Genomic DNA, 57,671 nt, shown 5'->3' on the forward strand with positions numbered 1-57,671 from the left:
GCCTCGGGCGCGTCGCCGCAGGCCAGCGCGATGCGCGAGTTCGCCACTGCGTGCAGCAGTGGCAGCCTGAGTTGCCGCTGCTGCAGGGCCTGGTAGCGGGCCACGAACGCCGAACCGACCGTGCCGGTACCCAGCAGCACCAGCCGCGCCGGTGCTGCGCGCGGACGCAGCTGCGCGCTCATGCGTCCACCGTTTTCCGCAGGGCCTCGCGGCGGCTGTCGGCCAGCGCCCGCGCGGCGCGCAGCAGTCCGGCCTGCAGGTCGGCCACCAGGTCCTCGCAGGCCTCGATGCCGACCGACAACCGCAGCAGGCCATCGCTGATGCCGGCCTTGGCCCTCGCCTCCGGGGTCATCGCCGCATGGGTCATGGTCGCCGGGTGCGCGACCAGGCTCTCCACGCCGCCGAGCGATTCGGCCAGGGTGAAATAGCGCAGGCCTTCGACGAAGGCGCGCACCGCCGCGTGCGGGTCGGCGCCCTCGCACTGCGCCAGCTCGAAGGACAGCATCGCGCCGAAGCCCTTCTGCTGGCGCGCGGCCAGCACGTGGCCCGGGTGCGATTCCAGCCCCGGGTAGTAGACCCTGGCCACGACGTCGCTGGTGGCGAGCAGATCGACCAGCGCGCGGGTGTTCTCCTGGTGCACGCGCAGGCGCGCATCGAGCGTGCGCAGCCCGCGCAGGGTCAGGAAGGCGTCGAACGGCGAGCCGGTCAGGCCCAGCGCATTGGCCCACCACACCAGTTGCTGGTGCAGCTCGGCATCGCGCGCGACCACCGCGCCGCCGACCACGTCGCTGTGGCCATTGACGTACTTGGTGGTCGAGTGCAGCACCAGGTCGGCGCCGAAGGCGATCGGGTTCTGCAGCGCTGGCGACAGGAAGGTGTTGTCCACCACCACCCGCGCGCCTGCCTTGTGCGCGGCATCGATCACGAACCGCAGGTCGGTGATGCGCAGCAGCGGATTGGACGGGGTTTCCACCAGCACCAGCTTCGGCGCCTGCGCCAGCGCCTCGGCCAGTGCGCGCGGATCGGTCAGGTCGGCGGTGATCAGTTCGAAGTGGCCCTTGCCCGCCAGTGCGTTGAACAGGCGCCAGCTGCCGCCGTAGGCGTCATGCGGCACCACCAGCCTGTCGCCCGGCTGCAGCAGCGCATTGAGCACCAGGTTGATCGCGCCCATGCCGGTGGATGTGACCACCGCGCCGGCGCCGCCCTCCAGTTCCGCCAGCGCCTCGCCGAGCAGGTCGCGGGTCGGGTTGCCGCTGCGGGTGTAGTCGTACTGGCGCTTGTTGCCGAAGCCGTCGAAGCTGAAATTGGACGACAGCACCAGCGGCGGCGTCACCGCGCCATAGGCGGTATCGCGATCGATGCCGGCACGCACGGCCGCGGTGGCGCGGCAACAGGAAACATCGGAAGCGGTGGACAGGCTCATGCGTTCTCTCCGGGAAGGCGTAGGGCGTTGGCGAGGATCGCGTCGATGCGATCGGTCTCTTTCAGGAAGGCGTCGTGGCCATAGGGCGAACGCAGCACGCGCAGGCTGCCGCGCGTGCCCAGGCCCTCGACCAGCGTGACCAGGTCGGACAACGGCACCAGGCGGTCGCCCTCGACCGCGACCACCAGCGTCGGTACGCCGATGGCGGCCGGCTCGATGCGGTGCAGGTCGATGGATTCGGACAGGCGCAGGTAGGCATTGACCCGGGTGCGCGCCACGTACTGCGCGCCGGCGGCGTCGAGGTAATCCTCGGCGGCCACGCGCACGCGGCCATTCACCACTTCGGGCTGGGCATCGAAGCGCTCGCCGAACTCTTCCGGGGTGCGGTAGCTGAGCATCGCGAACTGCCGCGCCAGCGCCAGCCCGTGGCTTTCGGCGCACTGCAGCTGGCCCAGGGCGACCGCGCGCCGCTGCAGCGCGCGCCAGGCCGAGGCATAGGGATGCGGGCGATGCGCGCCGCTCACCGCCACCAGCCTGCCGAGCCGGTGCGGGTGGCGGATGGCCAGTTGCTGGCCGACCAGCGCGCCATAGGAGTAGCCCACGCAGCCATGCAGGCGGTCGATGCCCAGCGCGTCCAGCAGCAGGGCCACGGCATCGGCCTGGTCGGCGGTATCGATCGGCACGTCGAGCTCGCCGTCGGCACCGATGAAGTCCAGGCCCAGCAGGCGGCGGTGCGCCGGGTCCAGCGCGCGGCCGCAGCCGACCAGTCCTTCGGCCCAGCCCTTCTCGCCGAACACCGCGTTGGCGGCGATGTGGCGATGCGCGGAGATGCCGCCGGCCACCAGCACCACCGGCGCATCGGCACGGCCGGCCAGCTCGTAGCGCAGCCGCAGCGTGCGCTCGCCGGCATGGCGCATGGCCAGGCGCACGTCGATTTCACCGCGCACGGCGGCTGCGGCGGGCACTGCGCTGTCGGGCGCGGCGGCCGGGTGTTCACGGAGGGCGGTGGCGGTGGCGAAACGCATGGCGATATCCGGTAAGGAGCAGCCATCGAGCTTCGCGGGCCCGTGTTCGCCGTGCAGGGCACGGATCGAACCATCTTTCGGCGGACGCGGTGGTCCCCGCAGGATTTGGCACCAAACACAGGCGCTTGCGCACCTGCTGGTTGCCCCGGCATCAAAGGGCCTGTCCCTCCGCCGGTCTCGATGGTGGACACACGATGCCAGCCCCCCGGACGCATGTCAATCTCTTTATTCGGATGGAGCGATGGAGTTTCCGATGCAACCATGCCGGCATAATCCCGGCATCACCTGCCCGCGCCAGCGCATGCACCGGCTACCTGTTCTGCTCCTGTCCGCCGCGTTGGCCCTGCCCGCCCAGGGCCAGGACCCCGCGCCGCGCTGGCGCCAGGCCTGGGGGCTGGCCGCCCCGACCGTGGTGGAGGCCGCCGGCGACCGCGAAGCCGGCTTCGCACGGCTGCTCCTGCAGCCCCGCGGCGGCGGCCGCGAAGCACGGGCACGCAACCTGCTGGCCGGCCCACTGCAGGTACGCCTGCGCGATGGCACCGATGGCCGCGCGGTGACCGCGCCGGTGCTGTTGCCGGCGGGCGGACAGCGCGACCTGTTGTGGCTGGCCGATACCGGCAACGGGGTCCGGCTGCTGCTCGACGCCTTTCCCGGCGACCCGTCCGCGCGGCCGGCCGATCACCTCTACCTGCTGCCGTTCGCCGGGGTGCCGGTCCGGGTCAGCCAGGGCTTCGACGGCACCCGCAGCCATGGCGACGCGCAGAACCGCCACGCCATCGACTTTCCCCTGCCCGAAGGCACGCCCGTGCTCGCCGCCCGCGCCGGCACGGTGATGCAGGTGGTGGACGATGCGCCCGGCGACGGGTGCCTGGTGCGGGTCCTGCACGCCGACGGCGGCATGGCGCTCTACGCCCACCTGCAGGCGGGCAGCCTGGCGGTCCGGCCCGGGCAGGCGGTCCAGGCGGGGCAGCCGCTGGCCCGTTCCGGCAACACCGGCCGCAGCACCGGCCCGCACCTGCACTTCGCGGTGCAGGCCAACACCGGGCTGGCGCTGGCCTCGATCCCGTTCCGCATGGCCGGCCCGCACGGCGAGCTGCGCTTCGCCCGCGAGGCGGGCGCCCCGCCCTGAGCGGCTATAATCGCCGGCTTCCCTTTCCCAATGCGCGCCCGCCGCGGGCGCAGCCGCCATGTCCGAAGTCGCATCCGAAGCCGCGCGCCGCCGCACCTTCGCCATCATTTCCCACCCCGACGCCGGCAAGACCACGCTGACCGAAAAGCTGCTGCTGTTCGGAGGCGCGATCCAGATGGCCGGCTCGGTGAAGTCGCGCAAGACCAGCCGCCACGCCACCTCGGACTGGATGGCGCTGGAGAAGGAGCGCGGCATCTCGGTCACCTCCTCGGTGATGCAGTTCCCGTACGAGGACAAGATCGTCAACCTGCTCGACACCCCCGGCCACGCCGACTTCGGCGAGGACACCTACCGCGTGCTCACCGCGGTGGATTCGGCGCTGATGGTGATCGACGTGGCCAAGGGCGTGGAGGAGCGCACCATCAAGCTGATGGAGGTGTGCCGCCTGCGCGACACCCCGATCATGACCTTCATCAACAAGCTCGACCGCGAGGGCAAGGACCCGATCGAGCTGCTGGACGAGGTGGAAACCGTGCTCGGCATCCAGTGCGCGCCGGTCACCTGGCCGATCGGCATGGGCCAGCGCCTGAAGGGCGTGGTGCACCTGCTGACCGGCGAGGTGCACCTGTACGAACCGGGCCGCAACTTCACCCGCCAGGATTCGACGATCTTCCCGTCGCTGGACGCGCCCGGCCTGGCCGCGCGCATCGGCGAGAAGATGCTGGCCGACCTGCGCGAGGAACTGGAGCTGGTGCAGGGCGCCAGCCACCCGTTCGACAAGGACGCCTACCTGCGCGGCCAGCAGACTCCGGTGTTCTTCGGCTCGGGCGTGAACAACTTCGGCGTGCAGCCGCTGCTGGACTTCTTCGTCGAGCACGCGCCGGCGCCGCAGCCGCGCGCCACCACCGGCCGCACCATCGCCCCGCAGGAAGACAAGCTCAGCGGCTTCGTGTTCAAGATCCAGGCCAACATGGACCCGCAGCACCGCGACCGCGTGGCGTTCATGCGCGTGTGCTCGGGCCGCTTCAGCGCCGGCATGAAGACCTTCCACGTGCGCACCGGCAAGGAAATGAAGCTGGCCAACGCGCTGACCTTCATGGCCAGCGACCGCGAGATCGCCGCCGAGGCCTGGCCGGGCGACGTGATCGGCATCCACAACCACGGCACCATCTCCATCGGCGACACTTTCACCGAGGGCGAGGCGGTCACCTTCACCGGCATCCCCAACTTCGCCCCGGAACTGTTCCGCCGCGCGCGCCTGAAGGACCCGCTCAAGCTCAAGCAGCTGCAGAAGGGCCTGGCGCAGCTGTCCGAGGAAGGCGCCACCCAGTTCTTCCGCCCGATCATGAGCAACGACCTGATCCTGGGCGCGGTGGGCGTGCTGCAGTTCGACGTCGCCGCCTACCGCCTGAAGGACGAGTATGGCGTGGAAGCCATCTTCGAACCGGTGGGCGTGGTCACCGCGCGCTGGGTGCATTGCGACAACGCGAAGAAGCTGGAGGAGTTCCGCGAGAAGAACGCCAACAACCTGGCCGTGGACGCCGCCGGGCAGCTGGTCTACCTGGCCCCGACCCGGGTCAACCTGCAACTGGCGCAGGAACGGGCGCCGGACGTGCGTTTCTCCGCCACCCGCGAGGCCGCGCATACCGTCTCGGTGGAATGAGCGGCCGGTGGCAGGAGCGTCCAGCGCGCTCCTGCCACTGGATGACGCCACCCCCAACCGCCGGCGGGCATGGGGATGCACCCCGTGCTGCATTGCGGTAACTTGCAGGCCATGCCTACCACCGCCCCCCTGCCGCGGCACACCGTGGACATCCGCGAGGAAATCGCCAGCGCCCTGACCCACGGCCTGGGCGCGGTCACCGCGCTGGGCGCCAGCGCGGTGCTGATCACCCTGGCCGCGATCTACGGCGACGGCTGGCAACTGGCCAGCGCCATCGTGTTCGGCGTGGCGCTGCTGCTGCTGTACACCGCCTCGACCCTGTACCACGCCATCCAGCACCCGGTGGCCAAGGGCCGGCTGAAGATCTTCGACCACTGCGCGATCTACATCCTGATCGCCGGCACGTATACGCCGTTCACCCTGATCGGCCTGCGCGGGCCGTGGGGCTGGGGCTTGTTCGCCGCGATCTGGACGCTGGCGGTGGGCGGGGTGATCTTCAAGCTGTTCTACACCGGCCGCTTCAAGCGGCTGTCCACGGCCATCTACATCGCCATGGGCTGGCTGGTGGTGGTGGCGATCGAGCCGATGTGGAACTCGCTCGATGGATTCACCCTGGGCTGGCTGCTGGCAGGCGGCGTGTCCTATACCCTGGGCACCTATTTCTACCACCGCGAATCGGTGCGCTATTCGCACGCCATCTGGCACCTGTTCGTGATCGCCGGCAGTGTCTGCCATTTCGTGTCGGTGACCGCGCAGATCCTGTAGCACCCGGCGTGCGCCGCGTACGCCGCGGCAACATCGCCTGCACGCCACGCCAATGAACGCTTCGCACCGCGTGCACGGGCGCGCGGCAACCATGGCCGCGTGGATACCGCACCTGCCCCTGGCACGCCGCGCGCGTCGCGCTGGCGCCTCCGCCGCCCCGGCACGCGCGGCCAGCGCTGGCTCGCCATCGCCGGCGTGCTGCTCGCCGCGCTCGTCGTCCTGCTGTTGCTGTGGGACTGGAACTGGTTCAAGCGGCCACTGGAACGCATGGTGCAGGCGCGTACCGGCCGCGCCCTGCACATCGGCCACCTCGACGTCGACCTGGGCAGCACCAGCACGCTGCGCGCCGACCGGGTCAGCTTCGCCAATGCGCCGTGGGCGCAACGGCCGGACATGGCCCGCGCCGCGCGCGTCGAAATCGACCTGCCGCTGTGGCCGCTCCTGCGCGGCGACCTGCAGGTGCCCGAAGTGCGGCTGGTGCGTCCCGACGTGCTGCTGCAGACCGCGCCGCGACCCGGCGAACCGGGGAACTGGGATTTCCTCGGTGGCGGCGACGGAAACCGGCCGTTGCCGCTCAAGCGGCTGCGCGTGGACGACGGCACCCTGCGCTTCGTGGACGCGCCTGGCTGCACCGACATCCGGCTTGCCGTCCGCAGCGGCGCGCCGGCGCAGGCCAACGCCGCGCCACCGTTGCTGCTGCAGGGCAACGGGCACTGGCGCGGCGCCGCGTTCACGGTGCGTGGCGGCACCGAATCGCCACTGCAGCTGGCCGACAGCGAGCACCCCTTCCGCCTGCACCTGGAAGGCCGTGCCGGCGCCACCCGCGCCACCGCCAGCGGCACCCTGACCAATCCGTTCCAGCTGCAGCTGTTCGACCTGCGGCTCCGGCTCAGCGGCGAGGACCTGGAAGACCTGTACCCCCTGCTCGGCATCGCCCTGCCGTCCTCGCCCCCGTACCGCCTCGACGGCCGGCTGCGCCGCGACCATGACACCTGGCGCTACGACGGCTTCAGTGGCCAGGTGGGCGACAGCGATCTGGCCGGCAATGTACGCATCGACGTGGGCGGCGAGCGCCCGCGGCTGACCGCCGAGCTGGTCTCGCGCCGGCTCGACTTCGACGACCTCGCCGGCTTTGTCGGCGCGCCGCCCCGTACCGGTGGCGGCGAAACCGCCAACGCCGGGCAGAGGGCCGCGGCCGCGGCACTGGCAGCCCGGCCCACGGTACTGCCTGACAAGCCGTACGACCTGGGCAAACTGCGGGCGATGGACGCGGACGTGCGTTGGAAGGCGCAACGCATCAATTCGCCGTCGCTGCCGCTGGACGACATGGACGCGCACCTGCGGCTCGACGATGGCCTGCTGCGCCTGGAGCCGCTGAACTTCGGCGTCGCCGGCGGCGACATCCGCGGCTCGGTGCGCATGGATGCGCGCAGCCCGCGCATCGCCACCACCCTCGACGCCAGCCTGCGCGGGGTGCAGTTGGGCCGTCTGTTTCCCGACGCGCGCCTGGCCCGGCAGGCCTCCGGTGGCATCGGCGGCCGCGTGCGCCTGTCCGGCACCGGCAACTCGGTGGCCGCCATGCTCGGCAGCAGCGACGGCGAGGTGGCCATCGGCATGGGCCGCGGCCATGTCGGCAACCTGCTGATGGAACTGGCCGGGCTGGACGTGGCCGAGTCGCTCAAGTTCCTGTTCACCGGCGACCGCCAGATCCCGCTGCGCTGCGCGTTCGCCGATTTCGGGGTGCAGGATGGCCTGATGCAGGCGCGCGCACTGGCGTTCGACACCACCGACACCCTGGTCGTGGGCGAAGGCAGCGTCAGCCTCAAAGGCGAGCAGCTGGACCTGCTGCTGCGGCCGCGGCCCAAGGACAGGAGCATCCTCGCGCTGCGCTCGCCGCTGCGCATTGGCGGCACCTTCAAGGACCCGTCGTTCCGCCCCGACTTCAAGGCCCTGGGACTGCGCGGCGCCATCGCCCTGACCCTGGGCAGCATCACCCCGCCGGCGGCGCTGCTGGCCACCCTCGAAACCGGGCCGGGCAAGGACGCCGACTGCGGCGGCCACTACGCCAGATAGGACGGGCGCGCGCTCAGCCGCCGACGATGTACTGCTGCAGCTGCCCCAGCTCGCGGCGCTGCTGTTCGATCACCGACTTGACCAGGTCGCCGATGGAGATCACCCCCAGCACCGCGCCGCCCTCGACCACGGGCAGGTGGCGGATGCGGCGGTCGGTCACCAGCTGCAGGCAGTCCTCGACCGTGTCCGCCGGCGTCACCGTGACCACCTCGGCGGTCATGATCGCCGCCACCGGGGTGTCGCGCGAGGAGCGGTCGCGCAGCACGATCTTGCGCGCGTAATCACGCTCGGAAAGGATGCCGGCCAGCCGCGCCCCGTCCATCACCAACACCGCGCCGATGCCTTTCTCGGCCATCAGCCGGATCGCGTCGATCACCGCGCTGTCCGGCGCTACCGCGTGGATCTCAGGGGACTTGGTCCCGAGCAACTGACGAACGGTCTGCATGGCGTTCTCCCTTGCTGGCGGATGCGCCCGATAGTGCCACGTTGGCCGGCCGCCAGGTGTCAACCAGATACAACGGCCGCTGCTTGGCCTCCATGTACAGGCGGCCCAGGTACTCGCCGATCAGGCCCAGCGCGATCAGCTGCACCCCGCCCAGGAACAGGATCACCGCCATCATCGTCGGCCAGCCCGCGACGCGGTCGCCGTACAGCGCCGCCTTGCCCACCACCCAGGCAGCGAAACCGAACGAGGACGCGGCAGTCAGCAACCCGAGGTAGGTCGCCACCCGCAGCGGCGCGGTGGAAAAGCTGGTGATGCCCTCCAGCGCCAGGTTCCACAGCTTCCAGAAGCCGAACTTGCTGCGCCCGGCCACCCGCGGCGCGCGCCGGTACGGCAACGCCACCCGGCGGAAACCCACCCAGCCGAACAGGCCCTTCATGAAACGCTGGCGCTCGCGCAGCTGCCGCAGCGCCGCCAGCGCGCGCGGCGACAGCAGGCGGAAGTCGCCGGTGTCGGCGGGAATGGGCGTCTTCGACAGCCGCCCCATCACCCGGTAGAACGCGGAGGCGGTGGCGCGCTTCAGCCAGCCTTCGCCCTCGCGCGCCAGGCGCACGCCATACACGTCGTCATGCCCCTGCCGCCACAGCGCGACGAACTGCGCGATCAGCTCCGGCGGGTCCTGGCCGTCGGCGTCGAGGATCAGCGCCGCGCCTTCATCCACCAGGTCCAGCCCGGCGGTGAGCGCGGCCTCCTTGCCGAAGTTGCGCGACAGCCGCAACGCCGCCACCCGCGGGTCGTCCGTCGCCAGCTGCTGCATCAGCGACCAGGTGGCGTCGGTGCTGCCGTCGTCGACATAGAGCACCCGGCCATCGATGTCGGGCAGGCGTTCCAGCACGGCACCGAGGCGCTCGTGCAGCAACGGCAGGGCGTCCTGCTCGTTGCAGGCGGCAATGACGACGGTCAGCCGGTCGCGGGGGCTCATGCGCGCATTCTACGGAACAGGGCGCGCACGCCCCGGCAGCGGCCGGCACGCGGTGGCATCACTCGCCGTCCACCGCGTAACCGGGCCCACCCAGCTGCCGCGCCTGGCGCTGGATCCAGGCGGCGCGGCGCTGCACGAACGGGCCCGGCCGGGTTGCGCTGTAACGCCGCGGCGACGGCAGCACGGCCGCCAGGCGGGCGCTCTCGGCCGCCGACAGCTGCGCCGCGTCCTTGCCCCAGAACTGCCGCGACGCCGCCTGCACGCCGTAGACGCCATCGCCGAATTCGGCCACGTTGGCGTACATCTCCAGGATCCGCCGCTTCGGCCACAGCGCCTCGATCAGCACCGTGTACCAGGCCTCCAGCCCCTTGCGCAGCCAGCTGCGGCCCTGCCACAGGAACAGGTTCTTGGCGACCTGCTGGCTGATCGTGCTGCCGCCGCGCAGGCGCTTGCCACGGGCGTTGTGGTCCATCGCCTTCTCGATCGCCTGCAGGTCGAAGCCGTTGTGCAGCGGGAACCGCTGGTCCTCGGCCGCCACCAGCGAGATCGGCACGCTGGCCGCCATCGCGTCCAGGTCGCACCACTGGTAATGGATGCGGAATCCCCACTCGCCCTGCCCCCACGCTTCGGCCTGCCGCAGCGCCATCACCGTGGAAAACGGCGGATCGACGAACCGCAGCACCGCCACCTGCACGATGCTGAACAGCGCCAGCGCGCAGGGGGTGATCCACAACCAGCGCCGCCACCTGCGCCGCGGCCGCACCTTGCGCTCGTCCTGCTCCGTCCCCATCTGCTTGGCTGACCCCATGAATCCCGACATCGGTGCATTATCCGGCACCGGCGTCCCCATACGTGCAGATTCCCATGACCGAAACGTCCGACCTCCTTGTCCGCTTCCTCCTGCCCGAGGCCGGCGTGCGCGGCGTCCATGTCCAGCTCTCCGGCAGCTGGCGCGAAATCCTGTCCCATGGCAGCTACCGCCCTTCGGCCATGCGCCTGCTCGGCGAGGCCTGCGTGGCCTCGGCGCTGTTCACCGGCCACATCAAGATCGACGGGCGCCTGTCGGTGCAGCTGCGCAGCGGCTCGGCGCTGCGCACCCTGTTCGCCGAATGCACCTCGGCCGGCACCCTGCGTGGCATCGCCCAGCTCGAGGACGGCCAGGATGCCCCGCCCGACCTGTCGCAGCTCGGCGACGGCGCGCTGCTGGCCATCACCATCGAGAACCCGGGCCTGGACCCGCGCGAGCCGCAGCGCTACCAGAGCCTGGTGGCGCTGCAGGGCAACAGCCTGGACGAAGCGTTCGAGGACTATTTCCGCCATTCTGAGCAGCTGCCCACGCGCCTGCTGCTGGCCGCAGATGGCCAGCGGGCCGCCGGCCTGCTGCTGCAGAAGCTCCCGGGCGACCAGGGCGACGAGGATGGCTGGGTCCGCGCCGGCGCGCTGTTCGACACCCTGGGACGCGACGAACTGCTGGCAGTCGACGGCCCCGCGCTGCTGCACCGCCTGTTCCACGAAGAGCAGGTCGAGACCCTGGGCGACAAGCCGCTGCGCTTCGGCTGCTCCTGTTCGCGCGAGCGGGTGATCGGCATGCTGCAGTCGCTGGGCGAGGACGAAGCCCGCGCCGCCGCCGCCGACAGCGGCCACGTCGAAGTGCGCTGCGAGTTCTGCGGGCGCGAGTATCACTTCCCTTTGACCGAATTCGGCGTATTGTTTGCAGCCATGCCCACCAGCCAGGCCGCTCCCGAGCGGCTGCAGTAACGGCACCGACGAGCTGCGTTCCGGGGAGGACGGAGTCTTGTTAAGAAAACATAAACAACATACGATCAGAATCTCACGCTCCGGGAACTTCCCGGCCCCTGTCCTGTCTGATTGAGTCGATGAAGACCTTCCTGCGCCTGCCGCTGGCCTTGTTGATCGCCCTTGGGGTGGCAACGGGCGCGCATGCGCAGGCCAAGCCGCGAGCCCCCAGGACAGCACCGTCCTGCCGGTCTGGAACAAGGGCAGCGGCAAGGTCGAGGCGCTGCTGTACCTGGAGCCCACCGGCGAACAGGTCGCCGGCGCGCGCTGGCACTTCGGCCGCAATTCGCTCGATGCCGCCTTCGGGCTCTCCTCGGGCGATTCGCTCGGCCTGCTGTGCAACAGCAGCCGCGGCAGCAGCATCAGCGGCCTGGCCAGCCATTGCATGCTCGCCAGCCTGGGCGACGACGATGACGGCGTTCCCGGTCGCCACCTGTCGGCGACCACCACCTTCAACCGTCCCGGCGGGCGCGTCGGCCTGAGCGCCGGCACGGGCCGCGACACGCTGCCGGCATGGCTGTCGGGCAATGCCAAGGCACCGGCCGCGCGCGTGGAACAGAACGACCTGACCGTCTTCGGCCAGAAGAACATCGGCAGCGAAGGTTTCGTCTCCATCGGCGGCACCTACGCCAAGGCACGCCTGGTACCACTGAGCGATGCATCGCCCGCGCTCGTCGACCGCTGGGACAGCAAGAGCCTGAGCATCGGCGGGGGCTATGGCCCGTTCAGCGCCAACATCATCGGCCGCGTCGTCGACGCCCCCGGCCGGGCCGGCAAGTGGGAAGGCATCGGCCTGGGCCTGACCTGGCGCACGCCCTGGAGCGGCCAGCTCACCGTCGGCGCCGAGAACGTCATCACCCGCGGCAAGAACCCGTTCTCTCCACGCAATGAGAGCAACGACGAAGGGGCTATTCCCTACGTGCGGTACGAGCAGGATCTTTAAGCTCGAGCGCGGGGCTTGCTAGAGTTCCCGAAGATCACCGCTTCGGCTGCTCAATGCTCAACTCTCTGGAAATCGCTCAGGCATCGGGCCTGAAACGGAATGCGCTGTCATTGTTCCGGGCCCATCGGTCCGACGAGGCCAGAATACTGCTGCTGCAGGCGCTGACAACCTGGCCTGGTGCCGCGGCACGGGCGATTACCGACATCGTGGAGGCGAATCCATCCGTCGCCAACATGCGCGACCTCCTTGCCGCAAGCCTGCGAAGCGCTCCTGGACAAGCTCGACTCTGGCTTGCGGCCGGGCGGCAGTCGGCGCGCGAAGGCGCCATGGACGCAGCTGTCGACTGTTTCCGCAAAGCACACGAACTCGCCCCATCCGATCCCGAGTTCGCACTCGCTCTTGGCGTTGCACTCAAGCACGGCGGCCGTTTGCAGGAGGCCCTGCACTTTCTCAGGCTCGCCCACGGGCTTGCAGACACTCCCGTCAGCAAGCGCATTCTGGCCGAGGCAGAGCTAGAGGCAAATCATCCTGAGTCAGCACAGGCGCTGTATGCGGAACTGCTTCACACATCCCCAACGGACTGCACGCTTCGTTTGCGTCTTGCCGAAACCCATAGTCAGACAGCCGACAACCAGAAAGCCATCTCCATTCTCCAGCAGGGGCTTGAACTCACTCCGGACGAGCCAGCACTGCATATGGCGCTGGCACAGTTGCTTGAGGACGAAGGAGACGGCAGCGAAGCAGAGCGCGCCTACAACGCAGCGCTGAGACTCAGTCCCGGTTGGCCAGTCGCATTGGCCGGCCTCATCGGGGTGAGGCGACAACCGGATGAAGAGCTTGAGCAAAAGGCACTTGAGATACTGCAATCCCCGACAACGCACAACGCAGACAGGGCCCCGCTGGGTTATGCCCTGGGGAAGCTGTTCGACCGGTCGGGACGATACCCGGACGCCATGCACGCATGGAATATCGCCAATGCAGCCCGTACAAGGACTGCCGGGGCGTACGATCCCGCCGCCCTGTTGCGCCACCTAGAGTATCTGGAGACTCACTACGGAGGCTTGCAGCCCCACCCCCCGGCCAATGACGACCAGACGCCCACCGTCGTCTTCATTGTCGGCATGCCGCGATCCGGCACCACCCTGACCGAACGACTCCTGGCCGCGCACCCCTTTGTCCATGGCTGCGGCGAACTGCCGGACCTGCCCCGGATCGCCAGCGAGCTGGGACCCGAGTGGCCCAGATTGTCAACCTCAATGCCCACCGAAGCGCTGCAGGCATTGCGGGCTGACTATCTGCGTTCGGCATGCCGCAATGCGCCCCCTGGGAAACGCGTGTTCGTCGACAAGGCCCCGCTCAACTTCTTCCAGTTGGGACTGGCACAGGCACTGTTCCCTAACGCACGGGTCATATGGTGCCGCCGAGACCGGCGCGACGTGGCCCTTTCCATATACAGCGAGAATTTCTCTCCCGCGTCAACTTTCTCGACCTCGTTCGAAGGCATCGCGGCCTACCAGGATGCCGACGAGCGCCTCCTACGGTTGTGGCAACGCAGCCTATGGCTCCCCATTTTGGTACAGGAGTACGAAGCGCTTGCCCGCGATCCTGGACGCGGGATCCGTGAACTGCTGGAGTTCGTGGGACTGGAATGGCATCCAGACGTGCTCCGCTCCCACGAAAAGGCCGGGAATGTGCAAACGCCGAGCCGTTGGCAGGTACGGGAACCCATTCATACCCGCTCGATCGGACGATGGCGAAATTACCCACAACAGTTCCCTTCCTGAACGCGCGAGCATAGCGCCGCCATTCATGAATACGTTCACAAAATTTCGTTTGAAATCTTTAACGAGACTTTAATTTCATTCAGCGCCCAGCTAGGATCGGGTACGACCTCCACTTGTTTGGCACCCGCTTTTGGGTGCCCGTGGAGGGTTCCGGGAATTTTCCCAAGTCCAACCTGAGAGAGAGATATGACCCCGAAGAGCACCCGCCTGCGCGACGCGATCACGCTCGCACTGCTGTCTGGCGTTGCCGTCACTGGTGGCGCTTTTGCGCAGGACTCCTCGTCCAAGAGTGAGACCACGCTGGACCGCATCGAAGTCACTGGTTCGCGCCTGAAGCGCGCGGAAGTTGAAGGGGCGGTTCCGGTCACTGTGATCGACCGCGTCCAGATCGATGCCAGCGGTGAGACCTCGGTCGCGGACTACCTGCGCACCACCAACTTCAACTCCGTCGGTCAGTTCCGCCCGCAGTCGGGCAGCTCGGCCCAGGCTGGCGCGTTCGCCGACCTGCGCGGCCTGGGCGGCCAGCGTACGCTGGTGCTGATCGACGGCCATCGGGCGCCCAAGGCACCGTTCGCGGCCGGCTCCGGTACCGACCTGAACACCATCCCGCTGGCGGCTGTCGAGCGTATCGAAGTGCTGACCGACGGCGCATCGGCCATCTACGGCGCCGACGCGGTCGGCGGCGTCATCAACATCATCACCCGCAAGGATTTCGACGGCGCCCAGGTGATGGTCGGCAAGTCTGATCCGAAGTGGGGTCCGACCGACGAAGGCTCCATCCTGTTCGGCACCTCTGGCGAGCGCGGCCGTGTCATCGGCGGCTTCTCGCACAACCGTCGCGCCATGATCTACACCAATGCTCGCCCCTGGGGCCAGGAGCTGGGTGTCTCGGTTTACGGCAACAACTACCGCTCGTTCGATGCCGAAACCGGCGCACCGCTGAATGCCACCAAGGCGCTCCCGGGCGGCTGTACCAATGAGAACTTCTGGATGCAGAGCAACGGTCGTTGCTCGTACAACTTCAACAAGGTGGCCGCCGACGAAGCCTCGACCCAGAACAAGTCGTTCTTCATGAACGGCGAAGTCCAGGTCAACGACAACTGGACCGTATACGCCAACACCACCGTGTCCAACACCACCTCGTTCGGCCGCTATGCGCCGACGCCGGGTGTGGTGCGCATCGATCCGGATTCCGCGCAGAACCCGACCCCGGGTGCCATCACCTACCTCTACCACCGCTTCGCCGCGGCGGGTAACCGCGACAACACCACCGATGGCAGCGTGTACGACGTGCTGCTGGGCACCCGCGGCGCGGTCAGCGACACCATCGATTTTGATGGCGGCGTCCGCTACAACACCTATCGCTTCAAGGAACTGGGCCGCAACTACATCGTCCAGTCGCTGGCCGAGCAGGCCATCAACCGCGGCGATTACAACATCTACAACCCGACCTCGACCCCGGTAGATGTGCTGAACTCGATCAAGGCCACCATCAGCCGTGACAGCCGGTTCACCACGAAGGAAGCCTTCGCCAATCTGACCTTCAACGACCTGTTCCAGATGGGCGGCGGCGCCTCCAGCCTGGCCGTCGGTGCGGAGTTCCGCAAGGAAGAGTTCGAAGACATCTATGACTCGCTGTCTTCGGCCGGCGTGGTGCTGGGCAGCGCGGGCGCTTCGGCGGGCGACGACCGCGAGGTGAGCGCGGCCTACATGGAATGGCTGTTCCCGATCACCTCGACCTTCGAGGCCAACTTCGCGGGCCGCTACGAGAAGTACAGTGACTATGGCAGCAACTTCGCACCCAAGCTGTCGCTGCGTTGGCACCCGATCGACAGCCTGACCCTGCGTGGCTCCATCGGCAAGGGCTTCGTCGCCCCGACCCTGGACGTGATCTCGCAGGCCACCGCCTTCTCGGCTGACTCGGTCTATGACCCGGCCAGCTGTCTGGACGACGGTGCTGGCACGGTTGCGGATTGCCGCGCACAGGCCACCAATACCGATGTCCAGGTTGATGCCTACCGCGAAAAGGCCGAAGGCCTTGGTCCCGAGAAGTCGACCCAGTACCAGGTGGGCGTGGTATGGGACGCCACCGACTGGCTGAACATCACCGTCGACTACTGGAACATCGAAATCAAGGATCGCATCGCCTACTTCAGCTCGCAGAAGCTGATCGACATCGAGCTGGGCGATGACCCGACCCCGATGCCGGGCGCTCCCTGCGCGATCATCCGTGACAACGCGCTGGCCAACGAACTGGGCAGCCCGATCAAGGAAATCCACAACTGCTACTTCAACCAGGGCAAGGTCAAGACCGACGGCGTTGACATGACCCTGCGCACCAAGTTCGACATGGGCAACTGGGGTTCGCTGAGCAACATGCTGCAGGCCAGCTACCAGCGTTCCATGACCATCGATGGTGGTGAGGAGCAGGTCGGCCTGCAGGGCTTCCCGCGCGGCCGCGTGTCCTTCAACAACACCTGGAACCGCGGTGACTGGACCGTGGGCTACAACGCCCGCTACATCAGCTCCAACGGCACCGCAACCAAGTACACCCCGCACTACCTGACCCACGACGTGCAGCTGAGCTATGCGACCCCGTGGAACGGCAAGATCATGGTGGGCGTGAACAACTTCACCAACAAGATGCCGGACCTGATCAGCTACGACGGTCGTCCGTTCAACTTCTACCTGTACGATGCATACGGCCGTACTCCGTACGTCCGTTACGAACAGCGTTTCTGATAGCAGTTGATTTGAAGCAGCAGAAAGAGGAGCCTTCGGGCTCCTCTTTTTTATTCCAGACCATGATCAACTTCGACAGTGATCGACAGGCGCGCAACAGGGATTCCTGGAGCCGGTACTGGGCCAAATCCCCGGCACATTCCCTGCATGGCACCTTTGATGCGGACTATGGCCCGGCCATTTCCGGTTTCTGGAAGAACGTCTGTTCACATGCCGCCGCTGGCTCATCGGTTCTCGACATAGCGACAGGCAATGGCGCTCTGCCACGCATGATGCTCAACTGGCGCAACGATCTTCGCATCGATGCCATCGACGCAGCGGATGTGGCAATCCACTGGCAGATCCCACAGGGGGGCGCTCGCCCGACATTCCATTCTCGGGTTGAATGCGAGGCACTACCATTCCACGACAACAGCTTTGACCTCGTCACCAGCCAGTACGGCATCGAGTATTCCGATCTGGATCGAAGCTTGGCGGAGATCGCGCGAACGCTACGCGAAGGCGGTATGTTCGCGGCGATCATGCACAGCGCCGACTCAACCATCACGTCGGTGACCGGCGAGGAACTAGGTCATGTGAAGCTATTGCTGGCAGAGGGGGGAGCCATGGAGACCCTGATGGCGATCATCCCACTGCTCAGCATCGCCGCTACTGCAGCAGGCAGGGAGCAACTCGATGCCGATGCAGGCGCGCGTACGATCCGGGAGCGCTTCAACACCGCGATGGGCGAAGTACAGGCGTCCATGGTGCGCGCATCCGTTCCAGACATTCTGGTCGAGTTCCTGCAGTGGGCCCCGCAGGTGCTGGCGATCGCGAGCCAACGGGCATCACCGGACGACGCACTGCGGCACTGCCTGGAGTACAAGCAGCAGCTCGAAGATGCCGGCGAACGTTATCGTGCGCTGCTAGATGCCACGCTGGATGCGGGAAAGCAACAGCATCTGATCAACGAATTGGCCGGTCTGGGGTTCCGGACCATGGGTTTCAATGCCCTTGAGCACGATGGCCGCTGCCTGGGCATCGCGCTGACTGCGACACTTGGCCTTGATGGCGGCGCCGACCTGGCGCGGAAGATGTGATCCTGCATCCACCAATGAATCACCGGAGCGCCACCAGAGGCACCCTCACCCGTTCGGGATCAGCGTCTCGATCACGTGCTCGACGTAGGATTCGAATTCCTCGCGCGCCTGCTTCGGTTGCTGCAGCTGCAGCGACAGCTGCAGGAAGCCCACGTAGGCCGCGTAGGCCAGGCGCGCGCGGTGGCGGGCGTCGGTGGAGCTGAGGCCGGCCTGGCGGAACGAGGCCATCAGATAGTCCAGGCGTCGCTGCGAAACGCGGTCGATCACCGGGCGTACCAGCGGGTTGTCCAGCGCCTTGAGCAGCTCGCTGTAGATCACGTGCGGCGTGACCTCGTGCGCGACCAGCTGGAACAGCGCGCGCAAGCGGGTGCGCGGGTCGGGTACTTCCTCCAGGCTGCCGAACACCTGCTGCTGCTCGACCAGCTCCCAGCGTTCCAGTGCGGCCTGCAGCAGCGCGTCGCGCGAGGGAAAGTGCCAGTAGAAGCTGCCCTTGGTAACGCCAAGGCGGCGGGCCAGCGGCTCCACCGCCACCGCGCCGACCCCCTGCTCCGCGATCAGGTCCAGGGCGGCCTGGGCCCAGTCGTCCGCACTGAGGCGGCTGTTGCGTGTACCGCGGGGTTCCGCCGGGGAAGCTGAAGATTCGTTCATCCGTTGATTTAACCATACGCCGGGGACTGGATGCAGTATGCGCCGCGCTGGCGGGCGGCGCGACCAGGCGACGAGACCGCCAAAGCCATGTGGCGCAGGGCGTTACGATCCATACCCATCAGTATTGACAGGTGTCCGGGCGAATCCATACTATCGGGTACGGTTTTCTCCCTGTGAGCCCCATGCACGCGCAAGACACCCGCCTGGAAGGTGCCCACGGCATCGGACTGGCCGCCACGAAAGCCCCTGGAAACAAGCCGCCGATCCTGTTCGCGCACGGCTTCGGCCAGACCCGCGGCGCGTGGACCACGACTGCCGCGGCGCTGCATGCCGCCGGCCACGCCACGCTGGCCTACGATGCGCGTGGCCATGGCGGTTCCGATTGGAATCCGGCCGGGCTGCCGTATCACGGCGAGCAGTTCACCGACGACCTGATCGTGGTCGCAGGCGAACTGCCGCGGCCACCGGTGTTGGTCGCCGCGTCGATGGGCGGGCTGTTTGGGCTGATGGCCGAGGCGCGCTGGCCGGGGCTGTTCGCGGCGATGGTGCTGGTGGACATCACCCCGCGCTGGGAAACCCGCGGGGTCGAGCGCATCCTCGCCTTCATGAGCGCGCACCCGGATGGCTTCGCCTCGCTGGAAGCGGCCGCCGACAGCATCGCCGCCTATATGCCGCATCGCCCGCGCAAGAGCGACGATGCCCTGCGCGGCTTGCTGCGCCCCACCGGCAGCGGCCGTTGGAGCTGGCACTGGGATCCGAGGCTGGTGGAGGAACTGGCGCGCGACAGCGAACAGCACCAGGATGCCATCGCCGAAGCCGCGCGCCGCGTCGAATGCCCGCTGCTGCTGGTCAGCGGTGGCCGCAGCGACCTGGTCACCCCGCAGACGGTGGCCGAATTCCTGGCGCTGGTGCCGCACGCGCAACACGTGCATCTGGCCGACGCCACGCATATGGTGGCAGGCGATGACAACGACGCGTTTACCGCCGCCGTGTTGAATTACCTGGACGCACTGCCCCCGGCTTCCGCCGCCGCGTCCGCCCGAACCGAGCACGTTACCGGAGCAAGTCAATGAGTACTGTCGTTCCCTTCCTGGCGCTGCTGCTGGCAGCCGCCTTCGTCGCCTATCACCGCATGCGGCTGGTCACCTGGACGGTGATCGGCGCCGTACTGCTGGGCATCTGCTGGTTCGCGGGCATCAACCCGACTGCGGTCATCGTCGCCGCGGCGATCCTGGCCGTGGTCAGCGCGCTGGTGCTGCTGCCGTTCCTGCGCAAGCCGCTGATCACCTCGCCGTTCATGGGGGTGTTCCGCAAGGTGCTGCCGCCGCTGTCCAAGACCGAGCGCATCGCGCTGGAGACCGGCTCGGTCGGTTTCGAGGGCGAGCTGTTCACTGGCGATCCGGACTGGCAGAAGCTGCTGGACTATCCCAAGCCGCAGCTCACCGCCGAAGAGCAGGCATTCCTGGACGGCCCGGTCGAGGAACTGTGCCGGATGGTCAACGACTGGGAAATCACCCATGTCCACGCCGACCTGCCGCCGGAACTGTGGGATTTCATCAAGAAGAACAAGTTCTTCGGCATGATCATCCCCAAGCAGTACGGCGGCCTGGGCTTCTCCGCGCTGGCCCACCACAAGGTGATCCAGAAGCTGGCGTCGATCTCCAGCGTGGTCAGTTCCACCGTCGGCGTGCCCAACTCGCTGGGCCCGGGTGAACTGCTCAACCATTACGGCACCCAGGAACAGAAGGACTACTACCTGCCGCGCCTGGCGGCGGGCATCGAGGTGCCATGCTTCGGCCTGACCGGCCCGTTCGCCGGCTCGGATGCCACCTCCATCCCCGATTTCGGCATCGTCTGCAGGGGCACCTGGAACGGCGAGGAAGTCCTCGGCCTGAAGCTGACCTTCGACAAGCGCTACATCACCCTGGCGCCGGTGGCCACGCTGATCGGCCTGGCGTTCCGCATGTACGACCCCGACGGCCTGCTCGGCGACACCAAGGACATCGGCATCACCCTGGCGCTGCTGCCGCGCGAAACCCCGGGCGTGGAAGTCGGCCGCCGCCACTTCCCGCTGAACTCGCCGTTCCAGAACGGCCCGATCCGCGGCAAGGACGTGTTCATCCCGCTCAGCCAGATCATCGGCGGCCCGGACAAGCGCGGCCTGGGCTGGAACATGCTCAACGAGTGCCTGGCCGTCGGCCGCTCCATCACCCTGCCATCCACCGCCTCGGGCGGTGCCAAGGCCGGCGCGGTCATCACCGGCGCGTACGCCCGCATCCGCAAGCAGTTCGGCCTGTCGGTCGGCCGCTTCGAGGGCGTGGAGGAAGCGCTGGCCCGCATCGGCGGCAAGGCGTACAAGATCAGCGCGCTGTCGCAGGCCACGGCGGCGGCGGTGGACCGCGGCGACGTGCCGTCGGTGCCGTCGGCCATCGCCAAGTACCACTGCACCAACATGAGCCGCGAGTGCATCAGCGACATGATGGACGTCATCGGCGGCAAGGGCATCATCCTCGGCCCGCGCAATTTCGCCGGCCGCAGCTGGCAGGCCGCGCCCATCGCGATCACCGTGGAAGGCGCCAACATCATGACCCGCAGCCTGCTGATCTTCGGCCAGGGCGCGATCCTGTGCCATCCGTGGGTGCTCAAGGAAATGAAGGCCGCCCAGGACGAGGACCGCAAGGCCGGCCTGCGCGAGTTCGACCAGGCGCTGTTCGGCCATGTGCGCTTCGGCATCTCCAACGCGGTGCGTTCGTTCTGGTTCGGGCTGACCGGCGCGCGCTTCGGTGCCGCCCCGGGCGACGCCTACACCCGCCGCTACTTCCGCAAGCTGGACCGCTACTCCGCCAACCTGGCGCTGATGGCCGACATCTCGATGATGACCCTGGGCGGCAAGCTCAAGTTCAAGGAATCGCTGTCCGGCCGCCTGGGCGACGTGCTCAGCCACATCTACATGACCAGCGCGATGCTCAAGCGCTACCACGACGAAGGCGCGCCGACGGCCGACCAGCCGCTGCTGGCGTGGGCGTTCCATGACAGCGTGCACCGCATCGAGGAGGCACTGTCGGCGGCGCTGCGCAACTTCCCGATCCGCCCGATCGGCTGGCTGATGTGGGCGCTGATCTTCCCGTTCGGCCGCCGCGCCGAAGCTCCCGGCGATCGCCTGAGCCGGCGCGTGGCCGCCGCCCTGATGTCGCCCAACGAAGCCCGCGACCGGCTGGCCAAGGGCGTGTTCCTGACCCCGTGCGAGAACAACCCCGGTGGCCGCATCGCCAGCTACCTGACCAAGGCGGTCATGGCCGAGCCGGTGGAGCGCAAGTTCCTCAAGGCGCTCAAGACCAAGGGCATCGAGGCGTTGACCTTCCCCGCACAGCTGGACGAGGCGGTGGCCGAAGGGGTCATCACCCAGGACGAGCGCACCCTGCTGGAGGAACTGCGCGCGATCACCCTGGATACCATCACCGTGGACGACTTCGATCCGCATGAGCTGCGTGCCGCGTCGTATTACGACCACCACGGCCGGCAGCCGCAGCAGGTGGCCTGAACCAGGCCATCCGACGCAACCGGAAGACGGCGGGCACCTGCCCGCCGTTTCCCTGTCCAGGAGGCGACGATGAGCCCCCCATTGCTGACGCTGTACCGGCGCCTGTCGCGCTGGCCGGGCGGACGCTGGCTGTTCACCCGCGCGGTGTGCTTCAAGGCGCCGTATTTCGCCAGTATTTCCCCGCGCATCACCCTGCTCGCGGACGGCCGCTGCGAAGGCACCCTGGCCGACCGCCGCAAAGTGCGCAACCACATCGGCACCGTGCATGCGATCGCGCTGTGCAATCTGGCCGAGCTGACCGCCGGCCTGATGACCGATGCCTCGCTGCCGGCCGACATGCGCTGGATTCCCAGGGGCATGGAGGTGCGCTACTTGGCCAAGGCGCGCGGCCCGCTGAAGGCGGTGGCGGTGCCGGAACGCCCCATCGCCAGCGCCCCCACCGGGTACGAACTGCCGGTGCGGGTCGGCATCAGCGATGCGGCGGGCACCGAGGTGTTCACCGCCCGCATCGCGATGTGGGTGTCGCCGCGCCGCGCAAACGGCTAGGCCACGAACGCCGCCGAACGGGCCGTGCGCCCGGACGGCGTGCACGGCCTGCGCTCTGCGGCCTCCGACCTGGCCTGGTGGAAGCGGTTCGCCCGGAATCGCGACCTCGCCCGCAACGGCCTGGCCAAGCGCACGGTCATGCAGATCCCCGATCCGCGTCAGGTCCACGTCTTCGCCGGTAAGCGCGCGCTGGCACTGGTCTTCGGCCGCGAACCGCGCGCCACGCCGCTTGGACCGGCGCTGCAGGGACTTGTGCCGTTGTTCTGGACGTGGCGCATGCTGGAGCGGTCGGCATCGCGGCACCTGCATGGCTGGTACGCGCCGCTGCTGAGCGTGGTGTCCGCGCTGGGCGCGGCGCTGCATGCCGCGCCGCTGGCGCTGGCCTGGGACGCGCCATGGGCCGGCGCGCGCCCGGCAAAGCCATCAGCGGGCGGGCGGCGCCTCCGGCGCCGGCACGCCCTCGGGGCGACGCGACAGCCGCCAGCCGATGCCCGCCGCGATCACGGCCGCGGCCGCGCTGACGCCGGCGAAGCCGGCAGTGCCCATGCCCAGCACGCGCAACCAGTTCATGCCCAGCGCGATGGACATGTCGCCGAACCGCCATACCGCCGTGTCCACCGCATTCTGGCCCTTGTAGCGCACGCTGCGCGGCACCCGGGTGTACAGGCTGTGCCGCGCCGGCTCGGCCATGCCGTAGGCCAGGCCGCGACTGACGATCAGTGCGATCGCCACCGCCGGCATGCCCATCAGCAGCGGCGCGTGCGGGTCGCGCGCGAACAGCACCAGCGACAGCGCGCCGACGCTGACCAGCGCCCAGATCATGATGACGATGCCCGGCCCCTTGCGCGGCAGCAGCCAGCGGGTGAGGGTGAGCTGGGTGATGGCGGTCAGCACGTTGCCGGCCAGGTCGATGTTGGCGGCAAAGCGGGTGCGCGCCACCGCGTCGGCGAACGTGACCCCGGAGTAGTCGGTCACCAGCGCATAGTTCACCGTGCCGATGCCGTCGGCCAGCAGCAGCAGGATCGACATGTTGCGGATGAACGGATCGGCGAACACCTGCTTGAGGCCGTCGAACATGCCACCGCCGACCGCGGCCTCGTGGCCGGGTTCGTGGCGGCGCGCGCCATGCCGCCGCGCCCAGCGCCCCAGGGCCACGACGCACCCCAGCGCCAGGCACAGCAGTGCCGCCGAGACCACCAGCAGCGGCGCCACGCCGATCACGCCCACCAGCGAACGGGTCAGCATCGGCCCGGCGACCGCGCCCACCGTGCCGGCCACGGCAATGACCGGGAACAACCGCCGCGCCTGCGCGCTGTCCCAGATGTCGGACATGAAGCTCCAGAACACCGACACCACGAACAGGTTGAACACGCTCACCCAGACGAAGAACGTCACCCCCAGCGTCTTCGGCCCGAGCAGCTCCGGCCACGCGAACAACGGCACGAACCCGAGCAGGCAGGCGATGAAGAACACTTGCACCACCGGCATCACCACCCGCCGCGGCCAGCGCGTCACCAGCGCGGCGAACAGCGGCGACAGCAGCAGGGTGCCGATGAAGGTGGCGCCGTAGAACCAGGGCAGCTGGGTCGAGCCGACCGCGGCGGCCAGCTGCTCGCGCAGCGGACGGATCACGTAGTACGCGGCCAGCACGCAAAAGAAATAGGCGAAGGACAGCGCAACCGCCAGCCGCTCCCCCGCATGTACCCTGCCCTGACCGGACCGCATCGGCCTGCACCTGTCGCCACAAAGCGCGCACGGTATCCGATGCACTGCAACATCGCCAGTGCGGGCGTTCTTCCCGGCTATGCTGGCGATACGCCAGGGGGAAGCGCGATGCGGGAATTCGACTACATCATCATCGGTGCCGGTTCGGCCGGCTGCGTGCTGGCCAACCGGCTCAGTGCCGATCCGCAGCTGCAGGTACTGCTGGTCGAGGCCGGCCCGCGCGACCGCCACCCGTTCATCCACATGCCCGCCGGGCTGGCCCGGCTGGTCGACAACCGCCGCCTCAACTGGAGCTACCACACCGAACCGGAACCTCAGTTGCAGGGACGGCGGCTGTGGTGGCCGCGCGGCAAGGTGCTGGGTGGGTCGAGCTCGATCAACGCGATGTGCTACGTGCGCGGCGTCGCCGGCGACTACGACCGCTGGGCCGCGGCCGGTGCCAGCGGCTGGGACTGGGCCGGCGTGCTGCCGTGGTTCCGCCAAGCCGAATGCAACAGCCGTGGTGGCGACGCGCTGCACGGCGACGCCGGCCCGTTGCATGTTTCCGACCTGCTTTACGTCAACCCGCTCAGCCATGCCTTCGTCGACGCCGGCGTGCAGGCCGGCCATCCGCACAATGCTGACTTCAACGGGCCCACCCAGGTCGGCGTGGGCCTGTACCAGGTGACGCAGAAGCAAGGCGCGCGCTGCTCGTCGGCCGCCGCCTATCTGGCGCCGGTACGACAGCGCCGCAACCTGCACGTGCTCACCGGCGCACAGGTCGAGCGCATCCAGGTCGACGCCGGCCGCGCGCACGGCATCGTGCTGCGCCAGGGCCGGCAGCGGCAGCACCTGCACGCACGGCGCGAGGTGCTGCTCAGCGCCGGCGCGGTCAACTCGCCGCAGCTGCTGATGCTCTCCGGCATCGGTCCGGCCGATGCCCTGCGCGCCCACGGCATCGCGGTGCGGCTCGACCAGCCGCAGGTGGGTGCCAACCTGCAGGACCATCTGGATATCTGCACCCTGTACCGCACCGTTCCCGGTGTCAGCTACGACCGCGCCAGCGAGCTGAAGATCGCGTTCGACTGGTTCCTGCGCGGCCACCGCGGCGCCGGCAGCAGCAACATCGCCGAAGCCGGCGGCTTCGTGCGCTCGCGCTTCGCCGCCGACGAGCGTGCCGACATCCAGTTCCATTTCGTGCCGGCGATGCTCGACGACCATGGCCGCCACCGCCTGCCCGGCGATGGCTACACCCTGCACGCCTGCTACCTGCACCCGCGCAGCCGCGGCCGCATCGCGCTGGCTGGCGCAGACCCGTCGCTTGCGCCACGGATCCATGCCAACTACCTGGGCGACGACGACGGCTTCGACCTGAAGATGATGATCGAGGCCGCACGCCTGAGCCGCGACCTGCTGCGCCAGCCCGCGTTCGACCGCTGGCGGCGCGCGCCGATCTTCCCCGCCCGCGAGGACCTGGACGACGCCGGCCTGGAGGCGTTCGTCCGCGCCAAGGCCGAGACCATCTACCACCCGGTCGGCACCTGCCGCATGGGCAGCGACGACGCGGCGGTGCTCGACCCGCAACTGCGGCTGCGCGGCGTGGACGGACTGCGCGTGATCGACGCCTCGGCGATGCCCACGCTGGTCAGCGGCAACACCAACGCGCCGGTGATCATGATGGCCGAGCGTGCGGCGGCGTTGATCCTCGATCCGCAGGCCGCCGCGCCGCGCTGAGCCGTGGTCGGACTGCAAAACCGAGCAATATCAAGATGATGCCTATTCATCTTCTCCCCGTTTGTGCAATCCAGAAAAGCGGCGCTAGAATCGGCGACAGCCTTAGCTAGCAGGCATCGATCACGATGAAAGAGAACAGCAGACGCCGGCGTTTCCGTCCGGTGGCATCGGGATTGCTCGGTGTGTTGATGCCCTTCGCACTGTCGACCACCGCCCAGACGCCCACCGCGCCGCAGCCGCTGCCTGCATCGGCCCCGCCGCTGCCGGTGAACCTCGAGAACGCGCCGATGCAGTCGCCGACGCAGCCGATGCCCTACCGGGTGGCGCTGCGCCCGGACCAGGTGCAGGCCCTGCCCGAGGGCTTCAATGTCGCCGCCATCGAATCGATGGCCGAACAACTCACCTACGGCAACCGCGTGCCCGGCATCGCGATGGCGATCGTGCACAACGGCCGCGTGCTGTCCACCCGCGGCTTCGGCGTCACCGACATCGGCAATCCGCAGCCGGTGGATGCGCACACCGTGTTCCGCCTGGCATCGCTGTCCAAGGCCTTCGCCGGCACCATGGCCGGGCTGCTGGTCAACGACGGCACCCTGCGCTGGGACAGCAAGGTCACCGACTACGTGCCCGGCTTCCAGCTGGCCACGCCCGAGGCCACCGGCCGGCTGACCGTGGCCGACGTGCTCAGCCACCGCGTCGGCCTGCCGTACAACGCGTACGACCGCGACATCGAGGCCAACGCCGACTACTACACGCTGACCCGCAAGCTCGCCAGCGCGCCGCTCAAGTGCGAGCCCGGCGAATGCTACGCCTACCAGAACGTCGCCTTCAGCCTGATCGGCGACGTGGTCTATGCGGCCTCTGGCAGCTTCTACGAGCAGGCGGTCGAGCGCCGCATCTTCAAGCCGCTGGGCATGAACGATGCCAGCCTCGGCCTGGCCGGCATCCAGGCCAGTCCGCGCTGGGCGCGCCCGCACGTGCGCAGCCGCAACGGCTGGGTTTCGCTGTCGCCCAAGCCCACTTACTACCGGGTCGCCCCGGCCGCCGGGGTCAACGCCAGCGCCAGCGACATGGCGCAGTGGCTGCTGGCGCACACCGGGCATCGCCCCGACGTGCTGCCGGCACCGCTGCTGGCGACCCTGCACGCACCGCTGGTCAACACGCCGGGCGAGATGCGTTCGGGCTGGCGCCGCCAGCGGCTGGACTCGGCCGGCTATGCACTGGGGTGGCGCGTGTTCGACTACGCCGGCCATACGGTGGTGTTCCACGCCGGCGCGGTGCAGGGCTACCGCGGCCTGGTCGCGCTGCTGCCCGAGCGCGATCTCGGCATCGCGGTGATGTGGAATGGCGAGAGCAGCGTGCCCAGCGGGCTGATGCCGACCATCCTCGACCGTGCCCTCGGCCTGCCGACGCAGCGCTGGCTGGACGTGGACACCGACTTCGGCAGCGACAACCTGATGGCGGACGAGACCCCGGCCAATCCGCCGCGTGGCAGGAAGGGCGTCGCCTCCGACCGGGCCACCGCGTCTCCGCGCTGACCCGGCGCCCGGGGGACGCACCGACAAGGCGGCTTCGGCCGCCTTTATCGTTGCTGCGTCTCCGGCACGGTGCCCGCGCCCGGCCCCACGCCCGGGCCGCACCCGGCGTCGGCGCACCTGCGCCTGCCGCCAGCGCCGATGGAGCGGCGCGGGCGGCAGGCGATGCATCGCGTCACCGCGCGACCGCGCGGCCGTTCGCCGGCAGGTGTCCGCGGCGGTGCCTGTCGTCTCCGGTACCAGGCGTCACCCCGGCCGCGCCCGGGTGATGCGCGCGCATAAAAAAACTCCCTCCCCGCTGGGCAGTCGGGGAAGGAGTTCCAGGTACAGCTTCAGCGCTGGATCAGATCAGCGGCGCCGGGGTGGCCGGAAGCGCGACCGGAGCCGCCTTCTTCTTGCGGGCAGCCGGCTTCTTCTTGGCAGCAACCTTCTTGGCGGCCGGCTTCTTGGCAGCAGCCTTCTTCGCGACCTTCTTCACCGCCTTCTTGGCGGTCGCCTTCTTGGCCGTAGCCTTCTTGGCAACCTTCTTCACCGCCTTCTTGGCGGTGGCCTTCTTGGCGACCTTCTTCACCGCCTTCTTGGCGGTGGCCTTCTTGGCAACCTTCTTCGCCGCCTTCTTCACCGCCTTCTTGGCGGTGGCCTTCTTGGCGACCTTCTTCACTGCCTTCTTGGCGGTCGCCTTCTTGGCAACCTTCTTCACTGCCTTCTTGGCGGTGGCCTTCTTTGCGACCTTCTTCACTGCCTTCTTGGCAGCAGCTTTCTTCGCGACCTTCTTCACCGCCTTCTTGGCGGCCGGCTTCTTCGCAGCTTTCTTCGTGGCCATTGGATGGCTCCTCGTCAGTGATCTATGGAATTGAAATGCCCAGTTGAAGCAAATCCGCGGTGTATCGCGGAGGACCGACGATGCGTCAGCGGCATCGTGACGGATACAGAAACACCCGCAACGATTCCCGCCACGGGTGCCATGTCTTGTTCGGGGGTGTTTCGCGGAAGGAAGCGACTCCTGCTCCACCATCCGTGCAATCGTGGCGGACGTCCAGGTTGTGCTTCGCATCTGAATGTTGATCCGGCTCACTCGCTTCCGCAGCAAAGGTCTGCTGGGCGAAACCTAATCACGGTTTTTTTTACTGTCAACTACCCGCGCGCAACTTTTTCCGGAAAGCTTCACACCAACCGTGCCGGCAACGCCCGCCATTGCCGCCCGCACATCCGGCGACGCCGCCGCATGCACTGCGCACGCCATGTCGGCGCATGCGAAAAACACCGTAAAAAAAGCACTATCCGTTCGCGGCGCGCACGCACCGCGGCGGCGGGCGCACAAACGCCGACGCCGCGACCGCGGTTCCGGGCGTGTGAAAAAAAAATGGCGGCGCGACCTGGTTTGGTTGCGCCGCGAGCGTGCCCGCGCGCATCGCGGGGAAGGTTTTGCGCAAACAATCGGCGCCTGCCGGAGCCATCGCGGGCGTCCGCGCCGATCACGATGGTCGCCACCGGTTGTCGCTTCGCCGGGCGCCCGGGCATCGCGCGTCGACGCGCGCGGGCGACAACCGCACATCACCGAACCAGGGGATGGACGCCGCCGTCGCGGCGCCGACCGTGCGCGTGCATCGACGGCATGCCGGCCAGCGACACGCTGCCAGCGACGCGCGGCGATGAAAAAAGAAACGGCCGCACGAGGCGGCCGTTCCGGTGGGCGCGAAGCAACCGGATCAGTGGTCGTCGTTTTCCAGCAGCTCGGCGTAGTCGTCCGGCCCCAGCAGCTCGTTCACCTGCTCCGGCTCGGACATCTCCACGACGAACAGCCAGCCTTCGCCGTAGGCGTCCTCGTTGATGGTTTCCGGCTTGTCGGCCAGGGCCTCGTTGACTTCGACCACGGTGCCGGACACCGGGCTGTACACGTCGGAGGCGGCCTTGACCGACTCGACCACGGCGGCGGCGTTGCCGGCCTGCACCGTGTCGCCCACGGCGGGCAGTTCGACGTAGACCAGGTCGCCCAGCAGGCCCTGCGCGTGGTCGGAAATGCCGACGGTGACGCGGCCATTGCCTTCGACGCGGGCCCATTCGTGGGATTTGAGGAATTTGAGGTCGCCGGGGATCTCGCTCATGGAACTGCTCCGAAGAAACGGTGGACGGGGTGGATGCGTAGTTTAACGGACGGCGCGGGGCGGTGCCCCGCGCGGCCGCGGGATTGTCAGGCGTTGATGCCGGGCTGCGGCTGGCCGTCGCGCACGAACGGGAACTTGACCACGCGCACCGGCACTTCCTTGCCGCGGATGTCCACGCGCACCTCGCCGGGCTCGCCGGCCGGCACCCGGGCGAAGGCGATCGCCTTGCCCAGCGTCGGCGAGAACGTGCCGGACAGGATCTCGCCCTCGCCGTTGGCGGTGAGCACCTTCTGCCCGTGGCGGAGCACGCCCTTGTCGTCCATCACCAGGCCGATCATCTGCCGTGCGTTGCCGGAGGCCTTCTGCGCTTCCAGCACGTCGCGGCCGATGAACGCACGGCCCTCGTCGAGGGCGACGGTCCAGGCCAGCGCGGCTTCGTAAGGGGTGACGCTCTCGTCCATGTCCTGGCCGTAGAGGTTCATGCCGGCTTCCAGGCGCAGCGTGTCGCGCGCGCCAAGGCCCGCCGGCTTGACGCCCGCGGCCAGCAGCGCGTTCCAGAAGCCGACCACCGCCGCCTGCGGCAGCAGCACCTCATAACCGTCCTCGCCGGTGTAACCGGTGCGTGCCACGAACAGCGGCACGCCATCGACGGAAGCGACGTCCAGCGCGGCGAAGCGGCCGAGCTTGTCCAGCGCGGCACGGTCGCCCTCGGCGACCAGGCCGGCGACCAGCGCGCGCGCCTGCGGCCCCTGCACCGCGACGATCGCCAGGTCCTCGCGCTCGACCACTTCCACGTCGAACGCCGCGGCATGCTGGCGGATCCAGGCCAGGTCCTTCTCGCGGGTGGAGGCGTTGACCACCATGCGGAAGAAATCGTCGGCCAGGAAGTAGACGATCAGGTCGTCGATCACCCCGCCCTGCGCATTGAGCATGCACGAATACAGCGCCTTGCCGGTGACCTTGAGCTTGTCGATCGAATTGGCCAGCAGCTGGCGCAGGAACTCGCGGGTGCGCGCGCCCTTCAGGTCGACCACGGTCATGTGGCTGACGTCGAACATGCCCGCAGCGCGGCGCACCAGATGGTGCTCGTCGATCTGCGAACCGTAATGGATCGGCATGTCCCAACCGCCGAAATCGACCATCTTGGCGCCGAGCGAGCGGTGGGTTTCGTTGAGGAGAGTCTTCAGGGTCATGGCCGTTCCATGCGAGGAAAGCGGCCATTATCCCAGATGGCCCGGGCCGCGCCCATGCCGGCGCGGAACCCGCGCCGCCCTGCCTCAGGCGTCCTGCACCTTGAGCGTCATGCCGTCCACCGCCACCACCCGCACGCGGCTGCCGGCGGGCAGGTCCGGGCCGGCCACGACCCAGAACGCATCGTCGACCCGGGCCCGGCCGACGCCGTTGGCGATGGCCTGGTCCAGCACCACCACCCGGCCGATCAGCTGCTCGGCGCGACGGTTGAGCAAGGGTTGGTCGCTGGGCCGGTCACGGCGGCGGAACCAGGTGCGGTAGACCTGGATCGAGACGAAGCTGAGCACCACGAACAGCACCACCTGGGCCAGCACGCTGAACCCGTCGAACGCCCACACCGCGAGGAACACGGCGGTGGCGGCGAAGCCCATCCACAGCATGAATGCGCCCGGCGCCATCGCCTCGGCGGCGAACAGCAGCACCGCCAGCGCCGCCCAGCCCACTACCTCCCAGCGCATGGCTCAGCGCCCCAGCGGCGGCGGGTTGCCGCGCGACGGCGATGCCTTGCGTTCTTCCTGCCGGGCGAAGGCCTCGCGGGCCAGTTCGGCGACACCGGCGATGGAGCCGATCACGCCGCTGGCCTCCATCGGCATCAGCACCAGCTTCTGGTTGGGCGAGCTGGCCAGTTCGCGGAAGGCTTCCACGTACTTCTGCGCGACGAAGTAGTTGATCGCCTGCACGTCGCCCTGGGCGATGGCCTCGGACACCATCGCGGTGGCCTTGGCTTCGGCCTCGGCCAGGCGCTCGCGCGCCTCGGCGTCGCGGAACGCGGCCTCCTTGCGGCCTTCGGCTTCCAGCACCGCCGCCTGCTTCTCGCCGTCGGCGCGCAGGATCTCGGCCTGGCGCAGGCCCTCGGCCTCCAGGATCTGCGCGCGCTTCTCGCGCTCGGCCTTCATCTGCCGTGCCATCGAATCGACCAGGTCGCGCGGTGGCTGGATGTCGCGGATCTCAATGCGGTTGACCTTGATGCCCCAGGGATTGGTGGCATGGTCGACCACGCTCAGCAGCTGCGCGTTGATGGTCTCGCGCTGGCTCAGCGATTCGTCCAGGTCCATCGAGCCGATCACGGTGCGGATGTTGGTCTGCACCAGCGCGATCATCGCCACCTCCAGGTTGGCGACCTCATAGGCGGCCTTGGCCGCGTCCAGCACCTGGAAGAACACCACGCCGTCCACCCGCACCACCGCGTTGTCCTTGGTGATGACTTCCTGGCTGGGCACGTCCAGCACCTGCTCCATCATGTTGACCTTGCGGCCGACGCCATAGACCACCGGGATCAGGAAGTGCAGGCCCGGCGACATGGTGTGGGTGTAGCGGCCGAAGCGCTCCACCGTCCATTCGTAGCCCTGCGGCACCATGCGCACCGTCTTGAACAGCACGATCGCACCGCCCACCAGTATCACCGCCGCGAGAAAAAAACCGCCGCCCATCAGTACGCTCCTTGTGAATTCGATTCGTCGGGTTGCCGGCCCGAGTATAGCCAGCCGGCGCCGGCTAGAACGGCAGCCGGCCGCGCAGTACCGCGGCGAACATCACCCAGTCGCCGACGAACGAATACAGCGGGTGGCTGAATGTGGCCGGGCGGTTTTTCTCGAAGAACAGATGCCCGGCCCAGGCGAAGCCGTAACCACAGCCCAGGGCGGCCAGTGCCCACGGCCAGCGCCCGCTCAACAGCGCCGCCAGCAGGCACAGCAGGGCGGCGGCGCTGCCCAGCACATGCAGCCGGCGGCAGGTGCGGTTGCGGTGCTCGCTCAGGTAGAACGGGTAGAACTCGCGGAAGCTGCCGAAACGGGCCATGACGCATCCCTCGACGGGCGATGCGCGCAGCATAGCGCCCTAGGTGTGATCTCTCAGTAGGTTGTTCATCCGGGGCATCGCTGGAAGATGGGGGTTACGAAGCCAACCAGCCCCAGGAGCCCCGGATGAACCTGCATAAACATGCCCGTTTGAGCCCACGCGGTCGAGCCCTGCTTGTGGACCGCATCCTGGTACAGGGCCTGCGCATCGAAGAGGCCGCCCACGCGGCCGGCGTGAGCGTACGCACGGCCTATAAGTAGCTCAAGCGCTACCGGGAGGAGGGTCCGGGTGGTTTGACGGACCGCAGCTCCCGACCGCATTCCAGTCCCCACGCCCTATCCCCGGTGATCGTGGCGCAGGTGCTGGAGCAGCGCCGCTCACGCCAGACCTATCGCCACATCGCCCAGCGCCTGTCCGTGGCGCCAAGCACCATCGCCCGGGTGCTGCGCCGCGCCGGCCTGCATCGGCTGGCCGAACTGGAACCGGCGCTGCCGCACAACCGCTACGAATACGCCCTACCGGGCCAACTGCTGCATCTGGATATCAAGAAGCTGGGGCGGATCGGCTCCCCGGCCACCGTGTCACCGGCGACCGGTCGCGCCGGCACCGGGGCATCGGCTGGGAATACGTCCACCTGGCCATCGACGATCACTCGCGCGTGGCCTTCGCCTCCATCGAGCCGGACGAGCGCGGGACCAGTGCCTGCAAGGCCCTGATCCGTACGGTGCGCTACTACCGCAGCCTGGGCGTGTGCTTCGAGCGGGTGTTGACCGACAATGGCACCTGCTACAGGTCGCGCCGCTTCCAGCGCCTGGTCCGTCGGCTCGGCCTGCGCCACCTGCGCACGCGTCCCTATACGCCCCGCACCAACGGCAAGGCCGAACGTCTGGTGCAGACCAGCCTGCGCGAATGGGCCTATGCCCGCGCCTATGACAACTCCGGGCAGCGCGCCGATGCCCTCCATGGCTGGTTGCACCACTACAACTGGCACCGCCCTCACGCCAGTCTTGGCTACAAACCACCCATCTCCCGCATACCACTGAACAACCTGCTGGGTTTACACACCTAGGCCGCGCCGGCGCGGGACCGGTCATGATCACGCCCATGCCGAGCAGGCACAGCCCGGCGCCGAGCAGGTCCCACCGGGTCGGCGCGATCCCATCCACGCGCCACAGCCAGAGCAGTGCGACACAGACGTAGACGCCACCATAGGCGGCGTAGACACGGCCGCTTGCGGTGGGGTGCAGGGTCAGCAGCCAGGCGAACAGCGCCAGGCTGGCCGCCGCCGGCAACAACAGCCAGGCGCTGCCCTGCTGGCGCAGCCACAACCACGGCAGGTAGCAACCGACGATCTCGGCCAGCGCGGTCACCGCGAACAGCGCCAGGGTCTTGATCACGGCGCGTCCTGTTCCCCGCGCTTGACCGCCTGCCACAGCGCTTCCTGCTGCTCCAGGTCCAGCGCGGACATCACCTGCCCGCGCGCGGCGGCCAGCGCCTCCATGGCACGGAAGCGGCGCTCGAACTTGAGGTTGGCGCGGCGCAGCGCGCTGCCCGGATCCACCCGCGCGTGGCGGGCCAGGTTGGCGCAGACGAACAGCAGGTCGCCGATCTCGTCCTCCAGCCGCGCGTGTCGGCCGGGATGCGCGGCGCTTTCGAACTCGGCCTGCACCTCGTCGACCTCCTCGCGCAGCTTGTCCAGCACCGGCGCAACGTCGGGCCAGTCGAAGCCGGTACGCGCGGCGCGTTTCTGCAGTTTCAGCGCGCGCTGCCATTCGGGCAGGCCACGGGCGATGCCGGCCAGCGCCGAGTCGTCGGTATCGCCGGCGTCGGCGCGCTCGCGCTGCTTGATCTGCTCCCAGTTCTCCACCACCTGGCCGGCGTCGTCGGCCCGGGCATCGCCGAACACATGCGGATGCCGGCGCAGCAGCTTGGTGCTGATCGCCGCGACCACGTCGGCGAAGGCGAACGCGCCCTGCTCGCTGGCCATCTGCGCATGGAACACCACCTGCAGCAGCAGGTCGCCCAGTTCGTCCTTGAGCCCGGCCAGGTCGTTGCGGTCGATCGCGTCGGCGACCTCGTAGGCCTCCTCGATCGTGTACGGCGCGATGCTGGAGAAATCCTGCTGCAGGTCCCACGGGCAGCCGCCCTGCGGATCGCGCAGGCGCGCCATGATCCGCAGCAGGGTGGCGACGTCACCGGGCTCGCCCAGGTCGCCGGCGCTCACGGCGCGGCCACCCAGTCGCGCCACGGCAGCGACGGGTCGCCCAATGCGATGAAGTCGCCATTGAGCAGGCGCGGCCGGCGGTTGTAGTGGAACGGCTCGCCGGTATCGGCGGCCAGCAGCACGCCACCGGCCGCTTCCAGCACGCATTGTCCGGCGGCGGTGTCCCACTCGCTGGTCGGCCCCAGCCGCGGGTACACGTCCAGCGTGCCCTCGGCGATGCGGCAGAACTTCAGCGACGAGCCCTGCGCCACCAGTTCGATCTCGCCCATGCGCGCAAGCAGTTCGCCGGTGCGCGCATCGCGGTGCGAGCGGCTGGCCGCCACCCGCAGCGGCAGCGCCGGCGGCCGCCGGGTGAGGATGGCGTCCTCGCGTCCCCCCTCGCGGCGCCACGCGCCATCGCCGCGCAGGGCGTGCCAGACGACGTCGGTGACCGGTGCCTGCACCACGCCGAACACCGGCACGCCCTCGCGGATCAGCGCGATGTTGACGCTGAACTCGCCGTTGCGCTTGATGAACTCGCGGGTGCCGTCCAGTGGATCGACCAGCCAGTAGTCCTGCCACTGGCGGCGCGCCTCCCACGGCAGCTGCGCCGATTCCTCCGATAGCACCGGCAGGTCCGGGGTCAGCTGCGACAGGCCGTGCACGATCACGTGGTGCGCGGCCAGGTCGGCGCTGGTGAGCGGGCTCAGGTCGTCCTTGTGGGCGACGTCGAAACCATCGGCATAGACCTGCATGATGGCCGCGCCGGCCTGCCGCGCGATGCCGATGACGGCCTCGCGCAGCGACGGATCGAGGACGCTCACGGCGCCTTCCCCAGCCATTCGCGGGCAATGAACAGGGCCGCCAGCGAGCGCCCCTCGGAGAAATCCTCGCGCAGCATCAGCGCGTCCAGCTCGGCCAGCTTCCAGGGCACCACTTCCAGCTCCTCGGGTTCGTCGCCGGCAAGGCGCTCGGGGTAGAGATCGCGCGCCAGCACCAGCCACGACTGGTGGCTCATGTAGGTCGGCGCCAGGGTCAGCGTACGCAGTACGTCGATGCGGCGGGCACCATAGCCGGCCTCTTCCTTGAGCTCGCGGTCGGCCGCCTGCTGCGGGGTTTCGCCGGCGTCGATGCGCCCTTTCACCAGCCCCAGTTCGTAGCGGTGCAGGCCGGCGGCGTATTCACGCACCAGCAGCACGGTGTCCGCGTCCAACATCGGCACCACCACCACCGCGCCGTGGCCGCGGCTGACCAGCCGCTGGAAATGCCGGCGTTCGCCGTTGGAGAACTCCAGGTCCAGGTGTTCCTGGTGGAACGGACCGATGTCCTCCCGCGCACGCGATGGATGAGCGGCAACCGGCGGCTCATGCGGGGCTCCGGGCGGAGGACGGGCGGATCGCTAGAATGCGCACTGGCAGATACGTTTCCATGAGCCCGAAATGCTAGCAGACCCCGCCGCCACGACGATGACCCCGCCCTGCCGGAGCCGCGCATGCGCCTGACCCGCTGCCCCGTGGCACTGCCGCTGCACGCCGGGCAGACCGTGACCCTGCCCGAGGACGCCGCCAACCACCTGGTGCGGGTGATGCGCCTGCGCGAGGGCGATGCCTGCGTGCTGTTCAACGGCGACGGCAGCGACTACACGGCAACGCTGCTGGCGGTGGGCAAGCGCGAGGTACAGGTACGGATCGACGCCGCGCAGGCGCTGGACAACGAATCGCCGCTGGCGATCACCCTGCTGCAGGGCATCGCCCGCGGCGAGAAGATGGACCTGATCCTGCAGAAGGCGACCGAGCTGGGCGTGACCGCGATCGTCCCGGTCAACGCCGAGCGCACCGAAGTGAAGCTGGATGCCGCGCGCGCGGAGAAGCGCATCGCGCATTGGCGCAGCGTGATCGGCTCGGCCTGCGGCCAGTCCGGCCGCGCCCGCATCCCGGCGCTGTCAGCGCCGCAGGCGCTGGCCACGGCGGCGGCAGCGCTGCCGGCGCAGAGCCTGCGCCTGACCCTGGATCCACAGGGCGCACACCGGCTGTCGGCGCTGCCGCCGGCGCCGGCCGGCGGGGTGGTGATCGCCATCGGCCCGGAAGGGGGCTGGTCGCCACGCGACCGCCAGCAGTTGGCCGACGCCGGCTTCCAGGGGCTGCAGCTGGGGCCGCGCATCCTGCGCACCGAGACCGCGGGCTGGCCGCCATCGCCGCACTGCAGGCGCGGCTGGGCGACCTGTAGGAGCGCACGGCGGTGGGCGGTGTACTGCATGGCGCACCGCGGATGCGCGGCCTGCCCCGCCTGCAACGCGACCGGATCGACAATGCCCGTGCGGGGCAGGCCCCGCACCGATGGCGCAGATGGCAGCCTGGCGCGTATTGCCGGTGATCGTGCCCACGTAGGTATCGTGGCGCTTGCCCCACACGCGGACCTGCCGGCAATGCTCGTGCGGGGGCAGGCCCCGCATCGATGGGGTGGCTTCAGGCCACCGCCGCCAGTGCGGCGACCACCGCGCTTTCGATCGCGTCCAGGTCCGGCAGCAGCGCGCTCTGTTCGCCCAGCAGCACGCGCATGTGCACGCCCTGCGGCAGGCTTTCCTCGGAGGCGTCGGCGAGCAGGCCGTCGCGCGGCACCGCGATCAGCTGCGGGAAGGACTGGGTCAGCAGCGCGAAGTACGGCATTTCCGGGTTGCCGCCCAGCGCCTTGAGCACCACCACCTTGTTGCTGCCGGAGACCGGCTCGTCGCCGCCGTTGAAGCGGGCGTAGGACAGCAGCGGCACTTCCCAGCCCTGCCAGGCGATATAGCCGGCCAGCCAGTCGGGGGCGCCCTCGATGGGCTGCACCGGCACCCGCGACATCATCTCGGCGACGGTGGCATTGGGCAGCAGCACGCGCTCGGCGCCGGCCTGGATCAGGACGCCACGGACTTCATCGTTGCTTGCATAACTCATGGTCGGTTCCTTGCTCGTGTGCGGCTCAGCCGTAGCTGCGCTGGACCAGCTCGCCAGCGAGGTATTCCGGCGGCCCGGCCGGATGCCCGGCCACGGCCAGCTGGCTGGCGGCTTCGGGGTCATAGCAGCCATCGCCGCTCTGTCCGGCCACCCAGCCGCCGCGCTCGGCGAACGCCAGCGCATCAGGCACCAGCGACGGATCGGCGCCGCTGAGCATGACCACCGCCGAACGTTCCACCGCCAATGCCTGCAGCACCGGCGCGGTGTCGTCGGCGAAGCGCAGGCCGCCGGCCTGCGACGCCACCCCGACACCGTCCTGCAGCACGTAGACATTGCCGCCTTCCAGCGCCTGCCCGGCCTCGGCCAGGGCGACCGGCAGCACGGCAACACGCGACATCTGCTTGACCAGGTTGGCATAGCGGCCGCCGTCCAGGCGCATCTGCACCAGCACCGGCAGCGGGAAATCCTCAGGCAGCGCGCTCAGCAGGCGACGCACCGCATCCGGGCCGCCGATGCCGGCCAGCAGCAGCACCGCGCCCTGGGCGGCGGCCTCCGCATCCGATTCCAGTGCGACCAGCGAGAACCCACCGGTGTCGATGGCGTCGGCGGCGTCGGCCGGTGCCTGCGCCACCTCGCCGGCCGACGCGGGCGCCGCGGCGGGCGCGACATAGGCGTCGTCGTCGAGCAGCGACCAGCTGTGGAAACTGCCCGGCAGCGACGGCGCACCGGCCGCGAGCGGCGCCTGGGCGTCGGCCGGTGGCGGCAGTTCGGGCGGCACGGCCGGCGCGGGGGCGGGTTCGGCCCTGGCGGGCGCCATGGCCATCAACTCCTCGAAGCTCAGCACTTCGGGCCGGTCGTGACCGGCTGGCGGCGGCGCATAGAGCGTGTCGACCGGCACCTCGTCCAGGTGCTGCGCGGCCTCCTCGACATGGAACTGCAGCGGCGCATCGGCATGGCGCTCGGCCGGGCGCTCGGGCATGCCCGGCTCCGGCAGGGTCAACGCGTCCTCTTCCTGGCCGGGCGGCAGCACCTGGTCATGGCCGTGCAGCTTGGCGGCGAGATGGCGCGTCCAGCGCTGTGCGTCCCAGCCTTCGCGGCGCGCGGCCAGCTCGGCCTCCTCGAACATCAGCTCCAGCTGCGGCCCTTCCAGGGCCGGGGCCAGCCGTTCCAGCGCGTCCTCCAGCGCCGGTTCCAGCGCCACCAGCACCATCGTCGGGCCCAGTGCCTGCAACACGGCCGGGTCCAACGCGCCCGGGTCTTCTTCCAGGACCAGCGCGCCACCGGCGGCGAGCACCGCCTCGCGCAGGCGCTCGCGGGCGACGCCGGGGCGCGCCAGCAGCGCCACGGGCCGGGCGCTGGGACGGTCACTCGCGGACACGGGCGATCCCCAGCAGGTCATAGACATTACGCATCAGATCCAGCTCCTGGTACGGCTTGCCGAGATAACGCTGCACGCCGATCTCGAATGCGCGCTGGCGGTGCTTGTCGCCGCTGCGCGAGGTGATCATCACGATCGGCACTTCCTTGTAACGCGGATCGGCGCGCATCGCGGTGGCCAGCTCGTAGCCGTCCATGCGCGGCATTTCGATGTCCAGCAGCATCAGGTCGGGCACCCGCTCCTCGAGCCGCTCCAGCGCCTCGACGCCATCGCGCGCCGCCACCACTTCGAAGTTGTGGCGTTCCAGCACGCGGCCGGTGACCTTGCGCATGGTCAGCGAGTCGTCCACCACCATCACCAGCGGCACATGCCGCTGCTGGCCAACGGCCGCCACTTCCACCGGCTGCTGCGGCTGCGAAAGGTGGCGGCGCACCAGCGGCGCCACGTCCAGGATCACCACGACGTTGCCTTCGCCGGTGATGGTGGCGCCGTAGATGCCCGGTACCGAGGCGATCTGCAGGCCGACCGGCTTGACCACGATTTCGCGGTTGCCCAGCACCTGGTCGATCGCCACCGCGGCGCGCAGGTCGCCGGCGCGCACCAGCAGCAGCGGGATCTGCGGCTGGCCCTCGGCCTTGGCCGCGGCCTGCCCGACCAGCGTGCCCAGGTCGTGCAGCGCGAAGTCCTCGCCGTTGTAGTGGTAACCGCCCTGGCCGGACTCGAAACGCTCGCGGGCGATGCGGCCGATGCCGCTGACCGATGCCACCGGCACCGCGAAGGTGGTCTCGCCGATGCGCACGAACACCGCCTGGGTGACGGCCAGCGTCTGCGGCAGGCGCAGGGTGAAGGTGACGCCCTGGCCGCGCACCGAGTGGATGTCCACCGAGCCGCCGAGCTGGCGCACTTCGTTGCGCACCACGTCCATGCCCACGCCGCGGCCGGCGAGCTGGCTGACCTGCTCGCTGGTGCTGAAACCGGACGCGAAGATCAGGTTGTCCAGGCGCGCATCGTCCAACTGTTCGCCCGGCTGGATCAAACCGCGCTGCTCGCCGCGGCGGCGGATCGCCTCGCGATCGAGACCGGCGCCGTCGTCGGCCACTTCCAGCACGATTTCCGAGCCTTCGCGGCGCAGGCGCAGGGTGATCGCGCCCTCCTCCGGCTTGCCGGCGGCCAGGCGCTGCGCCGGCGTCTCCAGGCCATGGGCCACGGAGTTGCGCAGCATGTGCTCCAGCGGCGCGACCATGCGATCGAGCACGTTGCGGTCGAGTTCGCCGTGGGTGCCTTCCAGGTTCAGGTGCACCTGCTTGCCCAGTTCCTGCGCGGCCTGGCGTACCACGCGGCGCAGGCGCGGCACCAGGCCGTCGAACGGCACCATGCGCGCACGCATCAGCCCGTCCTGCAGTTCGGAACTGACCCGCGACTGCTGCTGCAGCAGGGCGTCGTAATTGCGCGACAGGTCGTCGAGCACGCCCTGCAGGCCGCCCAGGTCGGCCGCCGATTCGTTCAGGGCGCGGCTGAGCTGCTGCAGGGTCGAGAAGCGGTCCAGCTCCAGCGGATCGAATGCCTGGTCGGCCTGCTCCTGCTCGCGGCGGTAGCGGGCGACGATCTGCGCCTCGGTTTCCAGGTCCAGGCGGCGCAGCTGGTCGCGCAGACGGGCGTTGGTGCGGTCCAGCTCGGCCATGGCGCTGCGGAACGCGCCCAGCTGCTGTTCCAGGCGCGAGCGGTAGATCGCGACTTCACCGGCATGGTTGACCAGGCGGTCGAGCAGGTCGGCGCGGACGCGCACCTGCTCCTGGGTACGGGTCGTGCCTTCCTCGTCGACGGCCTGGGCCTCGACCACCGGCGGCGACAACGGCTCGCTGGCGATGGCCGCGGCAGCCACCGGCTGCGGTTCGACCGCGGTCGCCGGCGCTGCAACGGCGTCGGCGCCGACTTCGATGTCGACTCCGGTGACGGCTTCAATTCCGGCAACGGCTTGGCTGTCCGGCGCCACAACGCCTGCGGCATCGGCCGGCGACGGCGCTGCCGGATCGGCGGCGGCGCCCGCCGCCTGCCATTCCGGTTCGGCCGCTGCGTCCAGCACCTCGACGGTGGTCGCTGCCGCGGCCTGCGGCGACGGCGGCACGGCGTCCACCGGCACGGCCGCTTCCAGCGCTTCGCCACCACCGGCCGTACGCAGCTCGAACGCCTCGATGAGGTCGACCGGCATCTGCACCGCGCGGTGCGCACCGGTACGGATCAGCAACTGGTGCAGGCGGTCGAAACCCCGTTCGAGCAGCTGCACGTCGCCACGGCCGATCTCGGTGCGGCTGGCCGCCACCGCTTCCAGCAGCGACTCGATGGCGTGGCCGAGATCGCCGATGGCGTTGATGCCGGCCATGCGCGCGCCGCCCTTGAGCGTATGCAGGTCGCGCTGCAGCCCGGCCAGCAGCTCGCGGTCTTCCGGCGCCGAGCGCAGCTCGCTGATCAGACGATCGCAATGGTCGAGCAGGTCCTTGCCTTCCTCGACGAAGATATCGACCAGTTCGCGGTCGAGATCTTCGAAATCGAGCGGGCCGGCATCGAACGCAGCCGCTTCGGCGGCGACAGCCGGCGCCTCGGCCTCATGCAGCGACGGGGTCGGCGACGCGGGCTCGACGCGGGCGTCGCTCCCGGCTTCGGCTTCGGCTTCGGCTTCGGCTTCGGCGTCGGCTTCGGCTTCGGCTTCGGCGTCGGCGTCGTGGATGTCGTGGCGCTCGCCTTCAACTCGCGCTTCGGCTTCGGCTTCAACGTCGGCTCCGGCTTCAACGTCGGCTCCGGCTTCAACGTCGGCTTCGGCTTCAACGTCGGCTCCGGCTTCGATGCCGGTTTCGGTTTCGGTTTCGGCTTCGGTTTCAGCCTCTACTTCCGCTTCGATGCCGGCTTCAGCTTCGGCTTCTGCTTCAATGTCGGCTTCCGCTTCGTTGCCGGCGACGGCCTGGAGCTGGACTGCGCTTTCGGCTTCGCTGCCGGCTTCCGCGCCGCTGTGAACGCTGGCCTCGGCGTTGCTATCGGCGTCGGTACCCGCCTGGATCCCGAACCGGGCATCCAGCGCCGCGTCGTCGGTGGCGGCCTGGTCCTGGCCGGACGCCGGCGCCAGCGGCGCGACCTCCAGCGACGGCGGCAGGCCGCCCATGGCTTCATCGGTCGCGGTCGTCGCCACGGCATCGGTCACGGCCTGCGCGTCGTCGTGGCCTGCTTCGCCCTGCGGCACGGTATCGTCGACCGCCGACGGTGCGGCGTCCACGAACTGGATGCCAGCATCGGCCGCGATGGCATCGCGCTCCCCGGCCTGGCGCGGCATGTCCGCGTCGGCCGGCATCGCATCCTGCGCCTGCGCCAAGCCGCTGGCCGATGCGAGCGCCTGCCCGGCGTCATGCGGCAGCGCAGCGCCGGCGTCGACGTCAGCCACCGTGTCCTGCAGCGCGCCGGCGCTTTCCAGCCCGGCGTCGGTCGCAGCGGCGAGCGCAGCCTCCACGTCGCCCGTGTCCGCATCGTCCTCCAGCCACTCGAAGACCTGCAGCGCATCCGTCTCCTCCGCCGCGGGGCGGGCACGGACGCATCCTCTCTGGCGGCGGCGTCATGCGCGGGACATCCGCGAACGACGCTTCCAGCAGCGCCGGGTCGAAGTAGGCGGAAAGATCGCCGATGCCGGCCAGTTCCTGCTCCACCGGCAGCGGCGCCGGTGCGGACGCGGCGGGCACCGTGGCCGCCGACGGCATGGCATCGGCCTCCTCGTCCAGCTCCTCGTGCACCTGCGGCGGCCACTGCGCCTCGGGCAGGGCGTCGGCCAGTTCGCGCAGGCGCGCGGCCAGCGGCGCGAACGACGGGATCAGCGGCGACGGTGCCTGCAGCGCGGTGATGGTGGTGGCCACGGCGGTGGCGGCCTCGCCCAGCGCGGCGACGCCCGCGGCGCTGGGCACCACGGCATTGGCCAGCGAGCGCTTGACGAACGATTCGACCGGCGTGGTGACCGCGGTGATCTCCGGCACCTCGGTCATGGCGAAGGCACCGCTCATGGTGTGCACGGCGCGCAGCAACTGCTCGCTCACCGGCTGCGGCTGCGACTGCGACTGCGCCAGCCACGCCTGGACGGTGGCCAGGTGCTGGCCCACTTCGGCTTCGAGGATCTCGCGCAGCACGCTGTCCACCGATGCCGGGGTACCGGCCGCGGCCGCGGCGGCCGGCGCGGCCGCGGCGGTGGCCGGCGCGGCGGACGCACCGGGAACATGGAACGCTTCCTCGCCCGCGGCCACGCGGTCGGCGATGTCCTGCATGCCGGCCACGTCGGCATGGATGCGACCGTTGCCGCGCAGGGCGGCGTTGAACTGCGGCAGCACGTCGTAGGCCTGGCTGACCAGGGTAACCACCGCCGGGCTGACCGGGCGGCTGCCATCGAGCACGCGGTTGAGCATGCTCTCGATCTTCCAGCTGAACTCGCCCAGGGTGCGTGCGCCGACCAGGCGGCCACTGCCCTTGAGGGTGTGGAACACGCGCCGCACCGGGCGCAGGCGCTCCATGCTCTCGGGCGCGGCGCGCCACGCCGGCAGCAGCCGGCCCAGGTTCTGCAGCTCTTCGTCGAACTCCTCGATGAACACCTCGCGGATGTCCTGGTCGATCTGCTCGGCGTCGTTGTCGAAGCCGCCATCCACGCCTTCGCCGGCATCGGCCGCGAGCGGCACCACCGGCGCGTCCAGCAGCGGCGCCGACGCCACATCGGCCTCGGCGGCCTCGGCAGCGAGCGGATCGAAGGACGCGGCGGCCTTGTCCAGCTCGGCCAGGAATGCGGCGATCTCGTGGTCCGGGGCCGGCGTTCCACCGGCCGCAGCGGCGGCGGTATCGGCTTCGTCCCCGGCGGCCGGCGCGGGTGCGGCGGTGTCGCCGTCGGCGAAGCCGAACGACGACGCGTCGAACGACAGCGGCGCCGCGGACGGATCCGGCATGGCCTCGTCCGCCGTCCACGCGGCGGCATCGCCCAGCTCGCCAGCGGCGACGCCCGGCGCAGCGGCATCCGTGGTAACTGCGTCGCTGGCGTCATCGGCAGCGAACGGCTCCAGCGCCAGCTCGGTGTCGGCAGAAAGATCCAGCGGCGCGACGCTCAAATCCGCCTCGGCCGCAGCCGGCAGCCCTTCGGCGGCCACCGGATCGAACGCCCCGAAGCCGTCGCCGGCGTCCCACGACGGCAGCGGCGGCGGTTCCGCGACCGGCGCGGTCGACGGCGGCGGCGCATGGATGGCATCACCGAACACCAGGGGCGTGGCGGCGGTTGCGGGCGCCGGTGCGGGCGCCTGCACGGGTGCCTGCGGCACCTCGACCGGCGGCGGCGCGGCGGCAGCGGGCGCCGCCTCCGCCGCTTCCGGGAAATCGATGGCGAACGCCGGGGCGGCGTCCTCCTGCCGGCCCGCGGCGGGTACCGGCCAGTAGCGCAGCGCCTCCAGGCTGCTGCGGGTGATGTCCAAGATCTCCTCGCGGCCGGGACGCCGCTCGCGCAGCGCCTCCAGGTAGTACTCGAGGCTGGCCATGGCGTCGGCCAGCGTGTCCAGCTGGCGCCCGCCGGGGATGCGCTTGCGCCCGATCAGCTCCACGCCGATGTACTGGCGGATGCCGTTCATGTAGTCCGCCGGCACCCGCAGGTCGAGCATGCGCAGCGCGCCGGACACCTCGTCGAGCAGGCGCGGCACGTCCTGCAGGCGCGCGTGGTCCCAGTTGGTCTCGATGAAGGCGACGAACGCCTCGCGCGCGGCGGCGAAATTGGCGATGGCTTCATGCGCCAGCACTTCGACCGTGCGCCGGGTCTCCACCGCGGCCGGATCCTCGTCGCCTTCCAGCGCGGCGCCAAGGTAGGCGACCTGGTCGTCCAGCGAGGCATCGACGTAGAGCAGCGCCCCGGCGATGTCCAGCAGCAGGTTGTCGTCGATGGGACGGCTGCCTTCCACCACCTCGCGCAGCGCGTCGCGCTGCTGCGCGACCACGCCGCGGGCCACGCCCAGCCCCATCACGCCCAGGGTGTCGGACACCGCGCCCAGCTCGTTGACCTGGGTCTGCAGGTCGGCGGTCGCCCCGCCGGTGCGCACGTGCAGGTCCAGTGCGTCCTTGATCCGCAGCAGTTCTTCCTTGACCGCGTTGCCGACCGTGTCCAGCAGCTCGCGGTTGCGCCCCTGCAGGCTGCCGCGCGCGTGTTCCAGTTCGGCCTCGCTGGCCTTGCCCGCTTCCGGATCAAACGCCAGCAGCACGCCTTCGTTGATGCCCTCGGCGGCACGCGCGGCGCGGATCTCGTTGAGCAGCGGCAACAGCACGATCGGGATGTCGCGATGGCCGTTCTGCAGGCGCTCCAGGTAGTCGGGCAGCAGCACGGTGCCGCGCATCAGGGTGGCGCAGGCCTCGTCGCGGTCCGGCACGGCGCCCTCGCGCACGGCGTCGGCCAGCAGCTCCAGCTCCTCGGCCACCATCGCCGGGGCATACAGCTCGACCATCCGCAGCGTGCCCTGCACCTGGTGCAGGTAGCCGGCGCAGAAGCGCATGCGGCTGGCATCGGCCGGGTCCTCGACGAAGTATTCGATCTCGCTGCGCGCCTGGCGCAGGGTCTCGTCCAGCTCCGGCTTGACCCAGCCCAGCGCCGCGTGGCTCATCGCATCGCGCAAGGTACTCATCGCACTCTCCCGTGCAGCATCGTTCGCTTGCCGTCCGGGCGGCCCTGTTGTGCGGTATGACGACACTTCATCTGCTGGTTCCTTTCCATCCCCGCCCGTTCAACCGGTTCAGGCCGGAAGCTTGAAGTCGGCCACCGAACGCCGCAGGTCCGCCGCCAGCTGGTTGAGCTGGCCCAGCGAATCGGCGGTCTGCCCGGCGCCCTGCGAGGTCTGGCCGGTGATCTGCCGGATCACGCCCATGGTCTGGGTGATGTCGGTAGCGGCGGCGGCCTGCTGGTGGGCGGCAATGGAGATGTTCTTGATCAGGGTGTTGAGCGCGTTGGACACGCGTTCGATTTCGGTCAGCGCGGTACCCGCGTCCTCGGCCAGGCGCGCGCCCGACACGACTTCGGCGGTGGTCTGTTCCATCGAGGTCACCGCTTCGTTGGTGTCGGCCTGAATGGCCTGCACCAGGCCCTCGATGCGCCGGGTCGCACCGGAGGTACGTTCCGCCAGTCGCTGCACTTCGTCGGCCACGACCGCGAAACCGCGGCCCGCCTCGCCGGCCGACGCCGCCTGCACGGCCGCGTTCAACGCCAGGATGTTGGTCTGCTCGGAAATGTCGTTGATCAGTTCCACGATCGAGCCGATCTCCTGCGACGACTCGCCCAGGCGCTTGATGCGCTTGGAGGTTTCCTGGATCTGGTCGCGGATCTGGTCCATGCCCTGGATCGTCTGGCGCACCACGCCGGCACCCTCGGTGGCGATGACCACCGAGCGCTGCGCCACTTCGGCCGACTCGCTGGAGTTGCGCGACACCTGTTCGATGGACGAGGCGATTTCGCCGATGCGGTCCGAGGCGCTGGTGATCTCGTCGGCCTGGTGGCCGGCCGCCTCGGCCAGCTGCATGGCGGTGGCCTGGGTTTCCTGCGCCGACACCGCCACCTTGCTGGAGATGTCGTTGATGGTGGTCACCAGGTGCCGCAGCTCGTCCACGGCGTAGTTGATCGCGTCGGCGATGGCGCCGGTCATGTCCTCGGTCACCGAGGCCTTCACCGTCAGGTCGCCTTCACCCAGCGAGCTGATTTCGTCCAGCAGGCGCATGATCGCCTGCTGGTTGCGGCTGTTGAACTCCACCTGGGTCTGGTAGCGCAGTTCCTGCTCGCGCGAGCGGCTGCGCACCGTGCTCCACACGAAGCCGATGATCGACAGCACCGACAGCGCGCCGAACACCACGCTCCACCAGAAGTTCGGGAAGATGCGGGTGTCGCGGGTGGAGCCGAACGCGGAAAACGCGTCGAACAGCTTGCGGCTGTTGTCCAGCATGCGGTCCGAACCGCTGGCCAGCGCCGCGGCCGAGGACTGCGCGGCGAACAGGTTGCGCGAGCTGGCCAGGATCGCGTCGGCGTCCTTCTTCATCTTGGTCCACTGGCTGGCCGACTGCTCCAGCGCCACCTGCGCGGCGGGGTTGCGCACCGCGGCGATGCCCAGCTCCTCGCTGCCGTTGCGCAGGCCTTCGAGCACCTGGGTGAACACGGTCATGTCGCGCGCCAGCGCGTCGCCGGCGCCGCTGGCGCCAGGGCCGCCGGCGCGGATTTCGGTGACGCGGCGGGCCATCGAGCCGACCACCACGACCTGCTGCAGGCCGTTGTAGATCTGGCTGGACTGGGCGCCACCGGCGGTCATCGCGCGCACCACTTCGTTCAGCTGCGCCTGCAGCTGCGGCACCGCGCCGACGAAGCTGTCGGCGTTGCCGGCCAGCGCCAGCACCGCGGGCTCGCTGGCCACGATCTGCTCGGCGTTCTTGGACAGCGGCTGCCAGGTCTCGACCAGCTGCCGCAGCGGCGTGGCCACGCCGGCCTCCTGGCCGAACCGGCCCTGCAGCTCACCCACGGTGCGGTCGACCCGCGCGCGGGTGTCCTTGAACGCGGCGTAGGCCGCGCGGTTGCCGGCCACCGCCTCGCGGCCCTGGTTGGCCAGCTGCTGCGACAGCACCTGCAGGTCGGCCGCGCCGGTGCCCGCGCCGGCCAGGCGGCTGCCCTGCCAGGTCGCGACGCCGGTATTGGCGCCGAACACGATCATCGACAGCACCAGCAGGCCCAACCAGAAATTGGTACTCACGTTGCCAAGCTTGCTGGTCTTGGCGGCGTCCGGAGCAGTACTCATGTTTCGACCTCGGTATCCAATACGGAAAGGCGGGCCCGCACTCAGGCGGCGGCCTGCCGGAATTCAGGCGTGCGCGACAGCAGGGAAAGCGAGAACACCCCCCAGTCGTGGTCGCCGTCATTGAAGGCGTGCTCGACGAAATGGGCGTAGCGGCCCTGGGCGATGTCGCCGGCCGGCACCCGGGTGGACAGCTCGAAACTACGCTGCCCGTAGAGCTCGTCGATGCTGATGGCGACGTCGCCGCCGGTCTGGCGCATGATCAGCACCCGGTGGCCTTCCTGCTGGACGGTGCGCTGCCCCTCCAGGAAGTACTTCAGGTCCACCACCGGGAACAGGTTGCCGCGCAGGTTGCCCACGCCCAGCAGCCAGGGCTGCGCGCCCGGCACCGGGGTCACCGGCGGCATCGGCACGATCTCGACCACCTCGCGGAAATCGGACACCAGGCGCCGGCTGCCGATGCGGTAGCCCACGCCACGCCACACGTCGGCGGAAAAATGCCGTTCCGGCAACTGCACCGCGTGCGCCAGGCTGCGCCGCTCATAGGCCTCGAGGATGTCGAAGGGAGATCGCATCAACCCACCAGTTTGTTGATCCGCGCGATCAGGTCGTCCTCGCGCGGCGGCTTGACCACGTAATCCGACGCGCCCTGGCGCATGCCCCAGGCCATGTCGGTCTCCATGCTCTTGGTGCTGACGATCAGCACCGGGATGCCGCGCGTGGCCTCGTCGCGCGACAGCGCGCGGGTGGCCTGGAACCCGCTCATGCCGGGCAGCACCACGTCCATCAGCACCAGCTGCGGCGCCTGGCTGCGCGCCATCTGCAGGCCGTCCTCGGCATTGTCGGTGGCGAGCACTTCGTGCCCGGCCTTCTCCAGCCATTGCGTGAACACCGCCCGGTCGGTCGGTGAGTCCTCGATCAACAGGATTCGAGCCATGTGCCTTACCCCTGGTCAGGCGTTGACGTATGTACGGATGGCGCCCAGCAGTTCTTCGCGGGTGAAAGGCTTGGTCAGGTACTGCTCGGAGCCGACGATGCGGCCGCGCGCCTTGTCGAACAGGCCGTCCTTGGAGGACAGCATGATCACCGGCGTGGACTTGAACAGCTGGTTGCCCTTGATCAGCGCGCAGGTCTGATAGCCGTCCAGCCGCGGCATCATGATGTCGACGAAGATGATCTGCGGCTGCTGGTCGGCGATCTTGGCCAATGCCTCGAAACCGTCGGTCGCGGTCACGACCTCGCAGCCCTCGCGCTTGAGCAGTGTCTCGGCGGTACGGCGGATGGTCTTCGAATCGTCGATGACCATCACCTTCAACCCTGCGAGTTCCCCACCCGCAGCCATGTTTTCAACCATTGCGATTTCCCCGGGCGCGCAGCGCGCCATCTGAACGTGGAGCTGCTGCGAAAGCGGTCTATATCCCAGCCCGGCCGCAAACTGTCAAGGGCCGCCGTCAGCGCAGGGCCATCGCCGCCCGCAGTGTGAACCCCATCGCAGTCGCTGCGCGGGGCCATTCAGCCCCGCAACGCTCCGGACCGCGCGTGGCGCTGGGCGCCCGTCGTGCCGGGGCGCTACCATCGCCGCCTGACCCGAACGGCCGTGGATCATGCTGGACGTCATCGTGGTGATGGACCCCATCGCCCAAATCAAGATCGCCAAGGACACCACCTTCGCCATGCTGCTGGAAGCCCAGCGGCGCGGCCACCGCCTGCATTACGTGCGCCCCGGCGGGCTGGCGCTGGAGGGCGGCGCCGCGGTGGCCGAGACCGCGCCGCTGCAGGTGCGCGACGACCCGGCCGGCTGGTTCACCCTGGGCAGCTACACCCGCACCGCGTTCGGCCCCGGCCAGATCGTGCTGATGCGCAAGGACCCGCCGTTCGACGGCGAGTTCCTGTACGACACCCAGGTGCTGTCGGTGGCCCAGGCCGCCGGCGCCTGCGTGGTCAACGACCCGCAGGGGCTGCGCGACTACAACGAGAAGCTGGCCGCGCTGCTGTTCCCGCAATGCTGCCCGCCGACCCTGGTCAGCCGCAGCGCCGCCGCGCTCAAGGCGTTCGCCCTCGAGCACGGCCAGGTGGTGCTCAAGCCGCTGGACGGCATGGGCGGGCGTTCGATCTTCCGCAGCGGCACCGGCGACCCCAACCTCAACGTGATCCTGGAAACGCTCACCGACGGTGGCCGCCGGCTGGCGCTGGCGCAGCGCTTCATCCCCGACATCAGCGCCGGCGACAAGCGCATCCTGCTGATCGATGGCGAGCCGGTCGACTACTGCCTGGCGCGGATCCCGCAGGGCGACGAGTTCCGCGGCAACCTGGCCGCCGGCGGCCGCGGCGAAGGCCGCCCGCTGAGCGAGCGCGACCGCTGGATCGCCGCCCAGGTCGGCCCGGAGATGAAGCGGCGCGGCATGCGCTTCGTCGGCCTGGACGTGATCGGCGACTACCTCACCGAGGTCAACGTCACCAGCCCGACCTGCGCCCGCGAGCTCGACGCCCAGTTCGGCCTGAACATCGCCGGCCAGCTGTTCGACGCGCTCGAGGCCGGCCTGCGGCGATGAGCGTACCCGTGGATGCCCTGCCGCCGCCGGCGCGCATCACCGAGCAGCAACGGCTGGGCGCCACGCTGACGCTCTCGCTGCTGGTGCACGGGCTGCTGATCCTGGGGGTGGGCTTCGCGGTCGGCGGCAACGCGCCGCTGGTACCGACGCTGGACGTGATCTTCAGCCAGACCAGCACGCCGCTGACGCCGGAACAGGCCGATTTCCTGGCCCAGGCCAACCAGCAGGGCGGCGGCGACCACGACACGCCGCAACGGCCGCGCGACAGCCAGGCCGGCATCGTGCCACGCGCCGATGACGGCATCGCGCCGGTGCCGACGCAACGCCAGGCCGCCGCCGCGCCCCCGCCGCAGGCGCGCGTGGTCAGCAGCACCCGCGGCGAGGACGTGGTGGCCCAGGCGCAGCCGCAACCGCTGCCCGAACGCCCTGCGCCGGACGCGCCGATGACCGCGCGCGAACAGCGCGACGCGGAGATGGCACGGCTGGCCGCCGAGGTGCACCTGCGCTCGGAGCAGTACGCCAAGCGCCCGAACCGCAAGTTCGTCTCGGCCAGCACCCGCGAGTATGCATACGCGAACTACCTGCGCGCCTGGGTCGACCGCGCCGAGCGCGTGGGCAACCTGAACTACCCGGACGAAGCGCGCCAGCGCCGTCTCGGCGGCCAGGTGGTGATCACCGTGGGCGTGCGCCGCGACGGCAGCGTGGAAAGCAGCCGCATCCTGCGCAGCAGCGGCACGCCACTGCTGGACGCGGCCGCGCTGCGGGTGGTGGAGCTGGCGCAGCCGTTCCCGCCGCTGCCGCGCACCAGCGACGACATCGACATCCTGCAGGTCACCCGCACCTGGGTGTTCCTGCCCGGCGGCCAGCTGCATGACGACCGCTGAGGCGCAGGCGCCGGCCGATGCCGACGCCTGCCGTGGCGCCTACTGCGCCGGCGCGAGCAGCGTCTTCTTCCAGAACTCGATGCCGGCCCAGAAGATGTAATCGCGGTTCTCGCGCTTGTGGAAGCCGTGGCCCTCGTTGCGCGCCAGCACGTGCCAGGCGTCGCCGCCCTGCGCGCGCAGCGCCTTGACGATCTGCTCGGCCTCGGAAGCCGGTACCCGCGGATCGTTGCCGCCGGCGGCGACCATCAGCGGAATGCGGATCTTCCCGACATTGCGCAAGGGCGATATCTCCGCCAGCCGGGCACGCTGGGCCGGATCGCGCTCGTCGCCGTACTCCACCCGCCGCAGGTCGCGCCGGTACGCCTGGGTGTTTTCCAGGAAGGTGACGAAATCGGAAATGGCGACGGCGCAGCTGGCCGCGCGCAGACGGTCGCTGTAATGCACCGCCGAGGCGTAGCACATGTAGCCGCCGTAGCTGAAGCCGTAGACCGCGAACCGCGCCGCATCCAATGCCGGATCGGCCGCCAGCGCGTCGATGAACGCACCGATGTCCTTGACCGAGTCCTCGCGCTTCCACGGGCCGTTGTCCAGGTCCAGGAAGCGGGTGCCGTAGCCGGAGGAGCCGCGCACGTTGGGCAGGAACAGAGCCACGCCGAGCTCATTGAGCAGATAGTTGTCGGCACCGAGGAAGCCGGGCCGGCTCTGCCCTTCCGGGCCGCCATGGATGTCCATGATCAACGGGCGCTTGCCCGGGAAGCGGGCGGGATCGGGGCGGTACAGGAAGCCGGACACCTTCTCGCCGTCGAAACTGGCGACTTCCACCCGCTCCGGCTCGCGGTTCCGCTCCAGGTCCAGTCCACCGGCCTCGCTCCGGGTCCAGCGCCGGACCGCCAGCGTCCGCGCATCGATCGAATAGACGTCGCCGGGCACCTTGGCCGAGGACAGGCTCAGGCCGATCTCGCCCCATGGCGCGATCTGCAGCAGCTGGCCGATGCTCCAGTCCAAGACACCGTCGGGCAGGCCGTCGACCTGCCGCAGGTTGGCCCCGGCGCCGTCGCCCACGCGCAGCCGCGACACGCCGCCGTCGTTGATCGCATAGACCAGTACCTGCTCGTCGTCCGATACCGCGTAGTCGGTCACGTCCCAGCGCGGTTCGCGGCTGACCGCGGTGAACGCGCCGCTGCGCGGGTCCAGCTTGCCCAGCCGGACGAAATCCGAATCGCGGTTGGACAGCACCCAGATCCGGCCGTCGCGGGCATAGCGCGCATCGGCATAGGACGCGCGCCCGCGCGCCGGGGTCAGCACCTTCATCGCGCCGCTGCGCAGGTCGACCTCGGCCAGCACGGCGTGGTTGATCGACAGCCGGTTGATGGCCAGCGCATGCGCGCCGTCGGGCGAGAAGTCGGAAATGTTCCAGCCGCCGCCGCTGACCTGCGCGACCATCCGGTCGCTGCCCGGCCGTGCCGGGTCCAGCACGTAGAGGTCCATGTCCGCGCCGTTGCGCCGCGAGGAGGCATACCCGAGCAGGCGCCCGTCACGGCTCCAGCTGCCGAACCAGTTGCGCGAACGACCGTCGGTCAACAGCTCCAGGCGACCGTCCTTCAGCAGGTACAGCTGGAAGAACTCGTTGCCGCCGATGTCCTTCTGCACCACCAGGTGACCGCTGTCGCCGGGGGCGTGGCTGGCGAAGGGCACCGGCTCGGCCTCGAAGCTGAGCTGGGTGCGCGCGGCGCCCGGCGACTGCACGCTGTGCAGCTGGTCGGTGCCGCCGAAGCGGGTCTTGATCAGGGCCGAGCGGTTCTGCGGGTCCCAGCCCAGGAAGGCGGCGCGACGGAATTCCAGGTAGCGGGCGCTGGCCTCGGCGGTCGCCGCGGGAATGGCCGGAACGCCGTCGGCATGGATCGCCGGCGGCACCGGAACCGCCGCGGCGGCACTGCCGGCGACGGCCAATGCCGCCGCCAGCAGCGCATGGAGTGCATGATTCATTTCTGCTCCTTGTCGGTTGGCGGCCGCGCCGCTCAGAACGTCACCCGCACGCCGGCGGTGTAGTAGGCCCCCATCACGTCGTAATAGGGCGAGAACGTCGCGGCGATGGGCGCCTTCTTGTTGAAGACGTTGTTGGCGCTGGCATACAGCTCCACCCTGCCCTCGCCGCCCAGCCGGTAGGCGCCGCCGACGTCGTAGTACACGTAGCTGCCGATCCGGTTGTTGACGATGTTCTGGTTGCGGTCGTAGTCGCCCGCGGACAGGTAGCGCGCGCGTGCGTTGACCGAGAACGCATCGCTGTCGAAGGCGATGCTGGACACCGCGCGCCACTTCGGCACGCCCAGGCCGAACGCGTAGCCCTGCGAGCCCACGTACTCCATGCGCTTGACCCCGTCGTCGGTGCTCAGGCTGTTGACCCAGGTCGCCAGGGTGCGCAGGCGCAGCCGCCCGGGCACGCCGAACAGGCGCGCGTCGCGGCGGTAGGAGGCTTCCAGGTCGACGCCGTCGGTCTTGTACTGGGACAGGTTGGTGTAGGTGGAGACGATGCGGGTGATGTTTCCTGCCGCGTCGCGCTCGACCCGGCTGCACAGCTCGGCATTGCCGGCGGCACAGCGGCTGAGGATGTCCTGCAGCCCGATCGTGGTGATCACGTCCTTGATGTCGATGTTGAAATAGTCCAGCGACAGATCCAACCCTTCGACCGCCCGCGGCGACCAGCTCAGCCCAGCGGTCAGGGTGTCGGCCGTTTCCGGACGCAGCCCCGGGTTGCCGCCACCGTTGCTCAGCGCATACACGGTCTGGTTGTTGGTCGGGTCGGTGACGTAACTCCAGCCGGTGGTGGTGGTGGTGAACAGCTCGCCCAGGTTGGCCGAGCGGATATCGCGGGAACGGGCGATGCGGCCGCGGAAGCCATCGACGAACTCGTTGGTGAAACCGAGCTTCCACGACCAGATCGAACCGGTGGTGTTGTAGTCGGAGATGCGCGCGGCCGCGCTCAGCGCCAGGTTGTTCAGGCCGGGCACGTCGCTGACCAGCGGCACCAGCACCTCGCCGAAGGCCTCCTTGACGTTGAACGCGCCTTTCATCGCACTGAAGTTGAACGAACGGAAGGCCTTGGCCGCGTCCAGCGCGCCGACACGCTGGTCGATCGCCTCGCGCCGGCCCTCCACGCCGAACGCGACCGAGACCGCGCCTGCCGGGAGTTCCCAGGGCTCGCCGCGCAGGCTCGCACCGAACACGTCCAGCGTGGTCTTGGCACGCTGCTGCGGGGTGCCGGTCACGTAGTCGATGGCCTCCTGCGACGGCGCGCCTTCGCCGAACACGTTGATCGGCACGCAGTGCAGCGCCGGGTTGCCGAGGCTGACGCGGCATACCGGCTTGCCGGTGGCCGGGTCGATCACCGAATCGATGGCATTGGCCCACGCCTCGCGCAGGATGAACCCCGGCGTATCGAAGTTCGCCTCGGCCTCGCCATGGCTGTAGTACGCGCTCCAGCGCCAGTCGCCGGCGTAGCCGTCCAGGGCGAGCGTGGCCTGCGTGGTCTTGCGCTCGAAATCGATGTGCGGGTAGTTGATGTCGTTGTTGAAGCGGCCGATGTTGATCGTCTCACGCCCTTCGGCCAGCATCACATCGCGTACCTGCTGCGGCAGGAAGGCATTGTCGATCTTGACGGTGAAGCCTTCTCCGCGGTTGTGGTCGCCGAACCAGATGTAGTTGTTGTACATCCGCGAGTGGCGTACTTCGGCGGTCAGGCGCACATCGTCGTTCAGGTCATAACGGCCGCTGGCCAGCACCGAGTACCGCTTCTGCGGCGCGCTGAGCGGGCTGTAATCGTCGTTCGACGGCCCCTCGCCACCGCTCATCAGCGCGCCGACAACGCGGCCGTACTGGAAGTCGCGCAGCGAACCATCCGGATTGAACGCCTTGCCCGCCAGCGCGGACGTATCCTCGACACCGCCGGGCAGCTTCCGCGGCAGGATCAGTCCACCGTACGCTGCATCGGAAAAGCCCACGTCGGGCATCAATTCGAGCTGTTTGCCGTTCGAAAGCGTCGACCAGCGACCGGCGCGGCTGCGCGAACTGCGCGGCACGATGCCGTCGTTGTCGAGGAACTCGCCGCCGACCAGGAAATGGCCGCGGCCGTCGGCGAAGTCCGTGCCCCAGGCCGCCTCGAAGCGCTTCTCCTTGCCATCATTGTAGGTGGACTGCCCGGCCTGGGCGCCGGCCTTGAAGCCGACGAAGTCGTGGTCCAGGGTGATGTTGACCACGCCGCCGACCGCACCCGATCCCCACGCCGCGGAGGCACCGCCGGTCACCACGTCGACACTTTTGACGACGATCGACGGGATCGTGTTCAGGTCGTTGTCGCTGGAGATGCGGCGGCCGTCCTGCAGCACCAGGGTGCGCGAGATGCCCAGCCCGCGCAGGTCAACCGGCGCATTGCCGGCACCGGTGTTGGAACCGGTGGTCTGTGGCGAACTGGTCGCGCGGAACTGTGGCAGGTCGTTGAGCGCGGCACCGATGTTGGTGCGCGAATCGAGTTTCAGCTCTTCGGCGGTGATCGGCAGGGTCGGCGTCGGCGCCACCAGGTCGGGGCGGTCGATACGCGAGGCGGAGACGCTGACCGTGGCGAGATCGCTGACCTTGCGATCGCTGCCTTCTTCCTTGGCCTGGGCATGGACGTCGGCGGAGGCGGCCAGGGTGGCCAGGACGCACAACGTCAGGGGATGAAGCGGGAGTGGCTTGCGCATGTGTTCGTTACCCGGATTCGCGATGACTGTGGGACGCCCGCAGGGGGCGTACCGACAGTGCCAACTCGTGAACGAACAAAGCGCAGTGTCTGGGGGAAGACGAATTTCATTGCGCCTGCAACCGGATTTTCCGGCGGATCGGGCCCAGCGGCCGGCGCAGCGCCGGGGCGCGCAAACGCCCGCCGCATGGGGCGCGACGCCGCCTGGCCGGATTCGACTTGCGGATCCACCGTCTCTCGCAGGGTGAACTGCATCACGCTCGACCACGCGACGAAGAGCGGACGGTTTCTTCCGCAACCGCCGCCGTAGCGGCACATATCAGCCGCGACTGCGCGGATTTTCCACCTGCATGCAACCTGCGCGGCGTGGCTGCATGGCCTTCTGGCGCGCACAGCGTGGCGTCCACCGCGGCCTGTCCGTGCGGCGATCCGGTATCGGCGTCACGGTGCGGCTGGGCCACTCCGGCCGCGTCGTACCGCGGGGTCAGCCCTCGCCGGCCGGCGCCGCGGCGGTGTACACCGGCTCGCCATCGACCCAGGTGGACAGCACCTTCAATGCGTCCAGGCGACCGCTGGCCGGATCCAGCGGATCGCGATCGAGCACCACGAAGTCCGCGTGCAGGCCGGCGCGCAGGCGACCGACCCGGGTCTCGTCATGCCCGGCATACGCCGCGTCGCTGGTGAAGCCACGCAGCGCCTGTTCCGCGCTCAGGCGCTGCTCCGGCTGCCAACCACCCGGCGGGTGGCCATCGCGGTCCTGCCGGGTCACCGCGGCATACAGGCCCAGCCGCGGATCGACCTGCTCGACCGGGAAGTCCGATCCCAGCGCCAGCCGCGCGCCGCTGTGCAGGTAACGCTGCCAGGCATAGGCACCCTTGATCCGCTCCGGCCCCACGCGCTGCTCGGCCCAGCCCATGTCCGACGTGGCGTGGGTGGGCTGCATCGAGGCGATCACCCCCAGCCGGGCGAAGCGCGGGATGTCCTCCAGCGCCACCACCTGCGCGTGCTCCACGCGCCAGCGGTGGTCGTTGCCCTTGTGTGCGCCCAGCACCTTCTCGTAGGTGTCGAGCACGATGCGGTTGCCGCGGTCGCCGATGGCATGGGTGGCCACCTGCACCTTGCAGCCATCGGCCTTGCGCACGGCCACCTCGAATTCCTCCGGCGAGGTCATCAGCAGGCCGCGGTTGTGCGGGTCGTCGCTGTAGTCGGCCAGCAGCGCGGCGCCGCGGCTGCCCAGCGCGCCGTCCATGAACAGCTTTACCCCATGCATCTGCAGGCGCCCGCCGGGATGGGTGTAGCGCCCGTTGGCGCACAGGTCATCGAGCGCCGCGTTGTTGCCATCGGCGTAGGCGTCGATGCGCAGCGGCAATCTGCCCTGGTCGGCCAGCCGCTTCATCACCGCCAGGTCGCCGCGCGACACGCCCATGTCGTGCACGCCGGTCAGGCCGTTGCTGACCGCCAGTTG

Annotated in this window: 41 protein-coding genes, 7 pseudogenes and 1 riboswitch (2 of these 49 cut by a window edge); of the genes and pseudogenes, 19 read left to right on the top strand and 29 right to left on the bottom strand. The window is 69.3% G+C overall.

Translation table 11 applies throughout. The features are described 5' to 3' along the window. The 3 genes in view from B1L07_11450 to B1L07_11460 are tightly spaced (each overlapping or abutting the next) and all read right to left on the bottom strand, a layout consistent with a single transcriptional unit that may run on beyond the window. Window positions 1–182 carry the beginning of a homoserine dehydrogenase gene (locus B1L07_11450; GenBank protein ID AUZ55597.1) on the bottom strand. It extends 883 nt beyond the left edge of the window, so the window shows 182 of its 1,065 coding nt (coding positions 1–182); it begins with the start codon at window positions 180–182; its stop codon lies off the left edge, out of view. Next, window positions 179–1,423: an O-succinylhomoserine (thiol)-lyase gene (locus B1L07_11455; protein AUZ55598.1), complete on the bottom strand. Its 1,245-nt coding sequence runs from the start codon at window positions 1,421–1,423 to the stop codon at window positions 179–181. The genes B1L07_11450 and B1L07_11455 overlap by 4 nt, the downstream gene beginning before the upstream one ends. Beyond that, entirely contained in the window at window positions 1,420–2,448 is a 1,029-nt protein-coding gene (locus B1L07_11460) for a homoserine acetyltransferase (GenBank protein ID AUZ55599.1), read from the bottom strand. The genes B1L07_11455 and B1L07_11460 overlap by 4 nt, the downstream gene beginning before the upstream one ends. 67 nt (window positions 2,449–2,515) lie before the next feature. After that, window positions 2,516–2,635: riboswitch (SAM riboswitch) on the bottom strand. A 114-nt stretch (window positions 2,636–2,749) separates the two neighbouring features. Here B1L07_11460 and B1L07_11465 point away from each other — a divergent pair. The 4 genes from B1L07_11465 to B1L07_11480 all read left to right on the top strand — a co-directional run bounded on the left by B1L07_11465 (window position 2,750) and on the right by B1L07_11480 (window position 8,078). Next, on the top strand, window positions 2,750–3,577 hold the full coding sequence (locus B1L07_11465) for a hypothetical protein (protein ID AUZ55600.1): 828 nt from the start codon (window positions 2,750–2,752) through the stop codon (window positions 3,575–3,577). Between the two features lie 58 nt (window positions 3,578–3,635). Beyond that, window positions 3,636–5,240, top strand: coding sequence for a peptide chain release factor 3 (locus B1L07_11470; protein ID AUZ55601.1), 1,605 nt, complete (start codon window positions 3,636–3,638; stop codon window positions 5,238–5,240). Window positions 5,241–5,351: 111 nt separating this feature from the next. Then, window positions 5,352–6,005, top strand: coding sequence for a hemolysin III (locus B1L07_11475; protein AUZ55602.1), 654 nt, complete (start codon window positions 5,352–5,354; stop codon window positions 6,003–6,005). Between the two features lie 99 nt (window positions 6,006–6,104). Beyond that, window positions 6,105–8,078, top strand: coding sequence for a hypothetical protein (locus B1L07_11480; protein AUZ55603.1), 1,974 nt, complete (start codon window positions 6,105–6,107; stop codon window positions 8,076–8,078). Window positions 8,079–8,091: 13 nt separating this feature from the next. Here B1L07_11480 and B1L07_11485 read toward each other — a convergent pair whose 3' ends face one another. The 3 genes from B1L07_11485 to B1L07_11495 are packed head-to-tail and all read right to left on the bottom strand — an operon-like array spanning window position 8,092 to window position 10,292. Beyond that, window positions 8,092–8,523, bottom strand: a complete 432-nt coding sequence (locus tag B1L07_11485) for a histidine kinase (protein AUZ55604.1) — start codon at window positions 8,521–8,523, stop codon at window positions 8,092–8,094. Continuing rightward, complete coding sequence (locus B1L07_11490; protein AUZ55605.1) at window positions 8,483–9,502, bottom strand: glycosyl transferase family 2; 1,020 nt, start codon at window positions 9,500–9,502, stop codon at window positions 8,483–8,485. The genes B1L07_11485 and B1L07_11490 overlap by 41 nt, the downstream gene beginning before the upstream one ends. A gap of 58 nt (window positions 9,503–9,560) precedes the next feature. Next, window positions 9,561–10,292, bottom strand: a complete 732-nt coding sequence (locus B1L07_11495; protein AUZ55606.1) for a monofunctional biosynthetic peptidoglycan transglycosylase — start codon at window positions 10,290–10,292, stop codon at window positions 9,561–9,563. A gap of 74 nt (window positions 10,293–10,366) precedes the next feature. Between B1L07_11495 and B1L07_11500 the strand changes: the two genes are divergently transcribed. From B1L07_11500 to B1L07_11520, 5 genes and pseudogenes are all read left to right on the top strand, one after another. Continuing rightward, window positions 10,367–11,260 carry a heat-shock protein Hsp33 gene (locus tag B1L07_11500; protein AUZ55607.1) on the top strand — a complete coding sequence of 298 codons (894 nt, stop codon included), beginning with the start codon at window positions 10,367–10,369 and terminating at the stop codon, window positions 11,258–11,260. A 119-nt stretch (window positions 11,261–11,379) separates the two neighbouring features. Further along, window positions 11,380–12,242 (top strand): annotated as a pseudogene (locus B1L07_11505) (hypothetical protein). A gap of 428 nt (window positions 12,243–12,670) precedes the next feature. Further along, the gene (locus B1L07_11510; GenBank protein AUZ55608.1) at window positions 12,671–14,026 is read left to right on the top strand and encodes a hypothetical protein; all 1,356 of its coding nucleotides are present in this window, start codon (window positions 12,671–12,673) and stop codon (window positions 14,024–14,026) included. A gap of 186 nt (window positions 14,027–14,212) precedes the next feature. Further along, window positions 14,213–16,768 carry a hypothetical protein gene (locus B1L07_11515; protein ID AUZ55609.1) on the top strand — a complete coding sequence of 852 codons (2,556 nt, stop codon included), beginning with the start codon at window positions 14,213–14,215 and terminating at the stop codon, window positions 16,766–16,768. An 11-nt stretch (window positions 16,769–16,779) separates the two neighbouring features. Further along, window positions 16,780–17,847: a hypothetical protein gene (locus B1L07_11520; protein AUZ55610.1), complete on the top strand. Its 1,068-nt coding sequence runs from the start codon at window positions 16,780–16,782 to the stop codon at window positions 17,845–17,847. Window positions 17,848–17,892: 45 nt separating this feature from the next. On the opposite strand, the gene B1L07_11525 is transcribed toward B1L07_11520, so the two are convergent. Next, on the bottom strand, window positions 17,893–18,495 hold the full coding sequence (locus B1L07_11525; GenBank protein ID AUZ55611.1) for a TetR family transcriptional regulator: 603 nt from the start codon (window positions 18,493–18,495) through the stop codon (window positions 17,893–17,895). A gap of 182 nt (window positions 18,496–18,677) precedes the next feature. Here B1L07_11525 and B1L07_11530 point away from each other — a divergent pair, with 182 nt between their 5' ends. The 3 genes from B1L07_11530 (at window position 18,678) to B1L07_11540 (ending at window position 22,582) form a co-directional block, all read left to right on the top strand. Beyond that, window positions 18,678–19,568 carry an alpha/beta hydrolase gene (locus B1L07_11530; GenBank protein ID AUZ55612.1) on the top strand — a complete coding sequence of 297 codons (891 nt, stop codon included), beginning with the start codon at window positions 18,678–18,680 and terminating at the stop codon, window positions 19,566–19,568. Further along, window positions 19,565–22,036, top strand: a complete 2,472-nt coding sequence (fadE, locus tag B1L07_11535) for an acyl-CoA dehydrogenase (protein AUZ55613.1) — start codon at window positions 19,565–19,567, stop codon at window positions 22,034–22,036. Before B1L07_11530 ends, fadE begins: the two co-directional genes overlap by 4 nt. Before the next feature lie 69 nt (window positions 22,037–22,105). Then, entirely contained in the window at window positions 22,106–22,582 is a 477-nt protein-coding gene (locus B1L07_11540) for a DUF4442 domain-containing protein (GenBank protein AUZ55614.1), read from the top strand. Between the two features lie 423 nt (window positions 22,583–23,005). On the opposite strand, the gene B1L07_11545 is transcribed toward B1L07_11540, so the two are convergent. Further along, window positions 23,006–24,307, bottom strand: coding sequence for an MFS transporter (locus B1L07_11545; protein AUZ55615.1), 1,302 nt, complete (start codon window positions 24,305–24,307; stop codon window positions 23,006–23,008). A 108-nt stretch (window positions 24,308–24,415) separates the two neighbouring features. Here B1L07_11545 and B1L07_11550 point away from each other — a divergent pair, with 108 nt between their 5' ends. Both B1L07_11550 and B1L07_11555 read left to right on the top strand, forming a co-directional pair. After that, on the top strand, window positions 24,416–26,020 hold the full coding sequence (locus B1L07_11550; GenBank protein ID AUZ55616.1) for a GMC family oxidoreductase: 1,605 nt from the start codon (window positions 24,416–24,418) through the stop codon (window positions 26,018–26,020). 125 nt (window positions 26,021–26,145) lie between these two features. After that, window positions 26,146–27,558 carry a serine hydrolase gene (locus B1L07_11555; protein AUZ55617.1) on the top strand — a complete coding sequence of 471 codons (1,413 nt, stop codon included), beginning with the start codon at window positions 26,146–26,148 and terminating at the stop codon, window positions 27,556–27,558. Window positions 27,559–27,898: 340 nt separating this feature from the next. Here the strand turns inward: B1L07_11555 and B1L07_11560 are convergent, their stop codons facing one another. The 6 genes from B1L07_11560 to B1L07_11585 form a co-directional block, all read right to left on the bottom strand. Next, window positions 27,899–28,378 (bottom strand): hypothetical protein, encoded by a 480-nt coding sequence (locus B1L07_11560; protein AUZ55618.1) that lies wholly within the window; start codon window positions 28,376–28,378, stop codon window positions 27,899–27,901. Window positions 28,379–29,264: 886 nt separating this feature from the next. Then, entirely contained in the window at window positions 29,265–29,660 is a 396-nt protein-coding gene (locus B1L07_11565) for a glycine cleavage system protein H (protein ID AUZ55619.1), read from the bottom strand. 86 nt (window positions 29,661–29,746) lie between these two features. Next, window positions 29,747–30,853: a glycine cleavage system protein T gene (locus B1L07_11570; protein AUZ55620.1), complete on the bottom strand. Its 1,107-nt coding sequence runs from the start codon at window positions 30,851–30,853 to the stop codon at window positions 29,747–29,749. A gap of 84 nt (window positions 30,854–30,937) precedes the next feature. Continuing rightward, window positions 30,938–31,369 (bottom strand): hypothetical protein, encoded by a 432-nt coding sequence (locus tag B1L07_11575; protein ID AUZ55621.1) that lies wholly within the window; start codon window positions 31,367–31,369, stop codon window positions 30,938–30,940. A 3-nt stretch (window positions 31,370–31,372) separates the two neighbouring features. Further along, the gene (locus B1L07_11580) at window positions 31,373–32,341 is read right to left on the bottom strand and encodes a hypothetical protein (GenBank protein AUZ55622.1); all 969 of its coding nucleotides are present in this window, start codon (window positions 32,339–32,341) and stop codon (window positions 31,373–31,375) included. Window positions 32,342–32,405: 64 nt separating this feature from the next. Then, the gene (locus B1L07_11585; protein AUZ55623.1) at window positions 32,406–32,708 is read right to left on the bottom strand and encodes a hypothetical protein; all 303 of its coding nucleotides are present in this window, start codon (window positions 32,706–32,708) and stop codon (window positions 32,406–32,408) included. Window positions 32,709–32,833: 125 nt separating this feature from the next. On the opposite strand from B1L07_11585, the pseudogene B1L07_11590 reads away from it, so the two are divergent. Both B1L07_11590 and B1L07_11595 read left to right on the top strand, forming a co-directional pair. Continuing rightward, window positions 32,834–32,965 (top strand): annotated as a pseudogene (locus B1L07_11590) (hypothetical protein). Between the two features lie 36 nt (window positions 32,966–33,001). Continuing rightward, window positions 33,002–33,777, top strand: a pseudogene (locus B1L07_11595) (IS481 family transposase). A gap of 13 nt (window positions 33,778–33,790) precedes the next feature. On the opposite strand, the pseudogene B1L07_11600 reads toward B1L07_11595, so the two are convergent. From B1L07_11600 to B1L07_11615, 4 genes and pseudogenes are all read right to left on the bottom strand, one after another. Then, a pseudogene (locus B1L07_11600) lies at window positions 33,791–34,102 on the bottom strand (hypothetical protein). Beyond that, window positions 34,102–34,917 (bottom strand): nucleoside triphosphate pyrophosphohydrolase, encoded by an 816-nt coding sequence (locus tag B1L07_11605; GenBank protein AUZ56568.1) that lies wholly within the window; start codon window positions 34,915–34,917, stop codon window positions 34,102–34,104. Before B1L07_11605 ends, B1L07_11600 begins: the two are co-directional and overlap by 1 nt. 11 nt (window positions 34,918–34,928) lie before the next feature. Continuing rightward, window positions 34,929–35,753 (bottom strand): 3'(2'),5'-bisphosphate nucleotidase, encoded by an 825-nt coding sequence (locus B1L07_11610; GenBank protein AUZ55624.1) that lies wholly within the window; start codon window positions 35,751–35,753, stop codon window positions 34,929–34,931. Then, a pseudogene (locus B1L07_11615) lies at window positions 35,732–36,279 on the bottom strand (ADP compounds hydrolase NudE). Before B1L07_11615 ends, B1L07_11610 begins: the two are co-directional and overlap by 22 nt. A 124-nt stretch (window positions 36,280–36,403) precedes the next feature. Here B1L07_11615 and B1L07_11620 point away from each other — a divergent pair. Beyond that, window positions 36,404–37,137 (top strand): annotated as a pseudogene (locus B1L07_11620) (16S rRNA (uracil(1498)-N(3))-methyltransferase). Window positions 37,138–37,376: 239 nt separating this feature from the next. Here B1L07_11620 and B1L07_11625 read toward each other — a convergent pair. The 8 genes and pseudogenes from B1L07_11625 to B1L07_11660 all read right to left on the bottom strand — a co-directional run bounded on the left by B1L07_11625 (window position 37,377) and on the right by B1L07_11660 (window position 49,389). After that, on the bottom strand, window positions 37,377–37,847 hold the full coding sequence (locus tag B1L07_11625) for a chemotaxis protein CheW (GenBank protein AUZ55625.1): 471 nt from the start codon (window positions 37,845–37,847) through the stop codon (window positions 37,377–37,379). A 25-nt stretch (window positions 37,848–37,872) separates the two neighbouring features. Then, window positions 37,873–39,225 carry a hypothetical protein gene (locus B1L07_11630; protein AUZ55626.1) on the bottom strand — a complete coding sequence of 451 codons (1,353 nt, stop codon included), beginning with the start codon at window positions 39,223–39,225 and terminating at the stop codon, window positions 37,873–37,875. After that, window positions 39,212–42,055, bottom strand: a pseudogene (locus tag B1L07_11635) (hybrid sensor histidine kinase/response regulator). The gene B1L07_11630 and the pseudogene B1L07_11635 overlap by 14 nt, the downstream one beginning before the upstream one ends. 592 nt (window positions 42,056–42,647) lie before the next feature. Beyond that, window positions 42,648–45,893: a hypothetical protein gene (locus B1L07_11640; protein AUZ55627.1), complete on the bottom strand. Its 3,246-nt coding sequence runs from the start codon at window positions 45,891–45,893 to the stop codon at window positions 42,648–42,650. A 108-nt stretch (window positions 45,894–46,001) separates the two neighbouring features. Beyond that, complete coding sequence (locus B1L07_11645) at window positions 46,002–48,038, bottom strand: chemotaxis protein (GenBank protein ID AUZ55628.1); 2,037 nt, start codon at window positions 48,036–48,038, stop codon at window positions 46,002–46,004. 41 nt (window positions 48,039–48,079) lie between these two features. After that, window positions 48,080–48,610, bottom strand: coding sequence for a chemotaxis protein CheW (locus B1L07_11650; GenBank protein ID AUZ55629.1), 531 nt, complete (start codon window positions 48,608–48,610; stop codon window positions 48,080–48,082). Then, window positions 48,610–48,972: a response regulator gene (locus tag B1L07_11655; GenBank protein ID AUZ55630.1), complete on the bottom strand. Its 363-nt coding sequence runs from the start codon at window positions 48,970–48,972 to the stop codon at window positions 48,610–48,612. The genes B1L07_11650 and B1L07_11655 overlap by 1 nt, the downstream gene beginning before the upstream one ends. 15 nt (window positions 48,973–48,987) lie before the next feature. Beyond that, window positions 48,988–49,389 carry a response regulator gene (locus tag B1L07_11660; GenBank protein ID AUZ55631.1) on the bottom strand — a complete coding sequence of 134 codons (402 nt, stop codon included), beginning with the start codon at window positions 49,387–49,389 and terminating at the stop codon, window positions 48,988–48,990. A gap of 247 nt (window positions 49,390–49,636) precedes the next feature. On the opposite strand from B1L07_11660, the gene B1L07_11665 reads away from it, so the two are divergent. Together B1L07_11665 and B1L07_11670 are read left to right on the top strand one after the other, a co-directional pair. Beyond that, window positions 49,637–50,587, top strand: coding sequence for a glutathione synthase (locus B1L07_11665; GenBank protein AUZ55632.1), 951 nt, complete (start codon window positions 49,637–49,639; stop codon window positions 50,585–50,587). Next, a complete protein-coding gene (locus tag B1L07_11670; protein ID AUZ55633.1) occupies window positions 50,584–51,471 on the top strand; it encodes an energy transducer TonB in 888 nt (295 codons plus the stop codon). The genes B1L07_11665 and B1L07_11670 overlap by 4 nt, the downstream gene beginning before the upstream one ends. Before the next feature lie 39 nt (window positions 51,472–51,510). On the opposite strand, the gene B1L07_11675 is transcribed toward B1L07_11670, so the two are convergent. From B1L07_11675 to B1L07_11685, 3 genes are all read right to left on the bottom strand, one after another. Continuing rightward, window positions 51,511–53,457: a S9 family peptidase gene (locus B1L07_11675; GenBank protein AUZ55634.1), complete on the bottom strand. Its 1,947-nt coding sequence runs from the start codon at window positions 53,455–53,457 to the stop codon at window positions 51,511–51,513. Between the two features lie 32 nt (window positions 53,458–53,489). Next, window positions 53,490–56,207: an outer membrane receptor protein gene (locus B1L07_11680; GenBank protein ID AUZ55635.1), complete on the bottom strand. Its 2,718-nt coding sequence runs from the start codon at window positions 56,205–56,207 to the stop codon at window positions 53,490–53,492. 483 nt (window positions 56,208–56,690) lie between these two features. Further along, window positions 56,691–57,671: the 3' portion of an amidohydrolase gene (locus B1L07_11685; GenBank protein AUZ55636.1), read on the bottom strand. 711 nt of this gene lie beyond the right edge of the window; the window shows 981 of its 1,692 coding nt (coding positions 712–1,692); the start codon falls outside the window, past its right edge; its stop codon occupies window positions 56,691–56,693.

The organism is Stenotrophomonas acidaminiphila, assembly GCA_002951995.1.
Lineage (GTDB): Bacteria > Pseudomonadota > Gammaproteobacteria > Xanthomonadales > Xanthomonadaceae > Stenotrophomonas > Stenotrophomonas acidaminiphila_A.

Excerpts from the sequence above, each read along its gene's own strand:
- B1L07_11455 (AUZ55598.1), bottom strand. The coding sequence starts at position 1,423 with ATGAGCCTGTCCACCGCTTCCGATGTTTCCTGTTGCCGCGCCACCGCG.
- B1L07_11460 (AUZ55599.1), bottom strand. The coding sequence starts at position 2,448 with ATGCGTTTCGCCACCGCCACCGCCCTCCGTGAACACCCGGCCGCCGCG.
- B1L07_11465 (AUZ55600.1), top strand. The coding sequence starts at position 2,750 with ATGCACCGGCTACCTGTTCTGCTCCTGTCCGCCGCGTTGGCCCTGCCC.
- B1L07_11470 (AUZ55601.1), top strand. The coding sequence starts at position 3,636 with ATGTCCGAAGTCGCATCCGAAGCCGCGCGCCGCCGCACCTTCGCCATC.
- B1L07_11475 (AUZ55602.1), top strand. The coding sequence starts at position 5,352 with ATGCCTACCACCGCCCCCCTGCCGCGGCACACCGTGGACATCCGCGAG.
- B1L07_11485 (AUZ55604.1), bottom strand. The coding sequence starts at position 8,523 with ATGCAGACCGTTCGTCAGTTGCTCGGGACCAAGTCCCCTGAGATCCAC.
- B1L07_11490 (AUZ55605.1), bottom strand. The coding sequence starts at position 9,502 with ATGAGCCCCCGCGACCGGCTGACCGTCGTCATTGCCGCCTGCAACGAG.
- B1L07_11495 (AUZ55606.1), bottom strand. The coding sequence starts at position 10,292 with ATGGGGACGGAGCAGGACGAGCGCAAGGTGCGGCCGCGGCGCAGGTGG.
- B1L07_11500 (AUZ55607.1), top strand. The coding sequence starts at position 10,367 with ATGACCGAAACGTCCGACCTCCTTGTCCGCTTCCTCCTGCCCGAGGCC.
- B1L07_11515 (AUZ55609.1), top strand. The coding sequence starts at position 14,213 with ATGACCCCGAAGAGCACCCGCCTGCGCGACGCGATCACGCTCGCACTG.
- B1L07_11525 (AUZ55611.1), bottom strand. The coding sequence starts at position 18,495 with ATGAACGAATCTTCAGCTTCCCCGGCGGAACCCCGCGGTACACGCAAC.
- B1L07_11530 (AUZ55612.1), top strand. The coding sequence starts at position 18,678 with ATGCACGCGCAAGACACCCGCCTGGAAGGTGCCCACGGCATCGGACTG.
- fadE (AUZ55613.1), top strand. The coding sequence starts at position 19,565 with ATGAGTACTGTCGTTCCCTTCCTGGCGCTGCTGCTGGCAGCCGCCTTC.
- B1L07_11540 (AUZ55614.1), top strand. The coding sequence starts at position 22,106 with ATGAGCCCCCCATTGCTGACGCTGTACCGGCGCCTGTCGCGCTGGCCG.
- B1L07_11545 (AUZ55615.1), bottom strand. The coding sequence starts at position 24,307 with ATGCGGTCCGGTCAGGGCAGGGTACATGCGGGGGAGCGGCTGGCGGTT.
- B1L07_11550 (AUZ55616.1), top strand. The coding sequence starts at position 24,416 with ATGCGGGAATTCGACTACATCATCATCGGTGCCGGTTCGGCCGGCTGC.
- B1L07_11555 (AUZ55617.1), top strand. The coding sequence starts at position 26,146 with ATGAAAGAGAACAGCAGACGCCGGCGTTTCCGTCCGGTGGCATCGGGA.
- B1L07_11560 (AUZ55618.1), bottom strand. The coding sequence starts at position 28,378 with ATGGCCACGAAGAAAGCTGCGAAGAAGCCGGCCGCCAAGAAGGCGGTG.
- B1L07_11565 (AUZ55619.1), bottom strand. The coding sequence starts at position 29,660 with ATGAGCGAGATCCCCGGCGACCTCAAATTCCTCAAATCCCACGAATGG.
- B1L07_11570 (AUZ55620.1), bottom strand. The coding sequence starts at position 30,853 with ATGACCCTGAAGACTCTCCTCAACGAAACCCACCGCTCGCTCGGCGCC.
- B1L07_11575 (AUZ55621.1), bottom strand. The coding sequence starts at position 31,369 with ATGCGCTGGGAGGTAGTGGGCTGGGCGGCGCTGGCGGTGCTGCTGTTC.
- B1L07_11580 (AUZ55622.1), bottom strand. The coding sequence starts at position 32,341 with ATGGGCGGCGGTTTTTTTCTCGCGGCGGTGATACTGGTGGGCGGTGCG.
- B1L07_11585 (AUZ55623.1), bottom strand. The coding sequence starts at position 32,708 with ATGGCCCGTTTCGGCAGCTTCCGCGAGTTCTACCCGTTCTACCTGAGC.
- B1L07_11610 (AUZ55624.1), bottom strand. The coding sequence starts at position 35,753 with ATGGCTGGGGAAGGCGCCGTGAGCGTCCTCGATCCGTCGCTGCGCGAG.
- B1L07_11625 (AUZ55625.1), bottom strand. The coding sequence starts at position 37,847 with ATGAGTTATGCAAGCAACGATGAAGTCCGTGGCGTCCTGATCCAGGCC.
- B1L07_11640 (AUZ55627.1), bottom strand. The coding sequence starts at position 45,893 with ATGAGTACCTTGCGCGATGCGATGAGCCACGCGGCGCTGGGCTGGGTC.
- B1L07_11645 (AUZ55628.1), bottom strand. The coding sequence starts at position 48,038 with ATGAGTACTGCTCCGGACGCCGCCAAGACCAGCAAGCTTGGCAACGTG.
- B1L07_11650 (AUZ55629.1), bottom strand. The coding sequence starts at position 48,610 with ATGCGATCTCCCTTCGACATCCTCGAGGCCTATGAGCGGCGCAGCCTG.
- B1L07_11655 (AUZ55630.1), bottom strand. The coding sequence starts at position 48,972 with ATGGCTCGAATCCTGTTGATCGAGGACTCACCGACCGACCGGGCGGTG.
- B1L07_11660 (AUZ55631.1), bottom strand. The coding sequence starts at position 49,389 with ATGGTTGAAAACATGGCTGCGGGTGGGGAACTCGCAGGGTTGAAGGTG.
- B1L07_11670 (AUZ55633.1), top strand. The coding sequence starts at position 50,584 with ATGAGCGTACCCGTGGATGCCCTGCCGCCGCCGGCGCGCATCACCGAG.
- B1L07_11675 (AUZ55634.1), bottom strand. The coding sequence starts at position 53,457 with ATGAATCATGCACTCCATGCGCTGCTGGCGGCGGCATTGGCCGTCGCC.
- B1L07_11680 (AUZ55635.1), bottom strand. The coding sequence starts at position 56,207 with ATGCGCAAGCCACTCCCGCTTCATCCCCTGACGTTGTGCGTCCTGGCC.